Consider the following 57,671-nt stretch of genomic DNA (forward strand, 5'->3'; position numbering starts at 1 on the left):
TAGAAGGATTGCTCAAAAGCTTAATTGTCAGTGATGAAATAAACTTATGGCTAAAGAATGGGAATCGCCAGATTATCTGGATGCTCTAAAAGAATTAAATCTTGAACTAAAACAAAATCCTCATGATATCGAGATTTACTATCGCCGAAGCGAACTGTTTTATGCCTTAGAAGACTACAGCGCGGGAATCAAAGATTTAGACGCTATCTTACAGCTTACTCATCAAGATGCTTTAGCCTATATGTTTCGCGGTTATGGCTATGGACAACTCCAGAATTATCAAAGTGCGATCGCTGACTATAGTAAAGCAATCGAACTTTGTCCTAACTATAGTAAAGCTTATTTCAATCGTGGCACTGTTTACAATCAGTTAGAACAATATCAAAGTGCGATCGCCGATTTTGATCGCGCTATCAGCCTCAATCGCGAATATCTTGATGCTTACTACAATCGAGGCATTGCCCATAATAAACTAGAACAGCATCAAGAAGCGATTGCTGATTATACTCAGGTGATTCACCTCAAACCTGATGATCAAGAAGCATATTATAATCGCGCCAATACTTACAACAAAGTCAAGCAATATTCTCAAGCAATAGCAGATTACGAGCGGGCAATTTCGCTCAATCCGCAAGATTTAGAAGCATATTATAATCGTGCTAATGTTTATCACAAAACCCAGGTTTATTTAAAAGCGATTGCTGATTACACTCACGTAATTAAATATAATCAGCGTCATGCACCAACTTATTACAATCGAGGCACAACTTATCTAGCTGCTCAATATTATCAAAAGGCGATCGCTGACTTTTCCGAAGCAATCCGCCTCAATCCGAATTACGCTGAAGCTTACTACAATCGCGCCGTGGCGTACAACAAAATTAAAGAATATCAAAAGGCGATCGCCGATCATACCAAGGCAATTGAACTTAAACCAAACTACGCTGAAGCATACGGCAATTTGGGGCTGGTGTATCAAACTGTGGGAGAAAAACGCCAAGCAATTCAGAATTTACAGCAGGCTGCAACACTGTTTAAAGAACAAAACAATCTAGCTTTATATAAATACGTAGAGCATAAATTAACTGAATTAAAATAAGCAAATTGCTAACACAAATTCATACCGTTTATTACTGCGCTTTTCAACAGCACGGTTGGATATGCGCCACCTGCGGGCGCATCCCCGGCGCTCAAATCAGTAGACCACAATAATAAAATTAAAAAAAGCTAAAAGTGAGACAGTTGCGTCCCTGAACCGACGACGCAGATAAACACGGATGATTGATTTGCTTACCAACTAGTTCTAGGTTTTTGCTCGATAATTGAGCGTGAAGCTGGCTAAATTTACCGATTCATCTTTCTAGCTAATGCTCGTGAATTGGTATAAGTAAGGAAAAGCAACCAAAATAGTTGCCTTTGAACCGATGAATTTGGTCTGGAAATAATTAGATAGATAAGCCGAGATTTAATCCCAGCACAGCGTGAACCACCATAATCAGCAGTGCAACACTACCTACATAAGCATGAACTGTTCTGGCGGTTTCTTTATTACCGATAAATCCTGTAGCAGCAAGAATAGCATTGATGGTTAATAAAGCAATTACTATCGTACCTGTCAGAAAATGTGGACTCTCTAAAATAGGCTGCCCCTGCATAACCAAAGATAGAACTCCGCCTGTATACCCAGAAACCAAAAAAATATACATTAGAGGCGCGATTTTACGGTGATCGGCTCGGTTTTTAAGTGCAACTTCAGCATTAGTTGTTGCTAAAGTTCTACCACGCCATCCAGCCAAAGCCACCGCACTACCCATAACAAACACGACGATACCCATCATCAAAGGATGTCCCCAATGTATTATCGGTTCTGGTGTGCCTAGACTATTAAACCAATTTGCGATCGGTTCGATTGACGACCTTAAGTTGCTCATTTTCTGGTTACGTAACTAAACTTAATAACTACATTTACAACTATACATAAATAGCAATACCTAATTATGATTAAGTTCAAGGCGAAGTCCATAGCGCGATCGCAATCACCGCAGAATACTTAGAGCGCTAATAAATAACTAAAGAATGCTCTAGAACCGAAAATCAGAGCGTGGCGATTTGAAGAGTATAATATTTGCTACATCGTCGTCTTTAGTTCCTGAGTAAAGTATCCAAGACGGGTTTACGAGAATGCTGTAATTGAATCGGAACTTTTACCGCTGAGTGTTTTTTCAATACTTCATCTGCATCTAAGATATCCAAACTTTCTAGCAAAGCGTTTCTCACTACAGGTGGCTGAGGTTCAGATAACATCAAACGATAATACTCAATTGATTGACTGTAATGTTCTGAGGATAAGCGATTACTGATTAATAGACGAGTTAACTGTCGGATTGCAACTAGGCGTTTTAGGCGATCGCTATGGCTCAAATCTCCTAGTAAGCGATCTAACTTTGCTTCTATGGAGTTTGCTTTTCTGCCCCATAAAGACCACATTAATAGAGCTAAGGTAGTTAGACTGGTAAAGCCCTGAAGAATCGCCCCTGTTGCTAACCATTGGTTTTCGGCATCTGCCCAAACAGAAGCAGCTAAATAGGTGCAAAAAGCACCAAATGCACCGGTGCCAACAGTTAAAATCAGTTGACGGTTAGAACCAACAAAAAAATCGCGCCATTTTTGACAGTAGCGTGCAAAATGAGAATTTTGCCATAGATAGCCCAAAGACATCAAGCCTATACCAAAGGTGGTAGCTAGAAATAACTTCCAGTTCATCCACCACAAGAGAGCAAAAACTAAAAAACAGAATGCTCTTCCATTGATTTGGCGTACCTTCTTATCTTTAATCGACAGGGTACAGATCTTGAATATTTGTTGCCAAGTAGATCTTGCTTGAGACACTAAAGATTTACCAATCCTATTTTGATACAATATACTATCAATTTTTAGCTCTTGGTAGCTTTTTTGGTAGCTTTTTTGAAAAACAGTTATATTTCTTGGCTGAGGTGGCGAGCAATTTTTTGTCCCCAGACTCCCACTGTAGCTAAATAAATGCCCCAGGAAGTAGTATTTTCCGCAAACTGACAATAATTTTCAATATCCTCGTTTCTAGCCATTCCTGTAGCTGTATAGTTTTCTGCCAGCCCAAGGGCAGATAATTTCATCATGGTGGCAATATCTGAACCTCCAGGTGATATAGGCACATCATTTTCTACCTGTAGCTGCTGTAAGCCCAGTTGCTGTAACAGGAATGGTAGTTTAACGCCCAAAGCATAATCTTTTCCTTGATTGGTAAACATTTGACAGATAGCTTGGTTTACTCTCTTAATTGATTGATGTTCAGATTGAATTCCCGAAATAAACCTAGCAGCAGAAAAATCTGGTTCTTCTAATACTAACCACCCGTTAGGCTTAAGCCAATTGAACATTTTAGCTAAAGTAACCTGATAATCTGCAAGGTGAATTAAAATATTGCGAGCATGAATTAAATCAAAAGAATTAGTCAGTGTAATCTGATTAATATCGGCTTTGATTACCTCGACATTGGATAAAGATATATCTTCGACAAAGCGAGTATCTACATCTATCGCAATAACTTTCCCCGCTGTTCCAATCTCTTGTGACATCCATCTCATAATCGATCCTGCACCTGCGCCAACTTCAAGACATTGCCAACCTGTCGTTAAACCAGTAGCCAAAATTCGACGGCGACTAGCAGGATCTGATACTTTTTCGAGAATTTGTAGCCGTTTTAGCTCCGAATCAAATTGGGTATCAGTAAAAATATATTTGGGTTTCATTTTTGATACATGTTGCCAAATTTGAGCGACTAATTTTAGTAAAATTACTTACTTAGTTCAGGTTATATATTAATAATTTACTTGATTATTAATTAAGTGGTTTTCTATTGCTAAATTGTTTTTAGATACTAGTAGATAAATAATTTGCCTGAACCAGATAATTTAAAACAACATGGCACAATTAGATAAATTATGTGTACCATAGCAAAACAACCAAGCCTTTTATGTATATGTCAAAATTTTGGCTGACATTTGGTACTTTATTATTAGTATTTTTAATTGGATTACTAGATTATTTAATAGTTGTCGATCTGGCTCTATCTATTTGCTATCTAATCCCAATAGCGATCGCTACTAGATATGTCGGAAAAAGAACTGGTATTTTGCTGTCAATTCTTAGTGCTTTATTATGGTATATAGCCGAAGCTACTGCCAAAGCCGATTTATATTATTTACTATTAATTTGGAATACACTGGTTAGGCTAATCGTATTTTTAGTTATAGTTCATTTGCTTTCGGCTCTTAACAAAGCCTATCAAAAAGAGCAAAGAATGGCTCGTATCGATGAGCTAACTCAAATTAGTAATCGACGTTATTTTTTAGATGTTTTACAAACAGAAACTAAGCGAGCAATACGCTATGGACGCTATTTAACTCTAGCTTATTTTGATGTCGATAATTTTAAGTTTGTTAACGATCGCTATGGACATCAACAAGGCGATCAATTATTGTACTTAATCGCCAACACGGTAAAAAAAACCATTCGAGAAACTGATGTGGTTGCCCGTATGGGTGGAGATGAATTTGCTTTATTGTTACCAGAAATAGATTATAAATCAGCACATCTAGCCTTACAGCGTATTCAGAACCAGTTAGTAAATGCTGTAAAAAATCAAAACTTTGAGGTTGGTTTTAGTATTGGTGCAGTTACTTTTGTCTACTTCCCCGATACCACTAGCAAAATGTTAGAACAGGTAGATTCTTTGATGTATCAAGTTAAAAACCATGGTAAAAGTGGATTGAAACATAAATGCTACGCTGAAAGTAAAGAAAGCTAAAAAGTTAGTTCGATGTCAGCTTAATTATTATATTTAACGTTCAATCAATTCTGATTCTAAAATTGAACCATCAGGATTCTCTAAAACAAAACCAGCATCTTGAATCATGGCGATATCCATACGAGCAGCTTGTCCTGCGGTAGTCAGATAATCACCGATAAATATTGAATTAGCAGGATATAAACCCATTACCTGTAGCGATCGCAAGTGAACTTCTCTGCCCCCAGCAATTCTAATTTCTTGTTTGGGCAAAATAAACCTGAACAAATTTAAAATCCGCAAGCAACGACGAGGATTAAGCTGATTAACATCCCCTAAAGGTGTTCCGGCAATGGGAATTAAAAAATTAATTGGTACGCTAGTAACGTCTAACTCCCGTAGAGAATAAGCCAAGTCGATAATATCCTCATCACTTTCATTCATGCCCAAGATACCACCCGAACAAGTTGTAATGCCTGCTTTTTGAACATTTTTAATCGTGGCTACGCGATCGCCAAAGGTATGGGTGCTACAAATATTTTCATGATGGTCGGCTGAGGTATTCAAATTATGATTAACCCGATCGACTCCCACTTCGGCTAAACGTCGAGTTTGCACTTCACTTAATAATCCGAGACAGGCACAGATTTTTAAGTCATGTTTGGTTTTAACTGCCTTAAACGCTTCTAACACATTGTCAAATACCGATTCCGAAGGCGATCGCCCAGAAATTGCCATACAGAATGTACCCGCTTGCAAACTAGCTGCTCGATCTGCTGCTTGAACGATTTTTTCCTTAGCAATTAAAGGATATTTCTCAATCTCAGCCGCAGAAATTTTCGACTGAGAACAATAATTACAATCTTCTGGACACAAGCCACTTTGAGCATTAAGTAAAAAGTGAAGCCTAACCCGATTTGACCAATAATGATGACGCACCTTATAGGCTGCTGCCAACTGTTCTAGCAATAGTAAATCAGGGGCATTTAAAATACTTTTAGCCGTGGTGCGGTCAATTAATTCTCCTGATAGAGAAAATTTTGCTATGGCATTGTAGTCAAGATTAGTCATGCGATCGCTCATCATCAATAGAGAACTTTAATTGTTTTACCACGACTAGGCTAGGTCAAATCGAGAGAAAATTTAAAAAAGTGAACGCTACACCAACTTGCGCACTAAAAAATCAATCAAACCAGACGGCACAACCCAAAACCCATCTGTTCTTGATGCAGTTCTAGACGCAACTGTCTCACTTTTAGCTTTTGCTCAACGTGTCTTAACCTTAGCTTCGAGTGCTATACATATCCATCCAACCATTGTTGAATATCTGCCAAAACCCGATCGGGAATTTCCCAGGGAAAAAGATGTGCAACCTGGGGATAACTCTTATACTCACAATTTTTCAAATGCTGCGCTGTTTTCAAACTGGCGTAGGCGGTAATATGACGATCGCACTCCCCCGATAACATCAAGCAGGGAATATCAATTTGAGCTAAATCCGCTAAACGATTGTAACCCTGTCTAATTGCCGTTGATAAAGCCGTAGTAGCTGCCTTAGAAGTCTGAAAATAAGCGGGGACTGCTTCTTTAGCTAAATAATGATAAGACTCTGGCTTGTGGTTATTAATTAAATAACGGAAAAGCGATCGCTTGCCAAATGTATCAATATTCCATTGCCAAGCAGGTTTGATATAGTTCACCATGCCGCCAATACCCGTAAACAGTAAATCCTGCCAAGTTTCTTGAGGATGACTACTCACGGGATGTGCTGCCGTAGCAATTAAAATCATGCCGCTAAACCTTTCTGGCTGCGCTATAGCCAATTCCATGGCGATAATGCCCCCCAAAGACCAACCTAATACTAAACAGCGATTTATGTGATGTTTATCTAATAAATCAATAATGTCTGGTAAATGATCCTGCATGGTAAAGTTTTGCTTATAGCGACTCTTACCATAGCCACGCAGATCCGGAGTAATGGTTTGATATTGCCGAGATAAATAATTTGTAAATACAGACATACTTGCAGCGCAACCAGGATGACCATGCAAGCAAAGAATGGGATATCCTTGTCCTTTAATTTCTGTATTTAATTCCATATGTACGGTAACTAATTAAATGACATCAAGACTAATTAATGTCGTCAACATAAACCTAAACAATACAAATCGGGATGACAGGAATTGAACCTGCGACCTCTGCTTCCCGAAAGCAGCGCGCTACCAAGCTGCGCCACATCCCGCAGTCGCTGTATATGCTAGCATATTTGGCAATCTAAATAGACTTTTAGTGACTAATATAAAATATTAAGGAAATTTCTCTTGCGAGATTTATTGGATTTAGAGCTACCGTCAAATGGTAAATTGATAGCTGTCTGCAACGATATTTAAACTAATTACCATGACCAAACAGCACCGTATTACTTTACTTCCTGGGGATGGTATTGGCCCCGAAATTATTTCCGTAGCGGTAGAGGTGCTAAAGGCGATCGCATCTAAACACGATCTAGAATTTATCTTCACCGAAGCTTTAATTGGTGGTGCTGCAATTGATGAGACAGGAGAACCTTTACCCGAAGCAACTTTAGCTGCCTGTCGTCATAGCGATGCCGTGTTATTAGCTGCAATTGGCGGCTATAAATGGGATAATTTGCCCCGTCAGCAACGTCCTGAAACAGGACTATTAGCAATGCGTGCAGGACTCGGACTTTTTGCCAACCTTAGACCAGCAACTATCCTGCCTCAATTGATTGATGCCTCTTCCTTGAAGCGTGAAATAGTCGAAGGGGTAGATATTATGGTAGTGCGCGAATTAACTGGCGGAATCTATTTTGGACAGCCCAAAGGTGTCTTTAAAACCGAGACAGGAGAACAAAGGGGGGTCAATACAATGGCTTATAGCGTCAGTGAAATAGACCGCATTGCTAAAGTTGGGTTTGAAACTGCTCAAAAACGCAGTGGCAAGTTATGTTCGGTAGATAAGGCTAATGTACTAGACGTGTCGCAACTATGGCGCGATCGCGTTACTGCCATGGCACAAAATTACCGTGATGTCGAGTTAAGCCATTTATACGTAGACAATGCAGCGATGCAGCTTGTCCGCGCTCCCAAACAGTTTGATACTATCGTTACAGGCAATTTGTTTGGTGATATTCTTTCCGATGCCGCTGCGATGCTGACTGGCAGTATTGGAATGTTGCCCTCTGCTAGTTTAGGCAGTGCTGGTACACCTGGAGTATTTGAGCCTGTACATGGTTCAGCCCCAGATATTGCGGGACAAGATAAAGCAAATCCTTTGGCTCAAGTACTTAGCGCAGCAATGATGTTACGCTACGGTTTAAATGCTCCTGCTGCTGCTACCGAAATTGAAATGGTTGTTAATCAAGTTTTAGATCGGGGATACCGTACAGGAGATATTATGTCTCCAGGAATGAAAGCAGTAGGTTGTCAAGAAATGGGCGCAGTTTTGTTGGAATTGATTGGTTAGATTTACACAAGGCGATCGCTTTTCGAGATAATACTTTTATTAGCGTTACTTAACTAACAATTCAATCCCCTTGAACCTTAATTTTTGCTGTCGTAGGTTGGGAAGCGCGATCGCAAAACCCAACACACACGAATATTACACAAGCTTTAATTACCTTGCAAAGCTGCTTGCGTTTTTTGGCGATCTATTTTTAGAATCAAGACAGCCAACGGCGGTAAACATAAATCTAAAGAATAAGCATGGTTGTGGAATGACCATTCATCAGTCCATTTGCCTCCTAAGTTACCCATGTTACTGCCGCTATACTTGCGAGCATCACTATTAAAAATTTCCGTGTAAAAACCTTTTTCAGGAACACCAATACGGTAGTGGCTATGAGGTTGGGGCGTAAAATTACAGACAGCAATTACAAACTCGTTAGGATCTTTTCCCCGACGGATAAATGCCACGACGCTATGACGATTATCACTACAGTCTATCCATTCAAAACCTGCTTCTTCAAAGTCTTGACTATATAGTGCGGGTTCGCTCTTGTAAATCTTGTTAAGATCGGCAAAGAACTGTTTCAAGGTTTTGTGACTATGGTATTCCAGTAAATCCCAATCAAGATCTGTCCAGACATTCCACTCACTCCACTGGGCAAACTCCATACTCATAAACATGGTTTTTTTGCCAGGATGAGTAAACATATAGCCAAATAGACAGCGAACGTTGGCAAACTTCTGCCACTCATCTCCAGGCATTTTGCCAATAATATTACTCTTTCCATGAACGATCTCATCATGAGATAGAGCCAGCATATAGTTTTCACTATGGTGATACCACATACTAAAAGTAAGATTGTTTTGATGAAATTGGCGAAACCAGGGATCCATGTTGAAGTAATCCAACATATCGTGCATCCAGCCCATGTTCCACTTCATGTTGAAGCCTAAGCCACCAGTATAGGTAGGCCAAGATACCATCGGCCAAGAAGTTGATTCTTCAGCAATAGACAGTACTCCAGGGAAGTAACTAAATAATAGGCTATTGACCTGACGGAGAAAATTAGCTGCTTCAATATTTTCACAACCACCATAATCGTTAGCAACCCATTCTCCATCTTCACGACAGTAGTTGAGATAAAGCATAGAAGCCACAGCATCTACCCGAATACCATCGATATGATATTTATCAAACCAGAAGAGAGCGTTAGCTACCAAAAAGTTGCGGACTTCATTGCGATTGTAATTGAAAACTAAAGTTCCCCATTCTTTATGTTCACCCTTTCGAGGATCGGCGTGTTCATAAAGATGACTCCCATCAAAAAAAGCTAAACCATGACCATCTTTAGGAAAATGTCCAGGAACCCAATCGACGATTACTCCTATACCATTTTCGTGGCACTGATCGACAAAGTACATTAAGTCTTCAGGGTTGCCATAGCGAGAGGTAGGAGCATAATATCCCGTAACCTGATATCCCCATGAACCATCAAAAGGATGTTCGGCAATCGGCAGCACTTCAATGTGGGTGTAGCCTAGTTCTTTGACATAAGGAATCAGCTTATCGGCTAATTCGTAATAGCTCAAAAAACGAGCTTTCTGTTTCCATTCTGTAGCAATGATAGGTTCAGCTGGGCCAGAAAGTAATTGAGTCGGTTCATTAGCAGAACCATGTAGCCAAGAGCCTAAATGAAGTTCATATACAGATATTGGTTTGGCTAAAGGATCGCTATGGCGACGCTGTTCCATCCATTCAGCATCGTTCCATTGATAGCTATCAAGATCGGCAACAATAGAGGCTGTTTTTGGTCTAACCTCTTGTTGAAAACCATAAGGATCGGATTTTTCGTAAATATGTCCTTCCCAATTTTTGACTTCATATTTATATGCTGCACCAAAAGTTAGTCCAGGAACAAATAATTCCCAAATACCGCTGCTGCCTTTACGCATTTGATGACTTCTGCCAGACCAGCTATTAAAGTCTCCTAAAACCGAAACATTACGAGCATTAGGAGCCCAAATAGCAAAATATACTCCAGCAACACCATCTATATTCATAGGATGCGCGCCCAGCTTTTCGTAGATGCGGTGATGATTGCCCTCAGCAAACAAATGAATATCTAGATCGGTTAATTTGGGCGAGCAAAAAGCATAGGGATCGTAAATTACTCTTTCGCTATCACCTTCTTTAATGCGAAGTTGATAATTGGCTAATTGAGAATTTTGAACTACACAAACAAAAAAATGAGGGTTGTGTATCGGCTGCATCGGATACTCAATTCTTTCTTCGGGACAGACTACCCATGCAGCCGAGGCATCAGGAAGATAGGCACGAATTACCCAACTTTGAACTTTTCCATTCTGTTCATAAGGATGGCGACCTAAAACTTCAAACGGATTATGGTGAAGATTGTGGACGATCTGATTGACTTGTTCGGGAGCAATGGTTAAAGACATCAAAGTATCAATATTCAGGTAGGTAATTAAGCAGTGAATTTATTAAAAGGAATGCTGAGTAAGTATTAGCTAAAGCTAGTTAAAACAACAAAATCATTTTATTGATTTTTGTTAAAGTGTTTGTATGAATACTTTAACTATTTTTAAGCACAATATAAAGAAATTATTGTTTTTTAGGCAAAGTGGATTAATAAAAAGGAATTATAGTTTTGATTAATTTTCTAATCTGTAACAAAAAGATGAGTTGCCGAATTTCTGGGTCGATTTGCGGGCTAAAGCGGCTTTGAGCTAATTGTGCCTGAAGCTCTTCATATTCGTTAGCCGACAAAGGTTTTCCATCTATAGGCGATCGCCCTTCGAGGATAATTTCGGTACGCAGCACTTCTTCTGGTACTTCTTCTATTGGAGGTAAAGCAAGACACAAACCTGGTTGTAACCAGTTGACTAATATAGCTACAATAGTGATTTTTCTGGCACTTAACTTAGAAATAATCAATTTTTAGTTTTATAGTAGCCTAGCTTATCTGACGTGATCTTAATCTTAAATTATTTTAGATGCATCAATTATTTTAGATGAATCGATAAACAGAGATGGATTTACCAGCGTTCTCGATAAATACTTAATATACTCATGTCATCTTTAGAACAACGTTTAGCTGTTTTTCGTCAACTTCCCCTGAGAGCCCAGCTTGCCACTATTACCTCTTCTAAGGCAAACCAGGTGCTTAGTCAAAAACAAGATTATATTGCTAGTCTTGAACAAATTCACGCAGAATCCTTAGCTGCGGCAACAGAAACAGAAAGGCTGGTTTATCGGCAGGCTAAAGAGCTGTTGGATAGCTAAGCTGTAGTTACTTCGAGCGACTAAATTTGTAAGATATTTGAAGTAAAAAAATTATGCGGGCAGCAGGCTTGCTACTCGCTACTTGTTGATTAGATATAGAACCTAAAGAATAATTTCTAGCTCCAACTGCTAACATCAATCGCTAAGCTTTGCCCTAATTCTAGTAAAGGTTTCATTTGGGTAATATCCCAACGACAGCTATTGCGATCTCGACTATGGGGATTGATTAAGCAATTAGGCAAGATGTATTGATGCAGACAGTTAAAATATACCTCCTGTGCTTTGTCTAGTGCCAAGCCGAGGCGTAGCTGATTCCCTACAGCGATCGCGCATTGGATTCGAGCAGCATCGGCTGATAAAGTCAGGGGATTACCGTCATAAAGCAACCGCCACAATAAACGCACAATTGTCTGTTCTAAAATTACTTTGACTTCAGGTATGTTCAGCCAACATTCGAGATAGTTCGCCTCAGTCGCAGTAGCAGTTAATTCTGCCAGACAGCTATCGATAATTGCAGGTTCTTCAATCGCTTTTTCTAAATTACTGGCAGTTTCTAAACAGCGAAAAGATAGAGCTACCTCCGCAGCCACCTTCAATTCTTGAGGGACGGGCATTTCTTCTCTTTGAAAAGCTGCTAGCATACTGTAGTTCTCGCGATACACCTGAGTATAAAGCTGATCCAAATGTTTTTTGGTTTGAGCCGTCAACACTCGCACGATCCTTTGTCTTTCTTCAGCAAACAGATGCTGTAGATTAAATGAATGTTCTCCCATTGAACGATTCATGGTCAAGATAACTTGGGCTGCGCTAGCTTGTTTAATATCGGTAAATAACTGTTGCTTCAATTGCGCATAAGCCAAACGACCATCAAAACTTGTAATGCAGCAGTGAAAATCCCATCCACCTAAGTGCAGTACTGCAAAAACAAAATGCTTAGTTTCCCAGGTAATTTCCGAGGTCAATTTAATTTGTCCTACAGCAAGAGTCAGAGTTCCCATCTGCTGTTTTTGATAATCTAGTTGCTCTACTTCGTAGCAATAGATCCGTTCTTGATGAGAATAATTATCGAACAGAGAGCTAATCGCATAGTGAGCAGCTATCTGTTGTAAACTAACTTGGGAAGGGGTAACCAACTCCTGAAAAATCTTTTTACCGTCACCAAAGGTAGCGACATTACTGGGCGCTTGGGCCAAATAAGCGATAAACTTTTGCTTAAGATGAACCCCTGCTACCGCCCCTGCCAATTCCATCGCACGAGCAGCATAACGCAGAATTTGCACTCCTTCTGGACGAGAAATCTCTTCAAAAAACCAACCGCAACTGGTATACATCAATAGGGCATGACGCTGCATTTCTAAAAGACGCAGGGCATCGATCTTTTCGTTAGCAGATAATTCTTTTGCCTGATGCCTTTGTAAAAAGCTACTGACGTTATTTGCCGAGCGATCGCTCAAAACTTGAATATATTCATTACGAGCTAACCAGGGATCGCTGAAGAATTTATTGCCTATCTCTTCGTAAATCGTAATCAGGCGCTCGCGCAGCCAATTCAGTGATTCTCGCAGCGGTCTACGCCATTTTTGATGCCAACCTCCACCACCAGCGCAACCACAGTCATCTTGCCAGCGAGCGACTCCATGGGCGCAACTCCAGGCGGTAACGGGTTTTAACTCCACTTCCCAGGTCGGAGGACAGATACTGAGATAGTGAGCGTAGTTAGTTACTGTCCAACCATGGTTGGCAAACTGTTCACTCAAGGCATAGGCTACACACTTTTCTGTGCCGCCTTTGTGATGTCCGAAAGTTTCACCATCAGTAGCAACGTTAATTAACTGAGAGCAACGGGAATCGCCTTTAACTGCTTGCCTTAATCGATTAGCAAAATTATCAGAGGTATCTAAAACATCATTAAACCCTATGTCGCGAGAGATTGGGCCGTCATAAAAGAAAATATCAATATAGCGTTTGCCATCTACAAAACAGCGATAGGGACGAGAGGGATCGATTTGCTGTCCGCCCACCTGATGCCATTCCGTTTTTGGTTTGCTAGTCGTCGGCATTTGGCGACATCTTTCGGCTTGGGAAGGCGCGAGAATAATAAACTTGATGTCTTCTGCGATCAAAGCCTCTAAAGTAGGATAATCTACGGCTGTTTCCGCCAGCCACATCCCTTCGGGATCGCGTCCAAAACGATGATGAAAATCTTCTTTTCCCCAGCGAATTTGCGTAATTTTATCCTGCTGGTTAGCTAGAGGCAGAATAATATGATTATATACTTGGGCGATCGCGTTACCATGCCCGTTCAATCTCTGACTACTTATGCGATCGGCCTCTAGTATTCTTTGGTAAACGGCGGGATCGTATTGTTCTAGCCATGACATTAAGGTTGCGCCGATATTAAAACTTAAATACTCAAAGTTGTTAACGATCCCCACTAATTCCTGGTTGTCATTTAAAATACGAGCAAAAGCGTTGGGACGATAGCACTCGTGATGAATGCGTTCATTCCAGTCATGATATGGATGCGCACTGGGTTGCCTTTCAATAGTGTTGAGATAGGGATTCTCTCTCGGTGGTTGATAAAAGTGACCATGGACAGTAATGTATATGCCTTGCGCGGTTTTGAGGGGATCGTGCTTTACTTTTGTCTTAATTATCGTGTTTACAGATGAAGGAACTGGTGCAGTAGAAACCATATAAAAGAATACTCTCTAGAATAAATTAGCTTAGATGATAACGATTAACTAGACTGCCGATAGATTAAAGGGCAATATGGACGACCTATTTGTAGTCAAAATCTTGCTGAAATGTAGCGACTTCATGTACCTTATTTAAACTCAGTTTATTCTCAATCGACTGATTTGTAAGATAAATCAACAAACTTTAAGAAAATAAAATATGGCAGGTCAAAGATGGGGAACTGAAGCTCGATAAAGCTCGAAAAAGGCGAAAAAATTGCTGGCGGGGTTAAACCAGCAGTGCAGCTATAGATGGGAAGCAGAATCAAAGCTAAGTAAGAGCGAATAAAGTTAAAATTACTTAATAACCGAGATTAATTTTTTCGTAATCTAACTCATGGCTAAATTTTTATAGTGGATACATCTGGAAGTAGTTCTATTAATTTCGACTCTATAGATTCAGCATTAGCTGAAATTAAAGCAGGTCGCTCCATAGTTGTTGTAGATGATGAAAACCGAGAAAATGAGGGGGATTTGATCTGTGCGGCTCAGTTTGCGACCCCCAGCATAATTAACTTTATGGCTGTGGAAGCTAGAGGGTTGATTTGTTTGGCAATGACGGGCGATCGCCTTGATGCACTAGACTTACCTTTAATGGTGAGCAAGAACACCGATAGCAACCAAACTGCCTTTACCGTTAGTATTGATGCTTCTCCCAAGCTAGGAGTCAGCACGGGAATTTCTGCCGACGATCGCGCCAGGACTATTCAAGTCGCGATTAATCCTGCCAGCATTCCCGAAGATCTGGTTCGTCCTGGGCATATCTTTCCGCTGCGAGCCAGGACTGGTGGAGTTTTGAAACGCGCAGGACATACCGAAGCTGGAGTAGATTTACCTCGTTTAGCAGGATTATATCCCGCAGGGGTTATTTGTGAGATTCAAAATCCCGATGGTTCGATGGCGCGACTACCTCAACTAGTTAAGTATGCCCGTGAACACGACTTAAAATTAATTAGTATTGCCGATTTAATTAGCTATCGTTTAAAGCACGATCGCTTTGTCTCTCGCGAAACCGTTTGTAAATTTCCCAGTCAGTTTGGTGAGTTTCAAATTTATGCCTATCGCAATAGCCTAGACAACACGGAACATTTGGCAATTGTCAAAGGCGATCCCAGCGAACTAGCTGCCAAACCCGCTTTGGTGAGGGTGCACTCTGAATGTCTAACGGGAGATGCTTTGGGTTCGATGCGCTGTGACTGTCGGATGCAGCTACAGGCAGCGTTAAAAATGATCGAAGCTCATGGCTTGGGAGTCGTCGTATATCTTCGTCAAGAAGGAAGAGGTATTGGTCTGGTTAATAAGCTCAAGGCCTATACTTTACAGGATATGGGCTTAGACACGGTAGAAGCCAATGAAAGGTTGGGTTTTGCAGCTGACTTGCGTGATTACGGCATGGGAGCGCAGATTCTTAACGATCTGTGTGTTAAACAGATTCGCTTAATTACTAATAATCCGCGAAAAATAGCTGGTTTAAAAGGCTACGGCTTAGAAATAGTCGATCGCCTACCGTTACTGATTGAAGCTACTGACTATAATTCGGAGTATTTAGCTACCAAAGCGAAAAAGCTGGGTCATTTGCTCCTACAAACCTACTTAATCACCGTAGCTATTTCTTGGCAAGAAAGAACAATATCTCCTGAAGTTCAGTATGAAAAGCTAGATAAGATTCGCTACCTGGCTCAAGAGCATAACTTTTTGGTTCAGGAAGAAGCCAGACCAATCGCGATCGCTCTTTTTAGCAATTCTAGTTTGATTTTTCACCTTGGTTTTGACCAGCCTAATTTAGCTGATGCCAATTGGTTTAAAGACTGCAATCATCCTTATTTAGCTGGAGTAGTCAAAATTTTAGATGATTTAGCTAATTGGCAAGAAATTAGCCGTTTGGAATTTTTAATCGCTCCTGGAGACGATCCGATGTCTGGTTTACAAGTTAAGCTAGATCGTCAAAATCACAATTTAGTCGAAAAGCCTTCCTCGTTGTGTAATGCGATAGAAAGTCAGACAATTTATAGCTTTGCTAAAGTTTACGATTGATTTCTACACTAGTTTTGATTATGATCCTGAGCAGTTGCTCACGCTATAGGTACTTAAATAATCATGATTATTAATACTTTGCCGCCAAAGAAGCTCCATCATAATCTGAAACGTCAAACTTTTGTCTCAGGCGAATTTATTCTCCTGAAACCTAATTCTTACTGGTTGTTGCAACAAGGGATTGTTAAGTCTTGTACCTATACCGAAGAAGGAACACCAGTCACTTTAGGATATTGGGGAGTAGATGACCTGATCGGACAACCTTTATCCCTCGTCTATCCTTACAAAATTGAATGTTTAACTCCTGTTGAAGCATTATGTATTCCGATCAATCAAACCCATCGAATTACCAATTTAATTCAGCGTCATATTCAACAAACAGAAGAAATACTTTACATTCTTCGTTCTGATAAAGTAGGTCAGCGTCTGCGAGGAATTTTAGTTTGGCTGGGTCATAAATTTGGTCAGGAAATTGAAATTGGTCACCTAATCGATCTTCGTTTAACTCATCAAGATTTAGCCGAAATCATTGGCGCAACCAGAGTTACTGTAACCAAGATTGTTAATCAATTAGAACAAGAAGGCTTTCTCAGTCGTCCCCATCGCAATACATTCGTAATTTCTAAGCTACAAGAAATATGATGTTGGGCTTTCTAAAAGTTTTCTAAAAACTATTGTAAATTTATCGAGCTTGATTCGACCGATTTCTTTAAAGAGATAATTCTGATAACATTAGCTACGGAAATTATTGTCTTATTACCTCATGTCTTCTATTGTCAGTATTCAAGACGACGCGGAATCTCAGAAATTATTACTTAATCCCAGCAGTTTAGGTAATGCAGTCCAAGGAAGTATTACGATCCCAGGAGACAAGTCAATTTCTCATCGTGCTTTAATGCTAGGCGCGATAGCCGAAGGAAAAACCATAATTGAAGGCTTGTTATTGGGAGAAGATCCCCGCAGCACCGCAGCCTGTTTTCGGATAATGGGGGCAGAAATATCGGAGTTAAATTCTCAACAGGTGATCGTACAAGGAGTTGGTTTAGGCAATCTACAAGAACCTGAGGATATTCTGGATGCAGGTAATTCGGGAACAACTATACGTTTGATGTTGGGCTTGTTGGCATCTCATCCTAATCATCTGTTTACGGTAACGGGAGATAGCTCATTGCGATCGCGTCCCATGTCGCGGGTAGTCAAACCTTTAATCCAAATGGGAGCAGAGATCTGGGGTAGAAAAGGTAATTCTCTTGCTCCCCTGGCGGTTAGAGGGCAGCAGCTCAAGCCAATACACTATCATTCTCCTATCGCTTCGGCACAGGTCAAATCTTGTATCTTACTAGCAGGTTTAATGGTAGACGGTAAAACTACCGTAACCGAACCCGCTTTATCTCGCGACCATAGTGAAAGAATGCTGCGGGCTTTTGGCGCAACTTTAGACATTGATGTTGCCACCAATAGCGTTACTTTGACGGGACAACCGACTTTACGAGGACAAAAGGTAATTGTTCCAGGAGATATCAGTTCTGCTGCTTTTTGGTTAGTGGCGGGGGCAATTATTCCTGGCTCGAATCTATTGATTACCAACGTCGGAGTTAACCCGACTCGGATCGGAATCTTAGAAGCTTTAGCCATGATGGAAGCAGATATTACGCGAGAAAACGAGCGCGTTGTCGCAGGAGAGCCTGTAGCAGACCTAAGAGTAAAATATAGTCAGCTTCAAGCCTGTGAGATTGCTGGAGACCTAATTCCTCGTTTGATTGATGAAATACCGATTTTAGCAGTGGCTGCTGTATTTGCTCGCGGGAAAACCGTAATTAAGGACGCAGGCGAATTAAGAGTGAAAGAAAGCGATCGCCTGGCAGTAATGGCGACTGAATTAGGCAAAATGGGGGCAAACATTACTGAACTTGCCGATGGATTAGAAATCCAGGGTGGTAACAACTTAACGGGAGCAGAAGTAGATAGCTTTACCGATCATCGTATTGCTATGAGTCTGGCGATTGCCGCCTTAAATGCTACTGGTCAAACTACGATTAATCGCGCTGATGCTGCTTCTATTTCCTATCCTAATTTTGTTAGCACTCTGATGCAGATTTTAAATTAAACTAAGTTTAGTTGAGGTTGATGAACCAAGAATTTGCTCACTCCTTGGTTCATCAACGCCGCTTAGTCAGTCAAATTATTGGCTTAACTTTTGTAGATTAAATATTTAAAGAAACCATCAACTTGACTAGCAATTTTTAACTTCAAACGCCTTATTTATTCAGCTAAAATATTTAGCTGTGAAAATATTTTTTAGTATCTTTTTCATTAACCGATACTTAGATACTAAGGTACTTACTCCAAATTTTTACCACACATTAGAGTAAAAACAATAATTTAAAGTAGCTTAAGTAGTTTAAACTTTTTTTAAACAGCAACTACTGACCGTTCAGATTTTAGAGAAGCTGAATTGAATGCAACTTTACGTTTGCGATCGCTAGCCTGGGAATCGGAATTGGACATTTCTAATCTGCAATGAGAGCAAAACCAATAGCTATAACGGCTGTTTAAGTGGAGCAGCATTGATTCTGAGCAGCATGGGCAAGAATTATTGATATTCATGATTGTTATTTACCGTAATTTAATTAAACAAAAAGATATTTAAAACGTAATTTGTTGATGTATCCCCAATATAAATAAGATTTTAGAGATCTGAGATAATTGTCAAAGTACGCAACATATATATCAAGAAACCTTAACTATTGAGCCTTAATCACTGTCACTTTTAGAAAGTAAATGTTAAAGAAATGGGGATATTGTTTACGTTTTCATTTAACCCGTTAACATCTTCTGCCAATCGCTAATAATTGTCTGTATTAGGGATCACTTTATTTTGCTGAACTACGAAAAATAATTACGGTGCTGTTGGCATAATGGGCGATCGCTTCTGGTATATTGCCTCGAACCACATTTTGCAATAGTCCTTCGTTGCTCGCACCTAAAACTACCAAGCCATATTTTCGACGCTGGGTCAATTCGATAATGGCTTGTGATACCGAATAAGCAGGAATCAGCAGCGGCATAATCGGGGAACTCATGGCATTATTGAGCAGCTCGGCAGCTTGGGTAAAATCAGGGGTAAAATGTGGCAATTTATCGGGTTCTGATACCTGGCAGAGCTGTATTTTTGGCGGAATATTACTTAAACCAGCCAAAGCAGGTAAAAAAGTCAACAATTTTTTAATGCGATCGCCACCCGTAGTCGGAATTAACCATTTGTGTCGTAGACGAAGCTCGCGGGGAAACGCATAAGCAGCCGAACCGAGTTTAACCAGCATCAGATCGCAGGGAGCCTGTTGGATCAAAGAATCGACAATGTTGCCAAAAATTGACTCCAAACTAGAATTATTGCCTTTCCAACCCATCAGCAGCAAATCGATATGCTCTTTGGCAATAGTTTCCAAAATCGCTTCGCTAACATCGGTTGCCACACGGATTTGAGTATGAATTGCGATCGCTGAGGCTTTGCCCCAGTTTTCTAGCCGCTGCATAAATTGACGCTCAGAATCAGTTTCTACCTGAGCTTGGGCAGGATAGACATGATTGGGGACACAAATAATTCGCAGACATTCAATTTCATACTGATGATAAAGCGCGATCGCCCTCGCTATTTCTAATAAAGCAGTGGTATGTTCTGGATTAGCCAGAGGCAATAAAATGCGTCCTTTTCCCGTAGCGGGGGAACGACTTTGATACACGACATAAGAAGGTTCAAACCTGGCTTTGGGCTGATGCTCACCATTTAACTGTTTTGCTTCAGCTTTAATAATATCGCTGTGGGTAATAATTCCTAATAGTTTAGAGCCTTCGGTAACGGGCAAACGAGATAGCTGATAACGATTTAGCAAGTATAAAACGTCTGCTAAAGAAGTCTCAGGAGAGACTGAAATTGGCTGAGGAGTCATAATATCTTTGACCAAGACAGTATTCGTCAGTTTAGTGTCTTGGGGAATATCCGACTGAGTAATAATTCCTACCAGCTTGCCATCTTCGACTACAGGAAAACCACGGTGATGCGATCGCGACATGGCTTTAACTAACTCTGGTAAGGGGAGGTTGCTGGGCAGGGTTTCTACTAGTGACTGCATGACATCATCTGCCGTCAACTTTGCCATAAAGTCATGGTGCGGCTTTTCTTCTGTTAGTTCAATCCCGCTAGCTTCGAGCAAATGCTCGTATAAAGAACCTGGAGAAACGCTTTCGGCAATAATATAAGCGATCGCACAGGCAATCATTAGAGGCAAAACTAAATTAAAATCTGCCGTCATCTCAAAAACAATCACAATTGCTGTGATGGGAACTCTAACCACTGCGGTAAAAAAAGCACCCATTCCTGCCAAAGCAAAAGTATAGGGAGATTCTGAACTAATTAAAGCTACCTCCCCAATCCCGACTAAGTATCCCAAAGCAGAGCCTAATACCAAAGCAGGAGCAAACAAACCGCCTGGCGCACCCGCACTATATGCCAGAATCGTTAGGCAAAATTGAGCTATAAATACTACCGCAGTAGTTTGCCAAGAAAACTGTCCAGCAATTAATAGTTCTCTCAGCCCCGCGTTGTCTTGGAAAAAAGGTGGTAGCCAAGCGATGACCGTTCCCGAAATCAATCCTGCCACACCAATACGGAGCGGTATGGGTAAAGGTAAGCTACGACTAAATTTCATTCCCTCAATAATGGAACGATTAAAAATTCCGCCCAATATTCCCGCTAAAATACCCAGCACCAGATAAAACGGAATTTCCGAAATAGCAAAGCTACTTTGAGGAGCCGAATCAATTACCTCTAGAGAAAGATTAATCTGGTTAGTTCCCAGGATGCGAGAGATAACCGCCCCCGTAAATGAGGCGGCGATCGCCGTTTCTAGAGTCAAGCCAGAAATATCCCGCATCAATTCTTCGACAACAAATAGCACTCCTGCAATAGGAGTATTAAAGCCTGCTGCTAAACCCGCTGCTGCCCCTGCTGCAATCATTTGACGACGATTAGTCGGCGAGTTAGGGATCCAACGACTTACCTGCGCTCCCAAAGCTGCTCCAATATGTACTGTCGGACCACGACGACCGACGGTAAAACCTGCCCCAACAACTAAAATAGTTGCTAAAGTTTTGACTAAAGCGGTGCGAAGATTTAAGACAATCGGATATTTAGCTAAAGCTGCCTTAACCTGAGGAATACCGCCACCTGCTGCCGAAGGCGCTAAAAGCTCAATTACTCCACCTGCCAGAGTACCCATAATTAAACCCATTAAAGGTAAAACTAGCTTTTCCCCAGCGATATTTGCCGTCTGAACCCGCCATCCTCCTAGCCAGCTAATCCCCTGCTTCAGCAGTACCGCAGCCAAAGCGGATAATAGTCCTATTAAACAAGCTTCGATCAGAGCATAACGAGTATCAAGTGAACTACTGGCTAGCCATGAAGATGTGCGCCAGTTGGCGAGCAGTTTTTTCATTCTCCTAGATCGAGTTTGGACTTTAAAATTATCATTTTTAGCCTAAAACTGCTACAGAATCGATCGCTCGTGTGACCGATTAACTTCAGCTTATTTCAATCAGTTAAAAAAACTTTAGAAAATATGCTGATTTATTATTGCCACAATCTAGAATGACGCACTAACGTTAACAAGGACAATTAGGAATTTTAAACATGGGAACTATTATCAGCACCGTCAACATGAAAGGTGGAGTAGGTAAAACTACTCTGACTGTTAATCTGGCTACCTGTTTAGCCAAAAGACACAACAAACGTGTCTTGGTTTTAGATTTGGATTCACAAATCAGCGCAACCTTGAGTTTAATTTCGCCCCATGATTTCGCTAAGTTACGTAAGAGAAAACATACCCTTAGCTATCTACTTGATAATGTCATTAATCCTAATCCCTGGAGCAAGTTAGATATTAACGATATTATTGTGCCTAATATCTGTGGAATAGATGGTTTAGAATTACTTCCAGGAGACATTGAGCTTTATGATGAGTATCAAGTCTCAGAAATGTTGCATCAACAGGCAATGGAAAGCGAGGAACAAGAGTTTCAAAAAGTTTGGGATAATTTTGAAAGGATATTAATCAAGCGAATTTTAGAACCAGTGTTAGATAACTATGACTTTATTATCTTAGACTGCGCCCCTGGGTATAATTTGTTAACTCGTAGCGGTATTGCTGCTAGTAATTTTTATCTCTTACCTGCTCGTCCTGAACCACTTTCTTTGGTAGGAATTCAACTATTAGAAAGAAGAATTGCCAAACTCAGAAAAAGCCATGCCGAGACTCAGCCTTTAGATGTCAACTTACTAGGCATTGTATTTATTCTCTCGGCTGGTGGGCTAATGGGTAGATATTATAAGCAAGTAATGAAGCGAGTAGAAGATGACTTTGTTCCCGAACAGTTATTTAATCAGTCAATTCCAATGGACGTTAATGTTGCCAAAGCAGTCGATCTGTTTACGCCTGTATCTATAGCAATGCCTAATTCTGGAGGGTCAAAAGCATTTATGAAGTTAAGCGATGAATTGCTAGCTAAAAGTTTAGTCAGTAAAGAATTAGTTGCTGTGACTTAAAACAGTGAACTATATTTATTGGCTTTCGCAAATCCAGTACTCAGAACAATTTTTGGTTGGGGATAAATTATTTATTCTCAGCCAATTACTTCAACACGAGTGTCCAATTTTACCTGGGTTTGTGTTAGGCAATAATTTATTACAGCAGTTTTTAGCTGATTTAAAGGCTGAATTGTCAGCAGTAAATTCCCACAACTATCTGACAAAATCAGTCAACGACTATCAAACTTTACAGTCAGTCGCCAGAAGTAGTCGTCAGATTATCAATCAAGCTTTATTAAATCAAACCTGGCAAGCAGAAATATATCAGGCTGCACGGCAGCTAAATTCTGATAGCTTAATTCTCGAACCGTTTATTACTACTCCCTATGGTCAACACCGCTGGATTAGCAGTTTATGGCGATCGCACACCTGTAATAATACTCTAGAAGCTTTATCGAGAGCAATTAAGCTAGTTTGGTCAGAATTATTTACCGCCAACAGTCTGTTATATTGGCAAAAATTAGGCTTAACTAGCGATCTAGTTAATTTATCTATTTTGGTTAGACCTTTAAAAGCTGCCTACGCTTCAGGCATTGTTGAGGTAAGTCAAGAAAGTGTGGCAATCAAAGCTAATTGGGGTTTGGAACAAAGTTTGCTTCAGGCAGATGCTGAACCAGATCGATATTACGTCGATCGCCATACTGGGTATGTTTTATCGCAACACTTGGGTAATAAAAACTATGCTTATCGACCAAAATCCATAGATTTGAACCAGCCATCAGTCGATTGTCTAGAAGCCTATATTCCTGAGGAAAACTTAGCCGAGACTTACGTATTAGATTCTGAAGCGATCGCGCTTTTGCTTGAGTTAACTCAGGATATTATTGAAAAACAGCCACAAATAAAATATTTAGCTTGGACTGCATTTAAGTCACACTTTACCGCAACACCTCATTTTTACTTTACTCGATTCAACGATTATTTAATTTCTTCTGCTCCAGCAACTGAAAATATAGCTGCTTTAGCTCCATCATTACCAGTTCTACCTTTGTTAACTGGTGTTGCAGTTTCTTCGGGCAAGGTACAGTCACAAGTAACAGTAGTCAAAGATTTTGACGCTCACCACCAGCCAATTCCAGCTGGCTCAATCTTAGTAACTAAAGTAATTAACCCTCAGCACATATCTTTGATTAAGCAGGTAGGGGGCATCATTACCGAAATTGGTGGCAAAACTAGCCATGGTGCCATAGTAGCCAGAGAACTAAATATTCCTGCTGTGGTTAATGTTACAAACGCGACTGAAATTCTCCAGAACACAGCCACAGTATTGCTTAATGGTGATGATGGCAACGTCTATCCCGCCCAAAAGCATCAGCAATTAAGTTCCCATCAATCTTTTAACCGCTCCATACTTTCCCCCACTTATCCCATTGCCACTAAATTAATGGTGAACCTTTCTCAACCAGAAAGTATTGCTTCTGTGTCGAACCTACCTATAGATGGAGTCGGACTATTACGCTCGGAATTAATGTTAGCCGAGCTACTAGCTAGTCAAACTTTTGCTCATTGGCAGCAGTCTTTCCAGAGGGAGTTTGTTGCCACCCTAACTAATTTGTTGCGTCAGTTTACCGCAGCGTTTACCCCACGTCCTGTATTTTATCGCTCTCTCGATCGCTACGCTGAAGACTCACTTAATCCAGTTTCAAGGAGTAGAGGCACTTACGGCTATTTGAGCGATCCTACTTTATTCGATCTCGAGCTAGAAGCTTTAAAGACGGTTACAGCCGAAGGTTATGCTAATCTAAATTTAATTTTACCTTTTGTTCGCAGCGTTGAAGAATTCAAGTTTTGCGATCGCCGTATCGAAAATATTGGTTTGACTGCTCAAAATTCATTTCAAGTTTGGATCATGGCTGAAGTACCTTCTGTGCTTATGTTGTTATCTGAATATGCGCGTGCAGGGGTTAAAGGTATTGCGATCGGGACTAACGATTTGACTCAACTGCTTTTAGGAGTGGATCGAGAACAGAGTCAGTTTAGCGATCGCGGTTTAAACGCCAATCATCCCGCCATGCAAAAAGCGATCGCTAAAATTATTAAAACTGCTAAAGCCCATAATATGGAGTGCTGTATTTGTGGTCAAGCACCAGTCGAACATCCCAGTCTGATCGACAAGTTAATTCAGTGGGGAGTTGATACTATTTCCGTTGAACCACAGGCAGTAGGCAGGACTTATAGCGCGATCGCGCGTGCTGAAAGACGAATACTTTTAGAGCGAGTAAGGAGTAAGGAGTAAGAAGTCAAAAGCTAATAGCTTACAGCTAATGGCTAATAGCTATATGCCCGTGCATGATTTGCGACGCGAAGGACGCGACGTAAGGAGGACGCGACGTAAGGAGGACGCGACGTAAGGAGCTAATCCTTTAGGGCTAATCCTTTAGGGCTAATCCTTTAGGGCTAGTGCTAAAGCATACCGCTCCGCATATCCTTTAGGGCAATCGCGGATTCCCTTCGGATATGGTATACCTTGAATCAGCAACGCCATAATCTTATGTCTGGCAATTAGTTTTAGTTACTTGATGACGATAACGAAACATATCTTGGAGTCGAGCATCTACCCACCAGCCCAAGATCAATTCCGCCAAGAATCCTCCGGGAATTTCATAGGCGATCGCATCGGTTAATCTAGTCTTGCCTTCTTCTGACATAAATTCATGACGATGTACCCAAGATTCCATTGGTCCATCTGTTTGTTCATCGACAAAGAGGGAATTAGGCACACATTCAATATGAGTAGCAATCCAGCGCACAGGAATCCCTGCCAGAGACAAACGAAATTCGGACTTTGCCCCCACACCCAAACCTCCTTGACGGCGAATAATTTTTACTGGCTGCCAGGGAGGAGTCAGCAGATTAAGAAGATCGGGACGTTCATGAAACTGCCAGACTGTCTCTACAGGTGCATTAATTAAACTAGAATATCTAAAATTCAGCATTAGCTAAAAATGTAAGTTGGGGTCAAGAATTAAAATTTGGTCAGATTATTGTTGCGCAAAGCTTTTCACCGTCCTAAATCGTGTAGAGAATTAATTACCCTCGCACACTGTTCGGTTACAGCCTGTAAATCTTCTTTTTTAGTCGAAGACGGAGGTGCGATTACATCGCCAATACGAACTGTTAACGGCACGGGTTGAGGAAAAGATAAATCTTTAGCAATAATTTTTTCTGTGCCCCAAAGACTAACAGGTAATAGAGGCACTTGAGCCTTAGCTGCAATCCAGGCTGCACCCAATTTAGGCTCGGTAATCTGAGCATCAAGCGAACGAGTCCCTTGTAAAAAAACCGCTGCTACCCAACCTGACTCTAAAGCTGTCATTGCTGCGCGGAGAGCTGCGCGATCGCCCGTACTACGTTTAACAGGATATGCTCCATAAAGCTTGATCCCCTGCTTAAGAACAGGAATTTTAAACAACTCCTCTTTTGCCATAAACGCCAGAGGACGACCAACACAGTTAGATAAAATGGGCGGATCGAAATAGCTAGCATGGTTGCTAACAGCGATTAATCCCCCCGACTGAGGTACTTTTTCCGCCCCGTAGATCTTAATCCGAAAATAAGTATGTAGTGCGGGGCTAACTACCGACCACTTCAAAAGATGATACGCTGCCCAAGCAGCAAATGACTCTCGTTTCCCTTCCACAAACCTAGCTCAATAAATAACTCGTCAATCCTTTACTATATCCTGCTGTTTCGCTCCTTCGATCTTCTTAGCTGCTTTAATGCCTTGAACCAGTCGTTCCATTTCATTGCCAATTTGGTCTTTGTATTCTTCTGGTGCAGCTACGTAAGCTTTTTCAAGAATTGGTTGAGCTGCGATTAAATCTCCTTTTTTCTCCAAAACAAGAGCTTTAGCTAGGATAGGGCGAAAATCATCTCGATCTGCTGCGGCTAATTGATCGTAGAGAGCGATCGCCTCTTGATATCGTTTTTGGTTGGCGTATAGTTCTCCTAGTAGTAGTTCTACGGCTTCTTGATTAATCGAGGCAGCACTAGGACTATTATCTTGGGTAGCTAGCTTAATGGTCTTTTTGAGCAGCGCGATCGCTCTTTCTGGTAGCTCTTGAATTAAATACAAATTAGTAATACCACCTAAAGCATAAATATCTCCAGGATGTTCGGCTAGAACCTCATTATAAGCTGCTGCTGCTCCTTCATAATCTTCAATTTGTTGTTTTGCCTGAGCCAATAGAATCTTATATTCTGTTTGCTCTGGATGAAGTTGCGCTAATTTTGATAAAGGTGCGATCGTGTTCGGCAGATCTTTTTGCTGTAATCTAATTTTTAGCAGACCGTTTAATGCAGTATTGTTATCAGGCTCACGTTCCAAAACTTTTTGATAACCAGAAGCTTCGGCTTCGAGCTTAGTTAATTCTTGTTGTGAAAGTGTAATTACCTCATTATTGACATTTTGGGTAAATTGTTGTCCCTCAACCACGCTACCCACTAAAGGAAGAGCCGAAACAGTTATTAGGGAAAATAACATTATTCCCAAAACTAGATAAATCCAACGACTGCGCTTTTTATTCATGCTCTTATCACCAAATTAGAATCGGCAGATTATACTTGATTTGTTTGCTATGCTCAGCATACTTGCTCCAGTATTGTTTATTCTAAACTCGAAAGCCAACTGCTCAAGCTTTGTTTAGACATATAAAAACTACTGGTTATTTTAAATTACATGAGAGTATAAAATATGATCTCTCTTATAGTTTGATCTCTCTTACATCTTCTTGATGCAGTCGCTCTAAGAAGCAAGCCTTCATCGCGCTGCATCGCTAATAACGTTTGCGCTATCAAATCTCTATATGAATTCGGTTCAATATAATTCTAAACCACCCCAACAACCTTCCACTGCTGTCTATCAATCGGCTGAATCGACCATGTCTAACCAATTTCAAGATTCTGTCTCATCTAACCCCCAATCCCAGCCTACCCCAGAAAGAAAGCAACCAATTCCACCTCCTTCTCATCCACGACAATATCGCGCTATAGGCTTAATTCAAGCTAAATATCAGCAAAGTGCCGAACAGATGACTCAAGGCACTTTATTAACTACTGATGGAGCAGAAATAGAAGCGGTTTTGCTGGGTCGTATTATCAGCTTAATTAAAAACCATCTCGACCTAGAACAAGAACACCTGTGGGTAGTATATCCTAGAACCAAAATGCACGAAGATCGTCTTCATGCTCAAATTGTCGGGGTATGGGAACCAGAGACTTTAAGTCAAGATTCTGATGCAGAAGAGATCTTAGGTGAGAAAACAGATCACGGTTATTTCTCAATTCGAGGGGAAGTAATTTTTTACTCGACCGAAGAAAAAATTATCATTGTCAAAATTAAGCAATTTCCTCGTAAGGAAGGAGAGAAGCCTAAGTTCTTCAAACTAAAGTTACAAGGAGTTCTCGGCGAAAAACCTTTAAGACGTTTTTGGGATTTAAAAGTTCGCCTCGAAGGTGAAGATTTAATTATTGAGGAAGGAACGGATCTCGGTTTTGCTACCAAACGTAAGCCTAAATTTAAGAAAGATCCGAAAAAAATTCAGCTAAAGTCGGCTCGAAGCAATAAATCTAGTCCTACTGCTCGACCGATTTTACCTAAGAAAAAGAAGAGTGAATAGAAATCAAGAGTTAAAAGCGGGCAGTTAAGGCGGCTGAAGAAGTAAGAATACTCTTGCAAGACGCGTTTTGAGGAGGACAAGACGGGCGAAGTTTCCTCGCCCGCTTGATATGTCTGTTGGTCAGCTGACCACTCAAAAGCCACCTCATTCTAAAGAAATTATTGACCTATTAGTGTCTTGAGGCATAAAAGCGCGATCGCTAGACAGAGGCGCGACTGGTTCGGTCAAGGTAAACTTGCCTGTTTCAATCCATTTTTTTAACTCTTGCGCTACTTTGAGTGAACGATATTTGCTGGCTAGGGGAGCAACTCTGACGGACTTACCATCAATAATTACATAGCCTTTTTGTAGCTGTTCGTAGCTGACCAAGCCAAAAGTAGGGCGAACTCGGCGGGGAATTGAAAAATCAATTACAGGAGCAACAATATTCTGGTCTACCACAGAGCAATTTTGGATTACCTCTTCTTTGGTTACTGGCAAAGCTATCCCTACCCCAAGCATGAGAGAAGGACCATAATTTTTGAAGTAGCATCCTCGCACCCAGTCAGCATCCATCTGTTTAGCATCGCCAATTAACGCTACCGTAGCAGCAGGACCGATAGGAGTGCGATTGGGTAAGCGTTTTTGCAGTGGGAAATGTTGTGTTCCTTCCCAGGCAATATAGCCTATCCCACCTCCCAAAAAGATTTTGCTGCCAATGCCTACCGAGGCTAAGTCTGGATCGTTGAGCAAAGGGGAAATTGCCCCAGGATTGGAATAAACCGCGTTGCCCAATCTAGGTTGTAAAGTTCCCAAATAAGTATATAAAGTGCGATCGCCTCCGTTAACTCCCACAATAAAGTTTTGGTAAAGATTACGGGGGTTAAATAAGTAAAATTGATTGATTTTGTCTTTGGTAATAGTATTTTCCCAAATCGCACGAGGATAGCAATCGGTTTTTTGCCCAATCGCCTTAAGTTGAACTGATTTACCGGCAATCAAGTCTTCAATAACATGACCACCGCCTTTTTCTGTGCCGATACCTTCGCGTAGACTAGGATCGGTTTCCTGTAGGTTATAATCGGCTGTTGCCGTTGCTCCTAAGTAAAGATCTACAGCACCGAAAGCTGCATAGGCAGCTATGCCATCTAGCCAGCACTGACGAATCTTAATCGGTGGATCGGTATGTCCCAGGTTGATAATTGCCCCTGAAGACTCCATTGGCTCAAATGTTCCAGTGGTAACAACATCTACTTGTTTAGCTACCTTAGTTACCCCAAGCTGGGCAACTTTGGCTTTAACCTCTTCTACTGTCCAGGCAACAGCTTGATTACGAATGATTTTATCGTTGATTTCGGCGATCGTCCGCATAGTTATTTATTCATCGAACATCCATCGTTACTTGCTACTTTTCTTCGGCTTTTGCCACTTCTTCTATCTTAATTGGCTCTTCTATACGACGATTTGCCGCAATAGAATAATTCCAATTATCTAAAACATCCTTAATAATTACTTCTTTAAACCAAATCTGACCGACTACTGTTAGGGGTAAAGACAGAAACAAACCCAGAAAACCAAAAAAAGTAGCAAAAAATAATTGAGACACAAGCGTGATCGCAGGAAGCAAAGATACCTGCTGTGCCATAACTATCGGAGTTAAAATATTGCTTTCGACCTGTTGAATAATTATATAAAGTATTAAGACTGCTACAGTTTTCCAAGGAGCTTCAATTAAAGCGATCGCCATAGGAGAAAGTACACTCAAGGTAGGACCTAAATTAGGAATAAAAGTCATCACCCCTGCCAGCATTGCTTGAGACAAAGCTAGGGGAATTCCTAAAATGAGTAGTCCGATAAAGCTTAAAACGGTAATCACTACCATATTAAATAAAATTCCCACTAACCAGCCTTCAAGTCCCTCAGTGCAAAGATCTAATATTTCTTCGACTCGACGACGATAAAAGGCAGGAAACAAGCGTGTAAATCCCTTGCGATATGGATTGGGATCGACCAACAGCATCAGGGTAATTGCTAGCAACAACAATGTACCTAACAAAACTCCTAGAGAATTGTAAAAAATTGTTAATCCGCCACCTAAAAACTGCTTCACTAATGGCTGTAACTGCCGATTTAATTCATCAGTATCTGGCAAAAAACTAATTACTCTAGGATCGAGGCGTTCGGATAATAAATCTATCCAGCTATTTAATCTTTCAATTCCCAAAGGAACTAATTCTCCTAAAGCTTGAAACTGATCGATAAAAGGCGGAACGATAATCCACATACAGCCAATCATTACAGCAATCAGTGAGAACATTGACAAAAATACTGCATCGATCCGTTTTATCCCCCGTTTTTGAAAACTTTTGACCAAAATATTCAAAGAAGTTGCTAAAACAATCGCCGTGAATAGTAATAGCAATATCTGTTTAATTTGCCATAAGATATACAGAGAAATGAAGAAAACAATTAGACCAATCCAAGTACCAAAATTCACCTTTCGCAACTCCTTTGAGGAGGAAGACTAGGAACAAAGCTGCTCTATAGGTTAACCTGCTTTATTATTTTCGGTGTTTTATTTTATTGATTATTAATTTACGAAATTTGTTCTCGTTACTCGCTACTATTGCTTTAGTATCTCATGTTGACGCAATACATTTTGTAATTTATCTATAGTATCGCCAGCCTAAAACTAATCCAAACGTTAAAGACGGTGTTAATACGATAGTTAATACAGTGCTTGTCGTAGGTTGAAGAAGTAAATACTGTCCTCCATATTTGATGAGCAACGACAGCCCTGTAGAGAATAATAATATTTTAAGTATAAAATCGGCTTGAGTATTCATTAAACTGCACCAGAATTTGAGTAATTAGTATAGATAACTTTAACAGTCTCTTAAATCTCAATAGAACAACTTGAATGAGATTTATTAATTGGTGATCAATTCGGGTGTTGGTAATTTTCGTTAAGTTTGCCGACAAGCTTTAAGTAAAATCACTATAAATTAAGCGTTTAATGTTAATTCTTAGCAAACTTATCTCAAAAGCTGGATAAATTCCTCTACAGTTAAATCAGCTTGCCTAATAATTGCACGTAAAGTTACTCGGTCTAATTCTTGAGAATTTAGGTAATAAGCCAATCGACGAAGGATTTAATTGACCAGCTTTTATTGGAGAAGATTCCATTGACAGGAATTGGCGCCAGTTACAGACGTTTGACAGCCATGGCTGGAAGGGTAAGTCAATGATAAATATGCCTCAGTTCCTCGGTCAACTAGAGCAAAAGCCAAAAAAAAGGCAAATTAGCAATTGAGTGTGCTGAAATTTGGTTATTTGTGACTAACAAAGGCAACAAACATTGGGTTTGGTTGGCTAAAGATGCTCAAACCCGAGAAATTGTAGGTGTTTATATTAGCGATCAGCTTTGCTGGTGCGCTCCGCGCCATCGCAGCAGAAATGAAGCGAGAAAACTATGGAAGTCCTTACCTCCAGTCTATCGACAGTGAGCTGTTTGCCAAGCGTGACTTCTGGTACGCTTACAAAACACTAATTCCTTCAAAACGCCATCGAGCGTTCGGGAAAGAAACAGGCAAAACTAATGATCTTGAAAGGTTCAATTGTACTTTACGCCCAAGAGTTTCTCGATTAGTCCGAAAAACTCGATCATTCTCCAAAAAGATTGAAAATCAGATCGGGGCTATTTGGTATTTTATACATTACTACATTGATAATGGGTCGTCCAAACAAAGAAAACTCCTTAACTAGAAAAAACGTAATTGAAGCTGCGATCGCCTGTATTGAGAAAGGAGCATCTGCCCTTGGCGTTAACCGCGTAGCTAAGAAATTGGGTATTAAACCTCCTGCTATCTATAAACATCTTCAAGGAAATGCACAATTAAAGAAAGCGGTGGCATTAGCGATATATAAACTTTATTTCGCTCAATTAAGGCAGAAAACTGCAAATATAAAAGAACCTCTTGCTTTATTAAAGGCTGGTGGATTTGCTAGTCGTGAATTTGCGCGATGAGGCTCCGCCTCCGCTTGGCGATCGCATCCAGGGCTATTTCAAGTAATGATGCAGTTTCAACTACAGCCCGACGATCCTGAGTCAGCTTCGATTATCCAAGAATCACCAAGTTTTTTCCAAGTTTTTGGGAATTCTCAAGTCTTAAGCCAAACCAAATCGATCGACATCATGCGAATGGTTAATTCGGCAATTGTCGGTTTTATTGCCGAATTAACAGTCGCGAATGTTAACGTTACCTCGCTCTACAGATGAGAGTTTTGCAGTAATGCTTCATGCTTTAATTGAAGCAATATAATATATAAAAACTAATTAAACTGTTAGCAAAGCTTTTATGAATTCAAATTCAAATCAAATTTATCCTGTAGTTTGGCAAGACAACCAAGTATTGCTTATCGATCAAACTCGTCTACCAGGAGAATATAGCTATGTTGTGATTGACCGTAGCTTAGACATGGCACAGGCAATTAAAACCATGATTGTTAGGGGTGCGCCAGCTATTGGAGTAGCAGCAGCTTATGGAATGTATTTAGGTGCAACCGAAATCGAAACCAGCGATCGCACTCTTTTTCTCAAGCATTTAGAACAGGTTGCTAATTTGTTACGACAAACTCGCCCTACGGCGGTTAATTTATTCTGGGCGATCGCGCGAATGCTGAAAATGGCACATGAAGAGATTGGCACCATTGCCGAAATTAAAAGTATTCTACTTGAAACTGCCCAAGAGATCCAGGCAGAAGATTTGGCAACTTGTCAGGCGATCGGCGATTATGGTTTGAGCGTGTTGCCAACCACACCCCAAAAACTCAGGATTCTGACGCATTGCAATGCAGGTTCATTAGCGACGGCAGGCTATGGTACTGCATTAGGGGTAGTTCGCTCTGCTTGGCGTGAGAAGCGTTTAGAAAGAGTATATGCTGATGAAACTCGTCCTCGTTTACAGGGGGCAAGGTTAACTGCTTGGGAGTGCGTTCAGGAGAATATCCCTGTAACTGTAATTACCGACAGCATGGCTGCTCATTGTATGCAGCAAAACATGGTCGATTTGGTAGTGGTAGGCGCAGATCGCATTGCCAGCAATGGAGATGCGGCGAACAAAATTGGCACTTATGCTTTGGCGATCGCCGCTCAGGCGCACAAAGTTCCTTTTTATGTTGCTGCGCCTTTTTCTACCATTGATTTCAATCTAGCTCACGGTAGTCAAATTCCCATCGAAGAACGAGATGCGACAGAAATAGCTAAGATTGGCAACACTGCGATCTGTGCTGAAGGAGTAGAATTTTATAACCCTGCTTTTGATGTTACTCCTGCCAATTTAATCAGCGGCATTATTACCGAAAAAGGTGTAATTGAACCTAGCTTTTTAATTGCTCATCGCAGTGCTGTAGCTTGAAGTTATAAATTTGCCTAAGATTAAATAAACTAATTACTTGGCTAAATACGTTGTTTTTGCTACATTTGATTGCTCTTCATTAAGCCAGTTGACAGGTTTATAAGTTCCAAATACCCGATCCCACCAATCAATAGCTAAACCAAAATTACTGTCCCATTGCTTGTTTTTGTGATGAACGTAATGAATGGGCATCTTCATCCAAAAGCATTTATGTGGATTGTTGTGCTGTATTTGATGGGCGTAAGAGGCAAAAGCAGCGAAGGCGACTGTACCCAATACCATAATCGTCCCGAAGGATACAGAAATTAAAAAAGCTGGTAAGACTAATAAAGATACTAGACTGAAATCTAGAAAATCCTCCAAAAATCCTTTGGATGTATTGCTGCGATGATGACCATAATGAGCTGTAATGCCGTTGCCAAATTTGGGGTAAATGTGCATAAAACGGTGAACCCAGTATTCCAAAAAGCTGCCAAAAATAAAAGCAAATATGAAACAACCAACTGATTGCATAGTGTTTTAGTCTGTCGTCATTAAGTTAACTTTGTTGAGTTTACTTCACAAAGCATTACTTAATGGGTAAGGATCAAAATTTTTTGCTTCAAATATCTGATTTTGAGATACCAAAAAATTGTCTTGATGAAATGATGCAGAAGTCACAGATTACTCCGCCGTCCTAAAAGATACCGCTCCGCGTCCTAAAGGATTAGAAGTTCGCGACGCGCAGGACGCGACGTAAGGAGCTAATCCTTTAGGGCGAGTCATGCACGGGCAACGCAACTTCGCGCTGCTGTGACCGTTGGTCAATCTGACAATTCTCAAGGAAATGTTTCCCCAAATTCAGCCAATCAATGAGTAGTTACTCCAATTCTCAGGTTTTAGAGCGATAAATTATCGATGAGATTGGAGCACGATCAAAGCCGTAAACTAACGATATTTACCTTCAGTATCAGGGCTTTCCATACGTGGTAGTCCCATACTGTAATTGCGAACTCTAGCGTTTAAGTTATAGCTGATCTCACCCTTAAGTAATAAAGAGCGAATAAAATGCTCTAGATCTGACCCAATACGGCGCAGATTATATTCATTTAAATCTTCACCATTGTTCTGTTCTACCAGTTCATCAAATTTACCATAGACCTTTTGTAGTGTATCTTCACTCCAGTTAAACTCATTGTCTGGGTCAATGTCTAAAGTCAAGACATTATCACTAGGAATTAACTCATTGTCCTTGACTTCTGCACTATATAAGCGAACGTGACGAGTAGTTGATTTGACGAGCATACTAATATTTTAGGAATTAATTTACCAGAGCATTTTGAGAGAATGTTTTACGTAGGGGCGATTCGTTCATCGCCCTAGTCATGTCGATCTAAACCTAACAAATATAACTATCCTAATTATTTATAGGCTATTTATAGGCTTTGATGCACTCTTCAACCAAAGGCGTAACCGCATCTACATCTTTCCAGCCTTGAATTTCAGTTACTTTTTTTTCAAGATTTTTATAAGTTCTAAAAAATTCGGCAATCTCTTCTAGGCGATGGGGAGCAAGATCTTTAAGAGACTTGACCTCATTGTAACGCGGGTCTTCGGCGGGGACGCAAAGAATTTTCTCATCGCGATCGCCACCGTCGATCATTTCTAACATTCCAATAGGTCGAGCCGCAATCACGCATCCAGGAAAAGTCGGTTCATCCATAATTACCATTCCGTCTAATGGATCGCCATCATCAGCCAAAGTATTAGGTACAAATCCATAGTCATAAGGATATTTTACTGAGGCAAACAAGACGCGATCTAAAGCAAAGGCGTTCATGTCTTTATCGAATTCATATTTGTTTTTACTTCCGCCAGGAATTTCAATTAAAACATTAATTACACCAGGTTCAGGTTGTGCAGGTATAAGAGATAAGTCCATAAAATTCTCCGAATACTAAACTAGTGAATTTACAACGATGATTTAGGTTCAGAAGTTAAAATCTTCTCAGGTTAGTGATTAATCTAAGTCTTGTTAGACCTAATAAAACCGCCCTGAAGCATTCTACCTGATTGGGAAACCAAATCTCGATCCAATTGATTACTTAATTATCCTCAATTGGCTTTAATTAGCATCGGTTACTTGTGTTTCTTGCTTGTTACAAATTTCTAGCTGTTAAAAATCAAAGTGCATAAAAAATTTCTGGGTAACGTATCCAGTTACCAGGGATGACGCTATAGTTCTCAATTACGCCAATGATAGTTGCAATCTAGCAATTAGCTGATGTAGGAGAACAAGATAAATAAAAATATATAGCCAACTTTCTAATTACTTTCTATTGAATTCATCCTGCAAACAAACTAGTTCTCAAATTATAGGAGACGACAAATGAAAACTACTGCACCTTTGGCTCTATTTTCTTTTACCGCTTTGCTATCTTTATTACCTACGCTAACTCCTTCAGTTAGTGCCTGTGCCATTGTCGATACAACTGCTCAAGTTGCAATTCGAGGCGATCGCAATACACCCGCACAGCAAGAAAACAATATTACTGCTGCTGTCGATGACAATTGTTTTAATAACACTGTAGTAGGCAATACAACTCAAGTAGGAATTGGCGCAGGTCAAGTCGTACAGTCTAATCAAGGACAGTATTTTGTTGGTGGCGGTGATGGGAATGACACTGGTTTGACAACGCCTACAGTTATAGTTACGCCTGATACTCAAGTAGATGTTTATAGCCCTGCTCACGATCCTAAGTTTCTTAATCATCTCCGTCCATAGCTACTAAACTTGTAAAGTAGATAAAAGAAGATGATCTATATAACTAAACATGGTTAACCTTGGTTCGCCTCTAACTACTGATACTAATCCTAACGATAGTTTTGCCATTACCATTGCACCTTTGTCTTTAACAGAAGCGTATCAATTAGCTGATGATGCAGCTAACGGTGCGGTAGTGGTTATGAGTGGCACGGTACGCAATCAAACAGAGGGGAAAGCCGTAGAGTATCTTGAATATCAGGCTTATCAACCGATGGCGATCGCCGTTTTTAATTCTATTACGGCTGATATTCGTCAGCAATGGCAAGATGCCAATCGGATTGTAATTCATCATCGAGTCGGCAAGCTAAAAATTGGAGAAATTAGCGTAATTGTTGCCGTAGGCTGTCCCCATCGTGGCGAAGCTTTTGCTGCCTGCCGTTATGCGATCGATACTCTTAAACATAATGCACCTATCTGGAAGAAAGAATTTTTCCGCGAGGCAAATGGAACTTCCCATAGTACTTGGGTTTCTATTGGTGCTTGCGAGCAAGATTAGCAGCAGCTAAAAATATTTGGTTTAAGTTTGATTAAAAAAATTAAATCTCAGGCGTTTAAGTAAGTAGTATTTAGGCGATCGCCATCATAGTTTTGAATTATCAAACAATTAAGTAAAAAACCAAGAGAATATTCGTGATGGACATATAATCCAAAATGTTGAAATTAACTTCGCTATTTTACTATGGTCGCTCAATAACAACCAAAAATAAATTTAGATTTTCGCTAATCAAAAAATTACAGAACTTCCCGTTTCAAATATGGTTGCAAGACATCGGGTACTTTAATTGTGCCGTTTGATTGCTGATAATTTTCTAAAATTGCTGCCATAGTACGACCTACGGCAAGTCCTGAACCATTTAAAGTATGAACATACTCTGTACCTTTCTTCCCTGCCTGTTTAAAGCGAATATTTGCTCGACGGGCTTGAAAGTCTCTAAAGTTGGAACAGCTAGAGATTTCACGATACATCCCCGCAGCAGGCAGCCACACCTCTAGGTCATAGCATTTTGCAGCCCCAAAACCCAGATCGCCAGTACAAAGTTCCAAAATGCGATAGGGCAATTTTAAAGCCTGAAGGATTGCTTCGGCATTCTCTACCAAAGCTTGATGTTCAGCATCGGAGGTTTCAGGGGCAACTAACTTAACCAACTCTACCTTATTAAATTGATGTAGCCTAATTAAGCCTCTGGTATCTCTTCCTGCACTACCCGCTTCTCTTCTAAAACAAGGAGTGTAGGCACAATGATGAATAGGTAGTTCCGTATCTTCAATAATTTCATCTCGATACAGATTGGTAACAGGTACTTCCGCTGTGGGAGTTAACCAGAGATCGTCGTTGCTACACTTAAAGCTATCTTCGGCAAACTTGGGCAACTGGCTAGTACCCTGGAGAGAATCACTATTTACCAAAATAGGCGGCATAACTTCGGTATAGCCAGCCTTAATTTGGGTATCTAGCATAAAGCTTATCAAAGCTCTTTCTAATGCCGCCCCTGCACCCACGAGGTTGACAAAGCGACTCTGTGCCACTTTGACCGCCCGCTTGAAGTCTAAAATGCCTAATTTTTCACCAATTTCCCAGTGTGGCAGGATGTTTTGGCGATCGCTTATGTATTCATCACCCCAGCGTTTAATTTCGACATTTTCAGCTTCGCTTTTGCCAATAGGGGTGGATTTGTCAGGAAAATTGGGTAATTCTAACAGCAAAGCCTCTATTTTGGCTTTCAACTCTTTTTCCTGAGGTTCTAATTCGCTTAACTTGGTTTTAAGATCATTACCTTCAGTTTTTAGCTGGGCGATTTCTTCTCCTTGAGGATCGCTGCCGCTACCAATTTTTTGACCAATTAGTTTACCAATTTCGTTACCCCGTGCGCTAAGCTGACTGCGGTTAGTTTCTAGTTCCCGTGAAGCGCGATCTAATTCGACAATTGGTTGAAGGTCATAATTACCATTACGACGATTGATTAATTCTTGTACTTTTTCCGGGTTGGCTCGAATTAGTTTGAGATCTAGCACCGCTATTATTTTTGATTCATTGGCTTATTTTCTTTATGTTAGGATACCTCCTTTTTGAATTATTTAATAATATATTTAAAATTGACAAGCATATAGATCGATAACTATTATAGATATGAAGGGAGGCTTTATCGATAAGTTTAATGCCCAAGAAATTTACATTGGAAATTACAGACAAAACTATTTGGACGAAATCAAAACAAATGTTAATCGCGCCCAAATTTTTAATTTCTACTTTAACGATACTGTCAATCGCTACGACTAGCGAGAGGGATTCTTAGGAAATGGTTGGGTATTTCCAACTTCACTATGAGTACTATTATTTCGATGCTTATTCTTGCCAGCAAGTCCAGCTAACCCTAACAAACCAAGGAGACCTAACCATCCCCAGTCAAAGCTGTCATCTTCAACTGCAACAGTCTCGACTGAATCTGTTTCTGTCTGTGTCTGTCCTAAAGCACTAAAAGGAATAACTGCCAAACTGATCGCTAGCAAGCCGGCACCTGAAAGTTTGTATAGATGTGAAAGTTTCATCAGATAGATCTCCAGATCTTAATTTAAGATTTTCGATTGTTTTTTCATCTCAAAACAAGCTTACTATTTTGTTTTAGATAATCAATCAATCTTTAGTTTGATAAATTAATCTTATAAATTCAAAGGATTTCAAAATTCTTCCTTAAAAAATAAGCCTTGCCATATACATTATTGCTGAGAAACTCCCAATTTATTTTTCTGTGTATATCTTGCAAATGACCAAACAATTAAATTGGTACATCTACAGTTGCAAACTATATATTTTTCATTGAACATATCTCAATGCCAAAAATAATTTGGTAATCGCAACTAAAATATTATTACCAGCAGGGTTATTGAGACCATTGACTACGAATGCGATCGATTGCTGCGATAATCTTCAGCGTTTCGTCTAAAGGCATGATCTGGCTTTCTAATTGACCATTTTGCAGGCAGTTGATTACTTCGGTTGCTTCATAGTTATAACCATTGCCTTCTAATGGTTTGACAATCACTCGCTCTGACTTAAGTAAGCCTGATACAGAGCGATATAAACCCCTAATCAAAGAATTCTGTTTGGCAGCAGCAACTAACTTTTGTTTAGAACTAAGCGCAATTAAAGGAGAGGGAAAAGTTTGAGTTGAGGGAGAAAACTGACTGACGGAGATCTTTTCGGGCATAATAAATAGCTCTTCAATTAAGATTTTGCCTGTTGTTCCCATAATTACAGCCTGATTGGAAGTACGAGTGCGTAGAGACTGAGAGAGAACAGCCAACTTTCCCTGAGGATATTTAAGTAGAATTGATGACTGCTCATCTACACCAGAGGCACAAATAGATGCTTGGGACAATATTTGCGATGGTTCACCTAAAAGATAATAAGCTAGAGAAAGACCATAAACGCCTCGATCTAGCAGTACCCCGCCACCAAATTCTGGGGTAGAAAAAGCATTATTAGTATCAATCAAAGGATAACCAAAGTCAGCCGTCAGCATTTTGACATCGCCAATTTTACCTTGTTCAACCATGATTTTTACCTGCTGAATTAGGGGCATAAAGCGCATCCACATTGCTTCCATGCAAAACAATTTCTGGCGACGTGCCAAATCAATTACTTCTCGGGCTTCTTGGGCATTGATGGTAAAGGGCTTTTCGCAGAGAACAGGTTTACCAGCCTCTAAACAGAGAATACAGAGATCTTTGTGGGTATGGTTAGGAGTGCCAATATAAACCACATCAATATCTGGATCTCGAACTAATTGTTCATAGCTATCATAAGCTCGTGGTACTTGAAATATTTGGGCAAAAGCTTGGGCATTACTCGCTTTTCTTGAAGATACGCCGAATAACTGAGCGTTATTGACAAACTTCAGACCTTTGGCAAACTCTCCTGAAATAAATCCCGTACCTAGTATTCCCCAGCGTATAAGTTGTGATGGCATATTCGCATTTCAAAAAAGAAAATATTTTCTCGCTGTTTCTAACTTTAATAATTGCTATTCCTAGCTTATTTAGCCCAGGGCATTGGTTCAACAGGATCGAAAGTAGATTTGACTGTATAAGTACTATTAGTTTCTGTGGCATTATGAATTGCTAAAACTAATTCGTTGACATGAAGCGAGTATTTGGCAGAAATACGACAAGGACGTTTTTCTTTAATTGCATTAGCTACTTCAGCAATACCTCTAGCAAAATCCATTTGGAAAGCACCGCGATAAGCATATTTTTTGGGTTTATTACCTGTTAAAGGGTATTTTTGTTTGATTGGACTAATAATCATTTTTCTTCTGATATTAAACATTCGTTTAACGTGTACAGGAGAATTATAAAACCAACAATCTGGAGTACTAAGTATGCCCTTATCACCAAAAATTCTTAAAGAATGATCGTGGGCAGCAATAATACTACAGGTTAATCTGACTACTACTCCCGAAGCAAATTTAATACAGGCTATAGAAAAGTCGGGAGCATTCAAATTTAGGGGAACACCAGTGTTCTTGTCTGCGATTAAAGTTGAACTAAAGCCCGTAACGGTTTCTGCTCGCCCAAAAAAAGCAGGAAACCAAGAAAGGTAGTATCCTGCGTGTTCTAAGGTACAACCAACTTCAAACTCATCTTTGTATGGCCAGGGAATACCAGATTGACTAAACCAAGACTGGTAAGGCATCTTGTGCAGCAGCCCGTCATCCATTTCAGCATAAACTGCATAAGTCTTACCAACCGTTTCTTCTCGTAATGCTTTCCAAATAGTTTGTGCCGTTTCGCCCAACAGACTACAAGGAGCTGAAGAGAGATAAAGTCCTTTTTGTTTAGCGACTTCTACGAGTTTTTCTGCTTCTTTTAACTCCATCGCCAATGGTTTTTCGGAGTAAACGTGTTTATTGGCTTCGAGGCAAGCTAGATTTAATTCAAAATGGCTTTTGGGGTTAGTTAAATTGACTACCAATTCGACTTGAGGATCTTCTAACAATTCCTCAAAAGAATCATATGTGGAAACAGAATGGTATCGAGCAAAATTTTCAGTTCTGATTCGATCTAAATCATATACTCCTGCTATTTTTAAGTGTGGATAATTTTTTAAGGTCGTTAAATAATAGTCGGCTACAAAACCGCAGCCGACAATAGATATATTGATTTCCTCAGACATTTCTCAACTAATTTAGGTTTTCAGATTTTATCTTAATATCGATCCAGGGTTTAAGTTTCAGATCGTTCTATAATTAATTCCCTGCTACCGTTAATCTGATTTGTTAACACAGATCGACAATTAAAAAGTTGTTTAAAGAAATGTCTGAACAAAGTAAGCTAAAACACTGATTTGAGAATCCGCTGAAAGCTACAATTCATAGTTTTTGCTCAATAGCTTGTTTTAAAAATGAATTGCAATATTTTATGGCACCCGCTTTTCTAAGTATTGACCAATGGTAATTTCTTCTCCTGCGCGGGAGATAATCGTTTGTCTGGTGCGGTATTTGCTGCCAACTAATTTAATTTCTTCTTCAAAAACATTGGCATTGTATTCGGTACGCAAACACATCGTCTCAGAGTTAGGGAAAGAACATATTGCCACGATTGGTTTGGGTGTTGCAAATCCGCGATCGCGATACAAAATGTTTCCCTGAATGCCAAAGACTGTTGAACCATTAACCGGCTTGCGATTTTGATTGGTATAGTTGCTTTGCCAAGTTACTTTTGTTCCACAAACTAGTGCTGCTAAATTTTCTAATTGATGACTTTTAGCTAGTTCAATTAACTCTGGCGCACCCTGTTCCAAAAAAGCAATATTAAGTAAGCTTTCGACTTCTTGAGGTTCAACGTCTTGGTTCAGGCTGTAATATCTTCGATGGGAATTCCAGTTACCCGCCGACTTACGGAAAAAGTCAACTGCCAAAGTTTGTAAAGCTATATTTGTTGTTTCCCCAGCTATCATTTAGGCTTACCTCTTTTGTAAGAACAGTATAGAATCTTTGCTGTCAAGCATTAATACTCTGTACGTAATATATCTTATTATATCACGCACCAATATTGTAGACATTCTGTCTTTAGCCGTATTGTGATTGATAATACGGAATTAACTTATATTTGTGATTTTTCATGATGTCAAGTGCTCACAATTTTGTTTTTAGGTTGGCTGCGAGTCTTGTCCTAATTATTTTTTCTAGCCTCTGCTGGATTTTTCCTGCTGTTGCCATAACTCAGAAGCTGGAAATGAATAGCGTTACAGGATATACGATCAAAACTACTTTCAGCTACGATGAGCAAAGCTTGGTCACAATTTCCGAACGTGGCACAGGCACAACGAATGCTTTAAATTCTTTAACAGTTAGCTTCTATGATCCTTCGGGATCGATGATCGCTAGTTATGACAACATCGTAGATGGAGTTGGGCAAAGTGATTATCTGGAATTTAATTATGACCCTGCAACACGGCAGTTGTTAGGAAAAATAGATTTTGGCGGGGAGTCGGCTGGAGAAATATATCTTAAAGGGGAGATTGATCGAGAATTATCTTTGATTAAAGTAGAAGCATCGGGAGAAGAAAGAGCGCTCGATCGAGTAGTAAGTAGCAAGTGATTTCAGTGTGGGGACTAGTGCCAAAATTACGGGCATTTTTTTTGAGCAAGTTTTTGAGCAGCCTGATTGAGGTAAAGTCTTCGTTGACCACTAATTAAATAGGGTTCGATCGCTCCTTGAGGTAAATTTAAAGTCAAAGGATCATTATAATCGTCAGGCTGACGCAAAAAATCTGTCAGAAATACTACAGGGCGATCGCTATCCCAGTAGGTTTGTAGTTCTGTTTGAGCGATCAGGTATTGAGGCGGAGAACCAGGAAATTGTGGTGGAAGCCGATTTTTACCACCGTCAGAGATAATCATTACAGTGCGATAAGTATTTTCTTTGACAACTGCCCATCCCAACTTATGTTGAATATGTTGAATATTATTAGCAGTCTGAGCCTGATTTAAATAATAGCCGATCGCTCCTGCTGCGCCGATTTCTCGCGAGCCTTCAAATGTCCAAAGAGTATCAATACCCAAACAGAAATTTGCCTGTTGAACTAGATTTTTTGAGGAACGTATATTTTGATAGAGAACAAACCCTTGAATAGTAGCCAAATAGGTAATAGTTAGAACTACAAATAAAGGTAGCCACGAGAGAGACGAACGCTTTAACATTGCAATCCCTGAAGCAAACCAGCCCGTTCCCAAAGCGATCGCTATGATAATAATTAATCTGGTAATTGCTGTAGTTTGCAAAACAACTGGCAACCAAGAAACTATTACAGGAAAAAGAGCAATTACGCTATAAAAGCTGACTCCCAAAATTAGAGAAATCGCACCATACAGATTGCTCGTTTTAGCTAGTACAGAATGACTAACTGTTTGTACCGAAGAACTACAGAGTGTATCTACAGGGTAAGGATGAATTGCCTTGGGTAAAGGGTAATTAATTATGCTTGACTGCTGTTTGATTCGTGGCGAAGAGCGATAATGTTTTTTCCACCAGCCAGCACACAAAACAACATAGGGAGGAATAGCAGGAATACTATAGTAAATCAACCGCGAAGAAAGGGGTAAAAATAAAATTATTGGTAAAATTGCCGCAGCAGACAATAAAAATACGCCGTCACTATTTTTGCGATCGAGCCAGGAAGCGTTGGCGCTCGATCCTCGTCGCCATTCTTTCCAGGTAGATTTAATAACCGATGGTAAAAATAAGATCCAAGGAAAACACCAACAGGCGGCGATCGCCAGATAACCCACCGCACTAATTTTGGAAACTTCATAATCTGGCGGAAAACGGCGATCTAACAGGCGATCAAAATGCTCATTAACAATAAAATAATGCCAAAAACCGGGATTTGCCTGCTCTACGGCAATAAACCAGGGTAAAACAAGCAACAAAATCAATAATAGTCCCTGATATAGCTTAATCTGCTCAATTATCTTCCAATCTTGTCGAATAATGATTAGTGCCAAGCAGCCAAGCAAGGGAAAAACTAACCCAATTAAACCTTTAGTTAGAATGCATAGAGCTAAAGATAAATATGCACCCCACCAATTTAGACGCGATTGAGGTTGATAAAGCGATCGCCAGAGAAAATAATTACTGCTTAATAATAAAGTTCCTAGCAAGACATCGATCAAAATCTGATGTGTAAAAATAAACCAGCCTAGAGTTACCGACAGCATCAAAGCAGCGACTCTACTGGAATTAATTCCCCAAAGTTCTCCAGTCCATTTCCAGGCAAAAACTATGCCTAGCCAACCTGTTAAACTGATCGGCAGTCTGGCGGCAAATTCTGTTGAACCAAAAATGCTAGTAGAAAGCGCAATCAGCCAATATAGGAGTGGCGGCTTATTGAGATAAGGAGAACCATTGAGGTGAGGAGTAATCCAATCATTGCGCCAAATCATTTCTTGACCAACCATGGCAAAATGACCTTCGTGGGGTTCATATAAACCATAGCTGCCGATGCCTAGTAGCGTTACTATTAATGCCAGCAATAGAATCGAAATATCGACCCAGTTAAGATTTTTAATAGTCAATCGCATTATTGTTGAGGTATCAGTGTTTGGTGCAGAAACTTATGGTTTTTAGAACAACGGTAAATTTTAGAGTTAGTTTTTTTAATTAGCCAATGTTTAGTTAAAACTTAGCTTAGATTATTTGGCTCAAATAGGGAATAAGTTATTTTAAGCGGATACGAACTTTCTTTCGAGGATCTTGTTTTCTAATCCAGCCCAAAAACTTGCTCATTTTGGGTTCGGACTTAAGCTTATTTAAAGTATTGAGTTCTTTGGCTAAATCTAAGTTGCTATATAAAGCGTGAATTTGTCGATGACAGGGGGAACAAATATCAATGGTTAGGCCAGAATCGGCTTGTTTACGTTTGACTGTTTGTCGAGGAACGAGATGATGAGTCGTTAGCTGTTCAACATCGCGATCGCATAATTGGCAAAGCATACAAAAATAATTAATTTAAAATTAATTTAAAATTGAACCGATATTATCTATTTTTAGTCTAAAGAATCAGGCGGCTTTTGGGTAAGAATCTTCTTACCCAACCTCGACAGTTCCTATAACGGGGCGGCAGTCGCTTCAACGGAGGGAACCTCCGCAACGCGCTGCCTTGGGAACCCCCGCAACGGACTGTGACGCGAACTTCTAATCCTTTAGGACTCGCAAAACGCGCCGTAAAGAACTAAACATTGCTAAAAAAGATGAGCAAAATGTTAGCTGGTGAACTAGCTAGTACAGCAGATGTAGAAGCAGAAACAAGAGTGCCAACAGAACAAGAATTAATCTGGCTGTGCCAGCAAGGCGATCGCGCTTGTTTTCGTCTGCTTTATCAACGTTATCAACAACGGGTGCGCTCTACTCTCTATCAGCTATGTGGCTCATCATTACTAGATGACTTGGTACAAGAGGTTTTTCTCAAAGCTTGGAACGGACTACCAAAACTGAAAACACCAAAATACTTTTCTACCTGGTTATATCGGATTAGTTGGAACGTAGCGACAGATCAAAGGCGTAAATTAGCTAGAATTCAAGAAAAAACCAGTTTCAATGAAAAATCTTGGGAAAAAGAGCCGCTAAACCACAGCATATTGTCTGAGGTTCAGGATACGCCAGACTTAATGCACTTACATTATCAAGACATAGTACAAAGAGGTTTAGATAATCTCAGCTTCGATCATCGTGCCGTATTGGTTTTACATGACTTGGAAGACATACCTCAAAAACAAGTGGCAGAAATTCTGGATATACCTGTAGGAACAGTTAAATCCCGTTTATTTCATGCTAGAAACTTATTTAAAAAATTTCTCGAACAACAGGGAATATCTCTTTAGGATTGAATAATTTAGGATCATGACTAACTTACACAACGATAATAAAAATAATCTTGTCACTTTTCTGCGACACAATCGACCGATTCCGCCCAATGCTGATCCAGATTTAGAACAACGGCTGATCGACTCTTTAGAACCGCGCAAAACTGGTAAAAAACGCTATTACAAAACCGCCTGGACTATACCTGGCGCGATCGCTACAGGATTTTTATTTACTTCGGTGAGCTTTACCGTAAAGACTCCCCGAATGGCTCTTGAACCTAAAGATTTAGAAAACTTTTTAGTCAGAAATTGGCAAAATACCTTGAATAATCAGGGGTATTATGCCGTAGAAGAGACGGAAGCTTACTGGTTGTTGCCAACTGTTGCTGAATCACAGCCAGCTTTGTCCGTCTCTAGACATTAGCTCGATACTTTTTTGTACCTCAAAAATAAGATTTTTTATCTCCTTAATTTTATTGATGATTTTTCAGACTTTAATAAGAATAAGACGACGGCGATATTTATTGACGGCGATCGCTATAACATTTTTGATTATTTTGCTCTTTCCTGTTTTTGCTGGTTCGATGTTGTCTTTGCCAAACTTGCATGGCTACTCGATGAATCCAACTGCGATCGCCGATAATTCCTGGGAGGTGGCTCAGCAGAAACCGACTTTAAGCTTATTTCAACAGCTAAACCTGAGTAGCGAACAGCAACAGCAAATTAAACAAATTCATCTCCAATATCGACAAAAAATAATTAAGAAAAAGAACATTATTACCAGATTGCAGCAACAGCTATCAGATATGATGGTTGGAACTGAACCAGTAGAGTTGCTTCGGGCTAAAAATCAACAGTTGAATACCTTACACCAGGAAATGGGGTTATTGCATTTTGAAAGTATGTTGGCTACCAGAGAAATATTGACTCCTCAGCAGCGAGAAATGTTTAGGAAAATAGTTGATTCTCGATTTGCCAAATGATTTAAAACAATTTAGTTCCATTGACCAACGGTCCGTGCCGTCTCCGTCGTTTTATATGCCCGTGCATGATTTGCGACGCGAACTTCTAATCCTTTAGGACGCGGAGCGGTATGCTAAAGCATATGCTAAGCGGTATCCTTTAGGACTAGCCCGTGCATGATTAGCGCCTGGAGGCGCGTCCTTTGCGTCGTCCTTTAGGACGGCGGAGTAATCTGTGACTGAACCAATACCGTTATAATTTCTGTTTTCAAAAGTCTGATATATGTTAAGTTAGATATTGCCAATATCATGGTTAAAAATGCTGAACTAAGCAGCATTTGCCATGATTAATTAATACGCGGATGTGGTGGAATTGGTAGACACGCACGCTTGAGGGGCGTGTGGCTTACGCCTTGCGAGTTCGAGTCTCGCTATCCGCACTATTTTTCAGTACTATATTTAATATTATTAGCTAGAGTATAATTTTAACTTTTGACACTGTGTTATCAGAAAATCTAGCAGATAAATTAGACGGTATTAAAGCAACAGCAGCTTCTTTTTTTTTAGACGCTACTGATAAAGCAACATCTTTAGATGATTACTTGGTCGATAGTATCGGTAGTTCGGTTAGTAATCGCGTCGATGCTTGGTTAATAGATCACCCGTTTATATCCTGGTTAGTCGCTCATCCTTTAATTAGTTTGGTTAGCAGTCTGATCGCCATAGTTTTGACTATCAGGTTGTTAGTAACTGTTTATAGAGCGATCGCTAATGCCATAGATCGAATATGGCTTCAGATTTTGCGATCGCCTTGGTTATTACTCAAATTCTTCTTTGGCTGGGAAACTAAGCCTAAAACAGTTGCTGCTGCCAACACTACGATCACTAACTACGAAGTGACCAATAATCCTGAATACCTACAGGAAATTATGATTCGACTTGAGAAAATTCAACAGCAACAAGAACAGCTTATTCAAGATATTGCTATGTTAAAGCAACAACACCAGACTATTGAGCCAAAACAAATTCAATTGACTACAGAGAAAATTATAGGTGACAGAAATTAAAGTTGAGAGCGATCATTTTTCGTCTTTTAAAAATATTTGATAGCCAATCGCGGCAACAATACTAGCCAGAATCAAATACGCGATCCACATTCCGACAACAAAGCCAACTTTGATAACTGCAATACCTGCTACGACAAACGCCGAAAATTTGGCAAATTTTACTATTTTTCGAGCAAGTTTTTGAAAGGAGTTGGCGGATGGGTTGTGCTTTCTCGTCTGATATAAAGCAGGCTCCAAATCAACTTCAGGTTCATTTGTTCTCTGTTGTTGATATATTTCTGTTGCCAGCTCTCTAAGTCTTAATTCTCTCTCTTTTGCCTGTAATTGTGCTTCGCGAAGCTGATACTTTCTTTCTCTATCGTCGGTAGTAGTCATATGCTTTTACTTAATCATCAATTAATAATTTATCAATTATTAATTATTAATTACCAGAATTTACAATAGAAGCGATCGCTTCTATTGTGTAAATAAATATAATCTACAACTTCAATTGACTGTATGCCACAACCTTCTCCTGCCGAATAATTAGCCAGTTCAATTGTGGTTACGCAGGAGCAACTTTAGCCATCTTTTTTCCAGATATTGATGATGCTAGCTTTGGGAGGTGTTGATTCAGACTTAGACGAAGATGAAAACTATGGCATCTTCTCGTTATTTCTTAACCCCAGATTTACTTTACCGCTAAATGATCGCCGCAATAGTCTAGCGTTATTTCTCAGTCCTGGAATTGGCATATCTCAGCTATCTAGCAGCGTGGAGGATGAGATAGATGATTTTGACCGCACGACGATTATTGAGGACGATACTCGCTTTACTTGGCAAATCAAAGGTGGTGTAACTGTTCCTGTCAGCAGCAAATTTAGCATTTTAGGACAGGTTAGATATGCCAGTCAAACTGGAGATGACGCGATCGACTATTTTGGCACAGAATTGGGAGTCAATTTTGATTTTTAATGAAAGAGTGTAAATGGCAAATAGCTTAAAGCTTAGAGTTTATAACGATAAAAAGAAATTTTTGAGCAGTTCATTTAATAAGAAGAACAACGATCGCCAACTAGAAACAGGATGGAAAGATACCATTAAAATATTGATATACTTCATTGCTACATTTCATGCCAGAAAAAGATCACAGTGTAAATTTCCCGTCTCAAAATCGAGCAGATTTTTTTGTGGTTGGTATTGGTGCATCCGCAGGTGGACTTCGTGCTTTGGAGCAATTTTTTGAGCATCTGCCCAATGATACTGGGGCGGCTTTTGTCGTAATTCAACACCTCTCCCCACATTTTAAAAGTCTGATGAAGGAATTGCTAGAAAGATTTACTCGGATGGCAATCTATCGGGTGACACAAGGTATGGAGTTGCAGCCCAACTCAGTCTATTTGATTCCTCCTGGCAAGAATTTAAGCTTAAAAAATAATCAGCTACATCTGCTCAAACAAAAAGAGCGTGGTCGTCACGAACTTAATTTTCCGATTGATATTTTCTTAGAGTCTCTGTCTCGAACCATGATGGAAAGAGCCATTGGGATTATTTTGTCGGGAACGGGTAGCGATGGCACTAATGGCTTGCGAACAATTAATCAAGCTGGCGGATTTGCCATGGTACAAGATCCAGTAACGGCAGAATTTGACGGAATGCCTCGTACGGCGATCGCGACAGGAATTGTCGACCGCATCCTTGCACCGCCAGAACTGGCTGAGGTAATCGATCGCTTAGTCCGATTGCCTCACTTGCCGACTAAAGATAGTCTCAATTCGCTTAACTTGTTTGACCCAGACAGTTTGCAGCAGATCGCCACAATTATCGCTCGACACGAACAGACAGATTTTTCTCATTACAAAACTAGCACTCTTTCTCGACGTATTCATCGCCATTATCTAATTAGTGGCTGTCGCGATCTAAATCAGTTTATCCGTCTTCTAGAAACCTCTGCCGAAGAACGCTCAATGCTGCGCCAGAATTTGCTGATTAGCGTAACTCAATTTTTTCGCGATCGCCCTGCCTGGGATTTTTTAGCCAACAACATAATTCCTCAATTAATTGCCAAAGCCCAGCCACAGGAAGAGATACGCTGCTGGGTAACAGCTTGCGCTACAGGTGAAGAAGCCTATTCTTTGGCAATGCTGCTTGATGAAGCGGTAGGCAATTCAAAAAAGCCAATTAGATTTAAGATTTTTGCTACTGATATCGATCAAGCTGCTTTAGAAAAGGCAGCGCAGGGTGTTTATCCGCGAACAGTCGTTAACGATCTCAGCCCCGAACAATTAGAACAATATGTTGCCCTCAAGGATAATTCTTGCCAAATAGTGCGTCGGTTAAGAGAAAAAATATTATTCACGTCCCACGACTTAACCAAAGACATTGGATTCACCCGCCTGAATTTGATTAGCTGTCGCAATATTTTAATTTATTTTCAACCACAATTGCAGCAGCAAGTACTACGTAATCTGCACTTTTCTTTACTCGCCAAGGGAGTTCTGTTTTTAGGCGAAGCCGAGACTTTGGGCTACATTGAACCTGAATTTCAAACTCTTGCCCAAAAAGCCAAAATTTATCAGAAAAAGCGAGACGTTAAGCTAAACAACCCCGCAAAAAACTTCGAGAAAATTTCTCACCAACTGCCATCCTATTTTCCGACAAAAATTAGTAGCGAAGCTTTTCTTGAACCGATACTAGAAAAAACTTTCAGTGCTTTTCTCGCTAAACATCAAGCAACCTGCTTTTTGGTCGATCGCCAATACAAGCTGTTCCACAGCTTCAACAACGGCATCGAAGTTCTGAAAATGCCTTTGGGTAGAACAACCACAGATATTACCAAGTTGATTGTCAGCGATCTACATTTGCCATTAATTACTGCCCTGCATCGGGCTAAACAAGAGCGATCGCCAATATCCTATCTGGGAATTAAAGTTAAGCATCAAAATCAATCGCGCAATTTTAAACTGGAAGTTACCTATAACGAAAGTAATAAACTAGCCGATGACTTTTTTAGCATTATTATTCAAGAAGGCGAAATTCCGCGACAGGCTTCAGGAGAAAGATTTGAAGTTGAACTGGAAGCTTCTCAACGAATTGTCGAATTAGAGTATGAACTACAGCAAACCCGCGTTAATCTTCAGTCAGTAATTGAAGAATTAGAAACTACCAACGAAGAACAGCAGGCAACCAATGAAGAATTAACTGCTGCCAATGAAGAACTGCATTCGGTTAACGAAGAATTATACACTGTTAATACCCAATATCAACTAAAAATTGAAGAATTAACCGAGTTGAATAACGATGTCGATAATTTACTGCGGAGTACGGACATTGGCGTAGTTTTTCTCGATCGCGACTTAAAAATTCGTAGGTTTACTCCCGCAGCTACTGTAGCGATCAACCTATTAGAAGCCGATATTAACCGTCCCCTAGAACATATTACTCACAACCTCGACTGCCAAGATATGATGCAGCTTTTACAAGGGGTAATTAGAAGTCACAGGGTTGTAAATCGAGAAGTAAAGCTAGTTAAAAACGATTTTCATCTGTTGATGCGGGTTAATCCCTATCTATTAGAAAATGGTCAATTGGATGGGGTAGTAATATCTTTTATCGATATCAACGAACTTAAAACTATTCAAAAGCAGATTGATCTAGTCAATCAAGATTTACAGAAATCTCAACTACAGTTGCGCCAGCTAAATCAAGAGCTAGAAGCCAGAGTAGAAGAGCGTACTCAGGCTTTACAAAAATCCGAAGCGAGACTAAGAGCAATTTTAGAAACAACTACATCGATAATTTATCTCAAAGATGTTGCAGGACGCTATCTTTTGGCTAATCGCCAGTGTATAGAGACATTAGGTATCACTGAGGCGGAAATTTTGGGTAAAAGCGATCGCGACTTCTTTCCCGAACAAATTGCTGCAAGTCTAATTAGTAATGACCAGCAAGTCTTAGCCTCTAAGTCGGTTCTGAAGTTTGAAGAACAGGCACTCACAGCCGATAACCGTCTGCATAGCTATATTTCTACTAAAGCACCTTTACTTGATGAACAAGGAGAAGTTTACGCCATCTGTGCTATTTCTACCGATATTAGCGAACTGAAGCATACCGAAGCCGAACTGAGAGAAAGCGGGGAGCGCGAAAGCACTATTCTTAAAATAGTCGAAAAAATCCGCGAAACTTTTGATTTAATTGAAATATTTCAAAATACGACTCAACAGTTACGAGCAACTTTAAAATGCGATCGCCTCGTTCTCTATCGTTTTAATCCCGATTGGAGTGGAGAATTTGTTGCCGAATCTGTAGCCGAAGGCTGGACTTCCCTCCTCAAAAGTGAATTGAAAACTAGCTGGAAAGATACCTGTTTACAGGCGACTCAAGGAAGTCACTACCAAGACTATCACACCTTTGTCATTAATGATGTTGCCCAGGCCAAGTTAAGCCACTGCCATCGAATTATGTACCAGAAAATTCAGGCGAAATCTTTTTGTATTATACCTGTTTTTCGAGGCAAACAACTTTGGGGACTGCTTGCTGCTTACCAAAATCAAAGTCCTCGCCAGTGGAAAGAAGGAGAAATTCGTTTACTAACTCAAACCAGTATTCAGCTAGGTATTTCTTTAGCCCAGGTAGATTTATTTACCCAAATTGAAAACCAATCCCAGCAGCTACAGCAGGCAAAAGAAGCAGCCGAAGCTGCTAATCAGGCTAAAAGCGCATTTATTGCCCACACTAGCCATGAATTGCGTACCCCTTTGAATGCTATTTTAGGATTTGCCCAAATTTTACAGCGCGAATCAGAAAATATCGAGACTAGAAAAAGAGGTATTGAAGTAATCAGACAGTCTGGTCAAGATTTGCTGACTCTGATCAACGATATTCTTTATGTTGCCAAGATTGAAGCAGGTAAACTTAATTTAGAACTACGCGACTTTATTTTCCCCTCATTTTTAGCTAACTTAGCTGATATTATCCGTGTCCGCTGTCAGCAAAAAGCGATCGCGTTTGAGCATCAGATCTTGTCTGACCTGCCTAAGGTAGTTAAAGGAGATGAAACTCGCCTGCGTCAGCTATTGTTTAATTTATTGAGCAATGCCGTCAAGTTTACCCATCAAGGTAAAGTTATTTTTAAAGTCGGTTTCGTCAAAGATTTTCCACCCGAATCAAGGTTATCTTTTGAGCCAAGTAATGCAGACGAGATCCGTTTCTATATTGAAGATACAGGTAGCGGTATTTCTCAAGCTAAAATAAAAGAGATCTTTTTACCTTTTTATCAGCTAAACTCCCATCAATCATCTCAGGAAGGAACGGGTTTAGGTTTAACTATTAGCAAGAGTTTAGCCGAACAAATGGGTAGTCAGATCGAGGTAACCAGCGTTGTGGGACAGGGTAGTGTTTTCTGGTTTGATTTAACTTTTCCTGTGGTAGAAACTGCTGAAGCAACTTCAATCAACAACTATATAGAGCTGGATATTACAGGTTATACAGGTCAGAAACAGCAAATTTTAGTAGTAGACGATTTAGATAACAATCGTGAGGTGATCGTAGATTTTCTGACACCTTTAGGTTTTGATGTTGTCGAAGCCAAGTCAGGAGAAACGGCGATCGCTTTAATTGAGCAACATCAGCCTGACCTCGTATTATTAGATCTAATAATGCCCAAAATGAAAGGCTGGGAAGTAACCCAACGTCTCAGACAAGAATCTCGCTTTGAGCGGCTTCCCGTAGTTATGGTTTCTGCCAGCACACTAGCTACAGACGAATCAAGCTGCTATCAGGCAGGAGCAAGCAATTTTCTGGCAAAACCCTTGAACTTTAAACAACTATTGCAGGTTATCGAACAAAACCTCGAATTAGAATGGATTACTAGCGATGGTATGAAGCGATCGCTAATTCAGCAATCATCAGCGCAAAATAGTCCAGATACCGCTTTAGTGATTCCTCCTAGTCAAGAATTAACCAAAGTTTTAGATTTAGTCATGCAGGGAGATATCCGCAGTACTATATCCCGTGCCAACTCCTGGTCAAATCGACCTGAATTAATCCCTTTTGCCCAGCAGGTTAGCCAATTAGCTGAAAGTTGCCAGCTAAAAAAACTCAAAGAATCAATTCGTCAGCACCTAGAATCAAAGTAAATTTAATTAACCTCAGTTCGGATTAAGGCAATTTAAGGGTTATGAAAGCTAATTGCTAATCGCTAATGCGAAGCGAAGAACGCGATATGCCCGTGCATGATATGCCAATCGCGGATTCACGGATAAACCGCACTCCGCCCTTCGGTCTCGAAGCTTATCCTAAAGGATATGCCCTAAAGGATTCCCTTCGGTCTCGGAGCGGTATCCTTTAGGACTAGCCCTAAAGGATTAGCGCCTGGAGGCGCGTCCTTCGCGTCGTCCTTTAGGGCTAGTCATGCTCGGGCATATCCTTTAGGGGACTTTTATACAGCAAGATCTAAAACGGATCGGGATCAATCCACTACTAAATCATAAATATTTGTAACGTCTTGCTAAAGAACTAGACTAAAATCATTGAAAATCATTGCCAAATATTGCCAAAAAAGTTTTTTAATAAACCAGTTTTTCAAACTACTACAAATAGCGAGCGCTTTCTATGTTGACCTATAAAAAACTATTAACCCGCACCAGTTATCCAAACTTAACAAGACTGCTTAGAAGTGAGTCTGGAGAAAATTCTTTAGTTAACCAAAAATCAAAACTAGAGCCAGCAGATAAATTAAACTATTATGATTTGAAAGATTTTGCCCTACAGACAAAAATTGAAGATCGAGCTTCAAAAACAGACAACCTAACAACTACTTCGGCAACAATTTTAATCGTAGACGACACCCCTCATAATTTACAGGTATTATTTGCTTATCTAGAAACCGCAGGGTTCAAAGTTTTACTGGCACAAGATGGGGAAAGCGCACTGCAAATAGCCCAATCTCAAACTCCCGATCTAATTTTGTTAGATGTGTTGATGCCTGATATCGATGGTTTTGCCACCTGTAGTCAGCTCAAAGCTCAAGCATCCACCAAAGAGATACCCGTAATTTTTTTAACGGCTCTTTCGGAAACAGTTAATAAAGTTCAAGGCTTTAAGCTGGGAGGAGTTGACTATATCACTAAACCGACTGAACAAGAAGAGGTTTTAGCTCGGATTCAAACCCACCTCAATCTACAGAGAATGCGTCAGGCTTTAGCAGCACAAAATAAAAAACTACAGCAGACGCTAAATTTTGAGGCCCTAATTAGACGTATTACTGATAAACTGCGTGATAGCCTCGATGAAACCTACTGTCTACGAGTAGCTACCAAAGAACTAGCCACAGTCCTCAATCTTAGTAGCTGTCAGGTTGAGCTTTATGATGCTCAGCAGGTAACGGCAACTATTGTTTATGAACACAACGTTACTTTACCCTCATGCCAAGGAGAAACCAGGCAAATTAATGATTTTCCCGAACTATATCAACAGCTATTACAAAAATATCCTATACAGCTAGTTGAACCGATTCCCCAGTTTAATCCTCAAGGGATTCAGGTGACTCGCCTTGCCTGTCCTATTTTTGACGATCGCAATATTATTGGTAATCTTTGGGGACTCAAACCCCCAGGAGAATTATTTACCTCTTTAGAAATTCGTCTGATGCAGCAGGTAGCTTCTCAATGTGCGATCGCAATCCGCCAGGCGAGACTATACGCCAATTCTAATCGCCAGGTTGCCGAGTTGGCTAAGCTTAACCAAATCAAAGATGATTTTCTCAAAACTGTTTCCCATGAATTAAAAGCTCCCATGAGTAGCATTCAGTTAGCGGCTCAAACCCTCGAAAATCTGCTCAATACCAAACAAAATCCTTCACAATCTCCACTGTTCAAAAGAGTTCTCCAAATTTTCTATCAATCATGCCAACGACAAAAAAAACTAACCGACGATTTGCTGACGATCTGTTATGTAGACGCTAAAGCTAAAGTTGTTCAACCTGAATTGATTGAACTTAACCCTTGGCTGACCAATTTGATTAGACCATATTTAAAACCAATCAAAAAACAACGAAAATTAATTCTGGATTTAGCTACCCAAAAGTTGCAGATCTTTGCCGATCTGGCAATTCTAGAGCGCATTACTCAAGAATTGCTCAACAACGCTTATCAATATGCTCCAGTAGATGGTGAAATCATACTTCAAACTCTGGTCACAAAGTCTGAAGTATCAATCCGTATTATCAATACGGGTATAGAAATCTCCCCAGAAGAACAAAAGCTGATTTTTGACCAGTTTTATTGTATTCCTCACGAAAATTCTAGGAAAAACGGCGGCACAGGTTTAGGATTAACCTTGGTCAAAAAACTGGCAGAAACGCTCAATGCTTCGGTCGAATTTGAAAGTAATTCCCAAAGAACTATGTTTGGGCTCAAATTTCCCTTGGAATCTAATTAAATATCAGTTTGGGTTTTTGTCGTTTACCTACGGTCACAATGAGTAAAAATGAGTAAATATCAGTCTGCGGTTTTTAGCCCGTAACTCTAGAAATCAGACCGCTATTGACGAACAAATATTAACTACGGTTGTAATATCTTTAATAATATTTAAAGCATTGACGCAGCTTAAAAACTTTATCAAACAGCTAAATGGTAAATAATTATGATGGCGCAGTTTGTGTTGTACGGCAGGAGAAAAACTTTTGCAGCTATTTAAACTAAAAGAGTGGACAGGAAACTACCGAGGAGACTTATTAGCCGGTGTTCTGGTGGCTCTGGCCTTAATTCCCGAGGCGATTTCTTTTTCCATCATTGCAGGAGTCGATCCCAAAATAGGACTCTATGCTTCTTTTATTATTGCCATCATTACAGCTATTTTTGGTGGTCGCCCAGGAATGATCTCCGCTGCTACTGCTGCTACTGCTTTGTTAATGTATCCTTTGGTGTCATCAGTAACCGAAAGTGGTAGAGATGGATTACAGTATTTAT

General features: G+C 40.1%; 49 protein-coding genes, 2 tRNA genes and 1 pseudogene (1 of these 52 running past the window's edge). 26 read left to right on the plus strand and 26 right to left on the minus strand.

The annotated features are described in order from the left end of the window. Window positions 1-46 precede the first annotated feature (46 nt). Window positions 47-1,099 (plus strand): tetratricopeptide repeat protein, encoded by a 1,053-nt coding sequence (locus V6C71_09640; protein ID HEY9768745.1) that lies wholly within the window; start codon window positions 47-49, stop codon window positions 1,097-1,099. Between the two features lie 346 nt (window positions 1,100-1,445). Here the strand turns inward: V6C71_09640 and V6C71_09645 are convergent, their stop codons facing one another. The 3 genes from V6C71_09645 to V6C71_09655 form a co-directional block, all read right to left on the minus strand. Continuing rightward, on the minus strand, window positions 1,446-1,931 hold the full coding sequence (locus V6C71_09645; protein ID HEY9768746.1) for a DUF4079 domain-containing protein: 486 nt from the start codon (window positions 1,929-1,931) through the stop codon (window positions 1,446-1,448). 211 nt (window positions 1,932-2,142) lie between these two features. Further along, on the minus strand, window positions 2,143-2,889 hold the full coding sequence (locus tag V6C71_09650; GenBank protein HEY9768747.1) for a hypothetical protein: 747 nt from the start codon (window positions 2,887-2,889) through the stop codon (window positions 2,143-2,145). Window positions 2,890-2,975: 86 nt separating this feature from the next. Beyond that, window positions 2,976-3,788, minus strand: coding sequence for a class I SAM-dependent methyltransferase (locus V6C71_09655; protein HEY9768748.1), 813 nt, complete (start codon window positions 3,786-3,788; stop codon window positions 2,976-2,978). A 224-nt stretch (window positions 3,789-4,012) separates the two neighbouring features. On the opposite strand from V6C71_09655, the gene V6C71_09660 reads away from it, so the two are divergent. Continuing rightward, complete coding sequence (locus tag V6C71_09660) at window positions 4,013-4,846, plus strand: GGDEF domain-containing protein (protein ID HEY9768749.1); 834 nt, start codon at window positions 4,013-4,015, stop codon at window positions 4,844-4,846. A gap of 33 nt (window positions 4,847-4,879) precedes the next feature. Here V6C71_09660 and bioB read toward each other — a convergent pair whose 3' ends face one another. The 3 genes from bioB to V6C71_09675 form a co-directional block, all read right to left on the minus strand. After that, complete coding sequence (gene bioB / locus V6C71_09665; GenBank protein ID HEY9768750.1) at window positions 4,880-5,896, minus strand: biotin synthase BioB; 1,017 nt, start codon at window positions 5,894-5,896, stop codon at window positions 4,880-4,882. A gap of 224 nt (window positions 5,897-6,120) precedes the next feature. Next, window positions 6,121-6,924, minus strand: coding sequence for an alpha/beta hydrolase (locus V6C71_09670; GenBank protein HEY9768751.1), 804 nt, complete (start codon window positions 6,922-6,924; stop codon window positions 6,121-6,123). 69 nt (window positions 6,925-6,993) lie between these two features. Next, a tRNA-Pro gene (locus V6C71_09675) sits at window positions 6,994-7,067 on the minus strand. Between the two features lie 158 nt (window positions 7,068-7,225). Here V6C71_09675 and leuB point away from each other — a divergent pair. After that, on the plus strand, window positions 7,226-8,311 hold the full coding sequence (leuB, locus tag V6C71_09680; protein ID HEY9768752.1) for a 3-isopropylmalate dehydrogenase: 1,086 nt from the start codon (window positions 7,226-7,228) through the stop codon (window positions 8,309-8,311). Window positions 8,312-8,457: 146 nt separating this feature from the next. Here the strand turns inward: leuB and glgB are convergent, their stop codons facing one another. Continuing rightward, window positions 8,458-10,752: a 1,4-alpha-glucan branching enzyme gene (gene glgB / locus V6C71_09685; protein ID HEY9768753.1), complete on the minus strand. Its 2,295-nt coding sequence runs from the start codon at window positions 10,750-10,752 to the stop codon at window positions 8,458-8,460. A 187-nt stretch (window positions 10,753-10,939) separates the two neighbouring features. After that, window positions 10,940-11,248, minus strand: coding sequence for a hypothetical protein (locus tag V6C71_09690; protein HEY9768754.1), 309 nt, complete (start codon window positions 11,246-11,248; stop codon window positions 10,940-10,942). A 135-nt stretch (window positions 11,249-11,383) separates the two neighbouring features. On the opposite strand from V6C71_09690, the gene V6C71_09695 reads away from it, so the two are divergent. Further along, the gene (locus V6C71_09695; protein HEY9768755.1) at window positions 11,384-11,596 is read left to right on the plus strand and encodes a hypothetical protein; all 213 of its coding nucleotides are present in this window, start codon (window positions 11,384-11,386) and stop codon (window positions 11,594-11,596) included. 116 nt (window positions 11,597-11,712) lie between these two features. On the opposite strand, the gene V6C71_09700 is transcribed toward V6C71_09695, so the two are convergent. Beyond that, window positions 11,713-14,292 (minus strand): DUF3536 domain-containing protein, encoded by a 2,580-nt coding sequence (locus V6C71_09700; GenBank protein HEY9768756.1) that lies wholly within the window; start codon window positions 14,290-14,292, stop codon window positions 11,713-11,715. A gap of 396 nt (window positions 14,293-14,688) precedes the next feature. Here V6C71_09700 and ribBA point away from each other — a divergent pair, with 396 nt between their 5' ends. From ribBA to aroA, 3 genes are all read left to right on the plus strand, one after another. Beyond that, entirely contained in the window at window positions 14,689-16,368 is a 1,680-nt protein-coding gene (gene ribBA / locus V6C71_09705; GenBank protein ID HEY9768757.1) for a bifunctional 3,4-dihydroxy-2-butanone-4-phosphate synthase/GTP cyclohydrolase II, read from the plus strand. Between the two features lie 63 nt (window positions 16,369-16,431). After that, a complete protein-coding gene (locus V6C71_09710; protein HEY9768758.1) occupies window positions 16,432-17,010 on the plus strand; it encodes a Crp/Fnr family transcriptional regulator in 579 nt (192 codons plus the stop codon). A gap of 121 nt (window positions 17,011-17,131) precedes the next feature. Then, window positions 17,132-18,475: a 3-phosphoshikimate 1-carboxyvinyltransferase gene (gene aroA / locus V6C71_09715; GenBank protein ID HEY9768759.1), complete on the plus strand. Its 1,344-nt coding sequence runs from the start codon at window positions 17,132-17,134 to the stop codon at window positions 18,473-18,475. Between the two features lie 766 nt (window positions 18,476-19,241). On the opposite strand, the gene V6C71_09720 is transcribed toward aroA, so the two are convergent. Further along, window positions 19,242-21,863, minus strand: coding sequence for a chloride channel protein (locus V6C71_09720; protein HEY9768760.1), 2,622 nt, complete (start codon window positions 21,861-21,863; stop codon window positions 19,242-19,244). Between the two features lie 194 nt (window positions 21,864-22,057). On the opposite strand from V6C71_09720, the gene V6C71_09725 reads away from it, so the two are divergent. Then, a complete protein-coding gene (locus tag V6C71_09725; protein HEY9768761.1) occupies window positions 22,058-22,969 on the plus strand; it encodes a ParA family protein in 912 nt (303 codons plus the stop codon). A gap of 4 nt (window positions 22,970-22,973) precedes the next feature. Further along, window positions 22,974-25,247, plus strand: coding sequence for a putative PEP-binding protein (locus tag V6C71_09730; GenBank protein ID HEY9768762.1), 2,274 nt, complete (start codon window positions 22,974-22,976; stop codon window positions 25,245-25,247). Between the two features lie 253 nt (window positions 25,248-25,500). Here the strand turns inward: V6C71_09730 and V6C71_09735 are convergent, their stop codons facing one another. The 3 genes from V6C71_09735 to V6C71_09745 all read right to left on the minus strand — a co-directional run bounded on the left by V6C71_09735 (window position 25,501) and on the right by V6C71_09745 (window position 27,539). Next, window positions 25,501-25,947: an SRPBCC family protein gene (locus V6C71_09735; GenBank protein ID HEY9768763.1), complete on the minus strand. Its 447-nt coding sequence runs from the start codon at window positions 25,945-25,947 to the stop codon at window positions 25,501-25,503. Window positions 25,948-26,012: 65 nt separating this feature from the next. Continuing rightward, window positions 26,013-26,651: a lysophospholipid acyltransferase family protein gene (locus V6C71_09740; protein ID HEY9768764.1), complete on the minus strand. Its 639-nt coding sequence runs from the start codon at window positions 26,649-26,651 to the stop codon at window positions 26,013-26,015. 24 nt (window positions 26,652-26,675) lie between these two features. Continuing rightward, the gene (locus V6C71_09745) at window positions 26,676-27,539 is read right to left on the minus strand and encodes a tetratricopeptide repeat protein (GenBank protein HEY9768765.1); all 864 of its coding nucleotides are present in this window, start codon (window positions 27,537-27,539) and stop codon (window positions 26,676-26,678) included. A 277-nt stretch (window positions 27,540-27,816) separates the two neighbouring features. Here V6C71_09745 and V6C71_09750 point away from each other — a divergent pair, with 277 nt between their 5' ends. Then, the gene (locus tag V6C71_09750) at window positions 27,817-28,629 is read left to right on the plus strand and encodes a hypothetical protein (GenBank protein HEY9768766.1); all 813 of its coding nucleotides are present in this window, start codon (window positions 27,817-27,819) and stop codon (window positions 28,627-28,629) included. Between the two features lie 144 nt (window positions 28,630-28,773). Here V6C71_09750 and V6C71_09755 read toward each other — a convergent pair whose 3' ends face one another. Beyond that, window positions 28,774-29,979: a homocysteine biosynthesis protein gene (locus V6C71_09755; protein ID HEY9768767.1), complete on the minus strand. Its 1,206-nt coding sequence runs from the start codon at window positions 29,977-29,979 to the stop codon at window positions 28,774-28,776. 34 nt (window positions 29,980-30,013) lie between these two features. Continuing rightward, window positions 30,014-31,105 carry an AI-2E family transporter gene (locus tag V6C71_09760; protein ID HEY9768768.1) on the minus strand — a complete coding sequence of 364 codons (1,092 nt, stop codon included), beginning with the start codon at window positions 31,103-31,105 and terminating at the stop codon, window positions 30,014-30,016. Between the two features lie 634 nt (window positions 31,106-31,739). Here V6C71_09760 and V6C71_09765 point away from each other — a divergent pair. From V6C71_09765 to mtnA, 4 genes and pseudogenes are all read left to right on the plus strand, one after another. After that, window positions 31,740-32,373, plus strand: a pseudogene (locus V6C71_09765) (IS1 family transposase). Next, a complete protein-coding gene (locus V6C71_09770; protein HEY9768769.1) occupies window positions 32,339-32,635 on the plus strand; it encodes a TetR/AcrR family transcriptional regulator in 297 nt (98 codons plus the stop codon). Before V6C71_09765 ends, V6C71_09770 begins: the two are co-directional and overlap by 35 nt. A 45-nt stretch (window positions 32,636-32,680) precedes the next feature. Beyond that, on the plus strand, window positions 32,681-32,887 hold the full coding sequence (locus V6C71_09775; protein ID HEY9768770.1) for a hypothetical protein: 207 nt from the start codon (window positions 32,681-32,683) through the stop codon (window positions 32,885-32,887). A 79-nt stretch (window positions 32,888-32,966) separates the two neighbouring features. Continuing rightward, a complete protein-coding gene (gene mtnA / locus V6C71_09780; GenBank protein ID HEY9768771.1) occupies window positions 32,967-34,025 on the plus strand; it encodes an S-methyl-5-thioribose-1-phosphate isomerase in 1,059 nt (352 codons plus the stop codon). A gap of 33 nt (window positions 34,026-34,058) precedes the next feature. On the opposite strand, the gene V6C71_09785 is transcribed toward mtnA, so the two are convergent. The 3 genes from V6C71_09785 to V6C71_09795 form a co-directional block, all read right to left on the minus strand. Beyond that, window positions 34,059-34,538, minus strand: coding sequence for a sterol desaturase family protein (locus V6C71_09785; protein HEY9768772.1), 480 nt, complete (start codon window positions 34,536-34,538; stop codon window positions 34,059-34,061). Between the two features lie 414 nt (window positions 34,539-34,952). Then, window positions 34,953-35,309, minus strand: coding sequence for an NAD(P)H-quinone oxidoreductase subunit M (locus V6C71_09790; protein HEY9768773.1), 357 nt, complete (start codon window positions 35,307-35,309; stop codon window positions 34,953-34,955). Between the two features lie 127 nt (window positions 35,310-35,436). Further along, window positions 35,437-35,946 (minus strand): inorganic diphosphatase, encoded by a 510-nt coding sequence (locus tag V6C71_09795; protein ID HEY9768774.1) that lies wholly within the window; start codon window positions 35,944-35,946, stop codon window positions 35,437-35,439. A 447-nt stretch (window positions 35,947-36,393) separates the two neighbouring features. Here V6C71_09795 and V6C71_09800 point away from each other — a divergent pair, with 447 nt between their 5' ends. After that, complete coding sequence (locus tag V6C71_09800; protein HEY9768775.1) at window positions 36,394-36,789, plus strand: hypothetical protein; 396 nt, start codon at window positions 36,394-36,396, stop codon at window positions 36,787-36,789. Window positions 36,790-36,838: 49 nt separating this feature from the next. Then, window positions 36,839-37,327 carry a molybdenum cofactor biosynthesis protein MoaE gene (locus tag V6C71_09805; protein HEY9768776.1) on the plus strand — a complete coding sequence of 163 codons (489 nt, stop codon included), beginning with the start codon at window positions 36,839-36,841 and terminating at the stop codon, window positions 37,325-37,327. 236 nt (window positions 37,328-37,563) lie between these two features. On the opposite strand, the gene serS is transcribed toward V6C71_09805, so the two are convergent. The 5 genes from serS to V6C71_09830 form a co-directional block, all read right to left on the minus strand. Then, window positions 37,564-38,844, minus strand: a complete 1,281-nt coding sequence (gene serS, locus V6C71_09810; GenBank protein ID HEY9768777.1) for a serine--tRNA ligase — start codon at window positions 38,842-38,844, stop codon at window positions 37,564-37,566. A gap of 261 nt (window positions 38,845-39,105) precedes the next feature. After that, window positions 39,106-39,378 (minus strand): WGxxGxxG family protein, encoded by a 273-nt coding sequence (locus V6C71_09815; protein ID HEY9768778.1) that lies wholly within the window; start codon window positions 39,376-39,378, stop codon window positions 39,106-39,108. Between the two features lie 332 nt (window positions 39,379-39,710). Further along, window positions 39,711-40,799 carry a Gfo/Idh/MocA family oxidoreductase gene (locus V6C71_09820; GenBank protein ID HEY9768779.1) on the minus strand — a complete coding sequence of 363 codons (1,089 nt, stop codon included), beginning with the start codon at window positions 40,797-40,799 and terminating at the stop codon, window positions 39,711-39,713. Between the two features lie 65 nt (window positions 40,800-40,864). Next, a complete protein-coding gene (locus tag V6C71_09825; protein ID HEY9768780.1) occupies window positions 40,865-42,004 on the minus strand; it encodes a Gfo/Idh/MocA family oxidoreductase in 1,140 nt (379 codons plus the stop codon). A gap of 243 nt (window positions 42,005-42,247) precedes the next feature. Beyond that, a complete protein-coding gene (locus V6C71_09830; GenBank protein ID HEY9768781.1) occupies window positions 42,248-42,787 on the minus strand; it encodes a phycobiliprotein lyase in 540 nt (179 codons plus the stop codon). Between the two features lie 164 nt (window positions 42,788-42,951). Here V6C71_09830 and V6C71_09835 point away from each other — a divergent pair, with 164 nt between their 5' ends. Then, the gene (locus tag V6C71_09835; GenBank protein HEY9768782.1) at window positions 42,952-43,431 is read left to right on the plus strand and encodes a hypothetical protein; all 480 of its coding nucleotides are present in this window, start codon (window positions 42,952-42,954) and stop codon (window positions 43,429-43,431) included. A 26-nt stretch (window positions 43,432-43,457) separates the two neighbouring features. Here V6C71_09835 and V6C71_09840 read toward each other — a convergent pair whose 3' ends face one another. Together V6C71_09840 and V6C71_09845 are read right to left on the minus strand one after the other, a co-directional pair. Continuing rightward, the gene (locus V6C71_09840; protein HEY9768783.1) at window positions 43,458-45,413 is read right to left on the minus strand and encodes a glycosyltransferase family 39 protein; all 1,956 of its coding nucleotides are present in this window, start codon (window positions 45,411-45,413) and stop codon (window positions 43,458-43,460) included. Between the two features lie 136 nt (window positions 45,414-45,549). Further along, window positions 45,550-45,825 (minus strand): HNH endonuclease, encoded by a 276-nt coding sequence (locus V6C71_09845; protein HEY9768784.1) that lies wholly within the window; start codon window positions 45,823-45,825, stop codon window positions 45,550-45,552. A 257-nt stretch (window positions 45,826-46,082) separates the two neighbouring features. On the opposite strand from V6C71_09845, the gene V6C71_09850 reads away from it, so the two are divergent. The 5 genes from V6C71_09850 (at window position 46,083) to V6C71_09870 (ending at window position 48,723) form a co-directional block, all read left to right on the plus strand. Then, complete coding sequence (locus tag V6C71_09850) at window positions 46,083-46,712, plus strand: sigma-70 family RNA polymerase sigma factor (GenBank protein ID HEY9768785.1); 630 nt, start codon at window positions 46,083-46,085, stop codon at window positions 46,710-46,712. Between the two features lie 19 nt (window positions 46,713-46,731). Beyond that, on the plus strand, window positions 46,732-47,118 hold the full coding sequence (locus V6C71_09855) for a hypothetical protein (GenBank protein HEY9768786.1): 387 nt from the start codon (window positions 46,732-46,734) through the stop codon (window positions 47,116-47,118). Window positions 47,119-47,173: 55 nt separating this feature from the next. Beyond that, a complete protein-coding gene (locus tag V6C71_09860) occupies window positions 47,174-47,677 on the plus strand; it encodes a Spy/CpxP family protein refolding chaperone (GenBank protein ID HEY9768787.1) in 504 nt (167 codons plus the stop codon). A 337-nt stretch (window positions 47,678-48,014) separates the two neighbouring features. Continuing rightward, a tRNA-Leu gene (locus tag V6C71_09865) sits at window positions 48,015-48,096 on the plus strand. A gap of 60 nt (window positions 48,097-48,156) precedes the next feature. Beyond that, window positions 48,157-48,723: a hypothetical protein gene (locus V6C71_09870; protein HEY9768788.1), complete on the plus strand. Its 567-nt coding sequence runs from the start codon at window positions 48,157-48,159 to the stop codon at window positions 48,721-48,723. Window positions 48,724-48,735: 12 nt separating this feature from the next. Here the strand turns inward: V6C71_09870 and V6C71_09875 are convergent, their stop codons facing one another. Beyond that, on the minus strand, window positions 48,736-49,098 hold the full coding sequence (locus V6C71_09875) for a UbiA family prenyltransferase (protein HEY9768789.1): 363 nt from the start codon (window positions 49,096-49,098) through the stop codon (window positions 48,736-48,738). Window positions 49,099-49,308: 210 nt separating this feature from the next. On the opposite strand from V6C71_09875, the gene V6C71_09880 reads away from it, so the two are divergent. The 4 genes from V6C71_09880 to V6C71_09895 form a co-directional block, all read left to right on the plus strand. Next, the gene (locus V6C71_09880; protein HEY9768790.1) at window positions 49,309-49,677 is read left to right on the plus strand and encodes a hypothetical protein; all 369 of its coding nucleotides are present in this window, start codon (window positions 49,309-49,311) and stop codon (window positions 49,675-49,677) included. 158 nt (window positions 49,678-49,835) lie between these two features. After that, window positions 49,836-54,839 (plus strand): chemotaxis protein CheB, encoded by a 5,004-nt coding sequence (locus V6C71_09885; protein ID HEY9768791.1) that lies wholly within the window; start codon window positions 49,836-49,838, stop codon window positions 54,837-54,839. A 475-nt stretch (window positions 54,840-55,314) separates the two neighbouring features. Then, the gene (locus V6C71_09890; protein ID HEY9768792.1) at window positions 55,315-57,141 is read left to right on the plus strand and encodes a response regulator; all 1,827 of its coding nucleotides are present in this window, start codon (window positions 55,315-55,317) and stop codon (window positions 57,139-57,141) included. 244 nt (window positions 57,142-57,385) lie between these two features. Then, window positions 57,386-57,671, plus strand: the 5' end (the start) of a protein-coding gene (locus tag V6C71_09895; protein ID HEY9768793.1) for a SulP family inorganic anion transporter. Its footprint extends 1,217 nt past the window's final position; only the first 286 of its 1,503 coding nucleotides appear in the window; its start codon is at window positions 57,386-57,388; the stop codon falls past the right edge of the window.

The organism is Coleofasciculaceae cyanobacterium, assembly GCA_036703275.1.
Taxonomy (GTDB): Bacteria; Cyanobacteriota; Cyanobacteriia; order Cyanobacteriales; family Xenococcaceae; genus Waterburya.

What these genes read in the sequence shown, in the direction of transcription:
- V6C71_09640 (HEY9768745.1), top strand. Translation starts at nt 47, where the DNA reads ATGGCTAAAGAATGGGAATCGCCAGATTATCTGGATGCTCTAAAAGAA.
- V6C71_09645 (HEY9768746.1), bottom strand. Translation starts at nt 1,931, where the DNA reads ATGAGCAACTTAAGGTCGTCAATCGAACCGATCGCAAATTGGTTTAAT.
- V6C71_09655 (HEY9768748.1), bottom strand. Translation starts at nt 3,788, where the DNA reads ATGAAACCCAAATATATTTTTACTGATACCCAATTTGATTCGGAGCTA.
- V6C71_09660 (HEY9768749.1), top strand. Translation starts at nt 4,013, where the DNA reads ATGTATATGTCAAAATTTTGGCTGACATTTGGTACTTTATTATTAGTA.
- bioB (HEY9768750.1), bottom strand. Translation starts at nt 5,896, where the DNA reads ATGACTAATCTTGACTACAATGCCATAGCAAAATTTTCTCTATCAGGA.
- V6C71_09670 (HEY9768751.1), bottom strand. Translation starts at nt 6,924, where the DNA reads ATGGAATTAAATACAGAAATTAAAGGACAAGGATATCCCATTCTTTGC.
- leuB (HEY9768752.1), top strand. Translation starts at nt 7,226, where the DNA reads ATGACCAAACAGCACCGTATTACTTTACTTCCTGGGGATGGTATTGGC.
- glgB (HEY9768753.1), bottom strand. Translation starts at nt 10,752, where the DNA reads ATGTCTTTAACCATTGCTCCCGAACAAGTCAATCAGATCGTCCACAAT.
- V6C71_09695 (HEY9768755.1), top strand. Translation starts at nt 11,384, where the DNA reads ATGTCATCTTTAGAACAACGTTTAGCTGTTTTTCGTCAACTTCCCCTG.
- V6C71_09700 (HEY9768756.1), bottom strand. Translation starts at nt 14,292, where the DNA reads ATGGTTTCTACTGCACCAGTTCCTTCATCTGTAAACACGATAATTAAG.
- V6C71_09710 (HEY9768758.1), top strand. Translation starts at nt 16,432, where the DNA reads ATGATTATTAATACTTTGCCGCCAAAGAAGCTCCATCATAATCTGAAA.
- aroA (HEY9768759.1), top strand. Translation starts at nt 17,132, where the DNA reads ATGTCTTCTATTGTCAGTATTCAAGACGACGCGGAATCTCAGAAATTA.
- V6C71_09720 (HEY9768760.1), bottom strand. Translation starts at nt 21,863, where the DNA reads ATGAAAAAACTGCTCGCCAACTGGCGCACATCTTCATGGCTAGCCAGT.
- V6C71_09725 (HEY9768761.1), top strand. Translation starts at nt 22,058, where the DNA reads ATGGGAACTATTATCAGCACCGTCAACATGAAAGGTGGAGTAGGTAAA.
- V6C71_09735 (HEY9768763.1), bottom strand. Translation starts at nt 25,947, where the DNA reads ATGCTGAATTTTAGATATTCTAGTTTAATTAATGCACCTGTAGAGACA.
- V6C71_09745 (HEY9768765.1), bottom strand. Translation starts at nt 27,539, where the DNA reads ATGAATAAAAAGCGCAGTCGTTGGATTTATCTAGTTTTGGGAATAATG.
- V6C71_09750 (HEY9768766.1), top strand. Translation starts at nt 27,817, where the DNA reads ATGAATTCGGTTCAATATAATTCTAAACCACCCCAACAACCTTCCACT.
- V6C71_09755 (HEY9768767.1), bottom strand. Translation starts at nt 29,979, where the DNA reads ATGCGGACGATCGCCGAAATCAACGATAAAATCATTCGTAATCAAGCT.
- V6C71_09770 (HEY9768769.1), top strand. Translation starts at nt 32,339, where the DNA reads ATGGGTCGTCCAAACAAAGAAAACTCCTTAACTAGAAAAAACGTAATT.
- V6C71_09775 (HEY9768770.1), top strand. Translation starts at nt 32,681, where the DNA reads ATGATGCAGTTTCAACTACAGCCCGACGATCCTGAGTCAGCTTCGATT.
- mtnA (HEY9768771.1), top strand. Translation starts at nt 32,967, where the DNA reads ATGAATTCAAATTCAAATCAAATTTATCCTGTAGTTTGGCAAGACAAC.
- V6C71_09785 (HEY9768772.1), bottom strand. Translation starts at nt 34,538, where the DNA reads ATGCAATCAGTTGGTTGTTTCATATTTGCTTTTATTTTTGGCAGCTTT.
- V6C71_09790 (HEY9768773.1), bottom strand. Translation starts at nt 35,309, where the DNA reads ATGCTCGTCAAATCAACTACTCGTCACGTTCGCTTATATAGTGCAGAA.
- V6C71_09795 (HEY9768774.1), bottom strand. Translation starts at nt 35,946, where the DNA reads ATGGACTTATCTCTTATACCTGCACAACCTGAACCTGGTGTAATTAAT.
- V6C71_09800 (HEY9768775.1), top strand. Translation starts at nt 36,394, where the DNA reads ATGAAAACTACTGCACCTTTGGCTCTATTTTCTTTTACCGCTTTGCTA.
- V6C71_09805 (HEY9768776.1), top strand. Translation starts at nt 36,839, where the DNA reads ATGGTTAACCTTGGTTCGCCTCTAACTACTGATACTAATCCTAACGAT.
- V6C71_09815 (HEY9768778.1), bottom strand. Translation starts at nt 39,378, where the DNA reads ATGAAACTTTCACATCTATACAAACTTTCAGGTGCCGGCTTGCTAGCG.
- V6C71_09820 (HEY9768779.1), bottom strand. Translation starts at nt 40,799, where the DNA reads ATGCCATCACAACTTATACGCTGGGGAATACTAGGTACGGGATTTATT.
- V6C71_09825 (HEY9768780.1), bottom strand. Translation starts at nt 42,004, where the DNA reads ATGTCTGAGGAAATCAATATATCTATTGTCGGCTGCGGTTTTGTAGCC.
- V6C71_09830 (HEY9768781.1), bottom strand. Translation starts at nt 42,787, where the DNA reads ATGATAGCTGGGGAAACAACAAATATAGCTTTACAAACTTTGGCAGTT.
- V6C71_09835 (HEY9768782.1), top strand. Translation starts at nt 42,952, where the DNA reads ATGATGTCAAGTGCTCACAATTTTGTTTTTAGGTTGGCTGCGAGTCTT.
- V6C71_09840 (HEY9768783.1), bottom strand. Translation starts at nt 45,413, where the DNA reads ATGCGATTGACTATTAAAAATCTTAACTGGGTCGATATTTCGATTCTA.
- V6C71_09845 (HEY9768784.1), bottom strand. Translation starts at nt 45,825, where the DNA reads ATGCTTTGCCAATTATGCGATCGCGATGTTGAACAGCTAACGACTCAT.
- V6C71_09850 (HEY9768785.1), top strand. Translation starts at nt 46,083, where the DNA reads ATGAGCAAAATGTTAGCTGGTGAACTAGCTAGTACAGCAGATGTAGAA.
- V6C71_09855 (HEY9768786.1), top strand. Translation starts at nt 46,732, where the DNA reads ATGACTAACTTACACAACGATAATAAAAATAATCTTGTCACTTTTCTG.
- V6C71_09860 (HEY9768787.1), top strand. Translation starts at nt 47,174, where the DNA reads ATGATTTTTCAGACTTTAATAAGAATAAGACGACGGCGATATTTATTG.
- V6C71_09875 (HEY9768789.1), bottom strand. Translation starts at nt 49,098, where the DNA reads ATGACTACTACCGACGATAGAGAAAGAAAGTATCAGCTTCGCGAAGCA.
- V6C71_09880 (HEY9768790.1), top strand. Translation starts at nt 49,309, where the DNA reads ATGATGCTAGCTTTGGGAGGTGTTGATTCAGACTTAGACGAAGATGAA.
- V6C71_09885 (HEY9768791.1), top strand. Translation starts at nt 49,836, where the DNA reads ATGCCAGAAAAAGATCACAGTGTAAATTTCCCGTCTCAAAATCGAGCA.
- V6C71_09890 (HEY9768792.1), top strand. Translation starts at nt 55,315, where the DNA reads ATGTTGACCTATAAAAAACTATTAACCCGCACCAGTTATCCAAACTTA.